At 72.0% G+C, this 47,955-nt stretch carries 44 protein-coding genes, 1 pseudogene and 1 riboswitch; of the genes and pseudogenes, 18 read left to right on the plus strand and 27 right to left on the minus strand.

Annotation, left to right across the window (positions count from 1 at the left end):
• Positions 1 to 395 (minus strand): DUF5931 domain-containing protein (locus ABD844_RS14630; protein WP_344877078.1); only part of this gene is annotated, 395 nt, incomplete at its 3' end.
• Positions 396 to 507: 112 nt separating this feature from the next.
• Between ABD844_RS14630 and ABD844_RS14635 the strand changes: the two genes are divergently transcribed.
• Positions 508 to 1,431, plus strand: coding sequence for an MHYT domain-containing protein (locus tag ABD844_RS14635; RefSeq protein ID WP_344877081.1), 924 nt, complete (start codon positions 508 to 510; stop codon positions 1,429 to 1,431).
• 180 nt (positions 1,432 to 1,611) lie between these two features.
• On the opposite strand, the gene ABD844_RS14640 is transcribed toward ABD844_RS14635, so the two are convergent.
• From ABD844_RS14640 to ABD844_RS14650, 3 genes are all read right to left on the minus strand, one after another.
• On the minus strand, positions 1,612 to 2,637 hold the full coding sequence (locus ABD844_RS14640; protein ID WP_344877083.1) for a 6-phosphofructokinase: 1,026 nt from the start codon (positions 2,635 to 2,637) through the stop codon (positions 1,612 to 1,614).
• A 177-nt stretch (positions 2,638 to 2,814) separates the two neighbouring features.
• Complete coding sequence (locus ABD844_RS14645) at positions 2,815 to 4,212, minus strand: N,N-dimethylformamidase beta subunit family domain-containing protein (protein WP_344877084.1); 1,398 nt, start codon at positions 4,210 to 4,212, stop codon at positions 2,815 to 2,817.
• A 52-nt stretch (positions 4,213 to 4,264) separates the two neighbouring features.
• Entirely contained in the window at positions 4,265 to 5,182 is a 918-nt protein-coding gene (locus ABD844_RS14650; RefSeq protein ID WP_344877085.1) for a lactonase family protein, read from the minus strand.
• Between the two features lie 94 nt (positions 5,183 to 5,276).
• On the opposite strand from ABD844_RS14650, the gene ABD844_RS14655 reads away from it, so the two are divergent.
• On the plus strand, positions 5,277 to 6,125 hold the full coding sequence (locus tag ABD844_RS14655) for a bifunctional helix-turn-helix transcriptional regulator/GNAT family N-acetyltransferase (RefSeq protein ID WP_344877087.1): 849 nt from the start codon (positions 5,277 to 5,279) through the stop codon (positions 6,123 to 6,125).
• Here ABD844_RS14655 and ABD844_RS14660 read toward each other — a convergent pair.
• Positions 6,094 to 8,325, minus strand: coding sequence for an MMPL family transporter (locus ABD844_RS14660; RefSeq protein ID WP_344877089.1), 2,232 nt, complete (start codon positions 8,323 to 8,325; stop codon positions 6,094 to 6,096). The two genes, ABD844_RS14655 and ABD844_RS14660, sit on opposite strands and share 32 nt — an antisense overlap.
• 129 nt (positions 8,326 to 8,454) lie before the next feature.
• Here ABD844_RS14660 and ABD844_RS14665 point away from each other — a divergent pair, with 129 nt between their 5' ends.
• Positions 8,455 to 9,048 (plus strand): TetR/AcrR family transcriptional regulator, encoded by a 594-nt coding sequence (locus ABD844_RS14665; RefSeq protein ID WP_344877091.1) that lies wholly within the window; start codon positions 8,455 to 8,457, stop codon positions 9,046 to 9,048.
• 13 nt (positions 9,049 to 9,061) lie between these two features.
• Here ABD844_RS14665 and ABD844_RS14670 read toward each other — a convergent pair whose 3' ends face one another.
• Positions 9,062 to 10,084, minus strand: a complete 1,023-nt coding sequence (locus tag ABD844_RS14670; protein WP_344877093.1) for an alkaline phosphatase PhoX — start codon at positions 10,082 to 10,084, stop codon at positions 9,062 to 9,064.
• A gap of 215 nt (positions 10,085 to 10,299) precedes the next feature.
• Positions 10,300 to 10,767 carry a Dps family protein gene (locus tag ABD844_RS14675; RefSeq protein WP_344877095.1) on the minus strand — a complete coding sequence of 156 codons (468 nt, stop codon included), beginning with the start codon at positions 10,765 to 10,767 and terminating at the stop codon, positions 10,300 to 10,302.
• 142 nt (positions 10,768 to 10,909) lie between these two features.
• On the opposite strand from ABD844_RS14675, the gene ABD844_RS14680 reads away from it, so the two are divergent.
• The 4 genes from ABD844_RS14680 to mmuM all read left to right on the plus strand — a co-directional run bounded on the left by ABD844_RS14680 (position 10,910) and on the right by mmuM (position 15,896).
• The gene (locus ABD844_RS14680) at positions 10,910 to 11,569 is read left to right on the plus strand and encodes a helix-turn-helix domain-containing protein (protein WP_344877097.1); all 660 of its coding nucleotides are present in this window, start codon (positions 10,910 to 10,912) and stop codon (positions 11,567 to 11,569) included.
• A complete protein-coding gene (locus ABD844_RS14685) occupies positions 11,566 to 14,004 on the plus strand; it encodes a VIT domain-containing protein (RefSeq protein WP_344877099.1) in 2,439 nt (812 codons plus the stop codon). Before ABD844_RS14680 ends, ABD844_RS14685 begins: the two co-directional genes overlap by 4 nt.
• Before the next feature lie 197 nt (positions 14,005 to 14,201).
• Positions 14,202 to 15,029, plus strand: coding sequence for a trehalose-phosphatase (otsB, locus tag ABD844_RS14690; protein WP_344877101.1), 828 nt, complete (start codon positions 14,202 to 14,204; stop codon positions 15,027 to 15,029).
• Complete coding sequence (mmuM, locus tag ABD844_RS14695; RefSeq protein WP_344877103.1) at positions 15,030 to 15,896, plus strand: homocysteine S-methyltransferase; 867 nt, start codon at positions 15,030 to 15,032, stop codon at positions 15,894 to 15,896.
• Between the two features lie 13 nt (positions 15,897 to 15,909).
• Here the strand turns inward: mmuM and ABD844_RS14700 are convergent, their stop codons facing one another.
• Positions 15,910 to 16,335 carry a DoxX family protein gene (locus tag ABD844_RS14700; RefSeq protein WP_344877105.1) on the minus strand — a complete coding sequence of 142 codons (426 nt, stop codon included), beginning with the start codon at positions 16,333 to 16,335 and terminating at the stop codon, positions 15,910 to 15,912.
• Between the two features lie 82 nt (positions 16,336 to 16,417).
• Here ABD844_RS14700 and ABD844_RS14705 point away from each other — a divergent pair, with 82 nt between their 5' ends.
• On the plus strand, positions 16,418 to 16,879 hold the full coding sequence (locus ABD844_RS14705; RefSeq protein WP_344877107.1) for a MarR family winged helix-turn-helix transcriptional regulator: 462 nt from the start codon (positions 16,418 to 16,420) through the stop codon (positions 16,877 to 16,879).
• Between the two features lie 70 nt (positions 16,880 to 16,949).
• On the opposite strand, the gene ABD844_RS14710 is transcribed toward ABD844_RS14705, so the two are convergent.
• The gene (locus ABD844_RS14710; RefSeq protein WP_344877109.1) at positions 16,950 to 17,654 is read right to left on the minus strand and encodes a lysophospholipid acyltransferase family protein; all 705 of its coding nucleotides are present in this window, start codon (positions 17,652 to 17,654) and stop codon (positions 16,950 to 16,952) included.
• 396 nt (positions 17,655 to 18,050) lie between these two features.
• Here ABD844_RS14710 and ABD844_RS14715 point away from each other — a divergent pair, with 396 nt between their 5' ends.
• Entirely contained in the window at positions 18,051 to 18,809 is a 759-nt protein-coding gene (locus ABD844_RS14715) for an alpha/beta hydrolase (protein ID WP_344877111.1), read from the plus strand.
• 46 nt (positions 18,810 to 18,855) lie between these two features.
• Positions 18,856 to 19,332, plus strand: coding sequence for a hypothetical protein (locus ABD844_RS14720; protein ID WP_344877113.1), 477 nt, complete (start codon positions 18,856 to 18,858; stop codon positions 19,330 to 19,332).
• An 87-nt stretch (positions 19,333 to 19,419) separates the two neighbouring features.
• Here ABD844_RS14720 and ABD844_RS14725 read toward each other — a convergent pair whose 3' ends face one another.
• The 7 genes from ABD844_RS14725 to ABD844_RS14755 all read right to left on the minus strand — a co-directional run bounded on the left by ABD844_RS14725 (position 19,420) and on the right by ABD844_RS14755 (position 25,187).
• The gene (locus ABD844_RS14725; protein WP_344877115.1) at positions 19,420 to 20,529 is read right to left on the minus strand and encodes a hypothetical protein; all 1,110 of its coding nucleotides are present in this window, start codon (positions 20,527 to 20,529) and stop codon (positions 19,420 to 19,422) included.
• 37 nt (positions 20,530 to 20,566) lie between these two features.
• On the minus strand, positions 20,567 to 21,262 hold the full coding sequence (locus ABD844_RS14730) for an endonuclease/exonuclease/phosphatase family protein (protein WP_344877117.1): 696 nt from the start codon (positions 21,260 to 21,262) through the stop codon (positions 20,567 to 20,569).
• Positions 21,263 to 21,291: 29 nt separating this feature from the next.
• Positions 21,292 to 22,224, minus strand: coding sequence for an ROK family glucokinase (locus ABD844_RS14735; RefSeq protein ID WP_344877119.1), 933 nt, complete (start codon positions 22,222 to 22,224; stop codon positions 21,292 to 21,294).
• 13 nt (positions 22,225 to 22,237) lie between these two features.
• Positions 22,238 to 22,717, minus strand: a complete 480-nt coding sequence (locus ABD844_RS14740) for a DUF5304 family protein (protein ID WP_344877121.1) — start codon at positions 22,715 to 22,717, stop codon at positions 22,238 to 22,240.
• Positions 22,714 to 23,892, minus strand: a complete 1,179-nt coding sequence (locus ABD844_RS14745; protein WP_344877123.1) for an ArsA family ATPase — start codon at positions 23,890 to 23,892, stop codon at positions 22,714 to 22,716. The genes ABD844_RS14740 and ABD844_RS14745 overlap by 4 nt, the downstream gene beginning before the upstream one ends.
• 1 nt (position 23,893) lies before the next feature.
• Positions 23,894 to 24,331, minus strand: a complete 438-nt coding sequence (locus ABD844_RS14750) for an SRPBCC family protein (protein ID WP_344877125.1) — start codon at positions 24,329 to 24,331, stop codon at positions 23,894 to 23,896.
• 88 nt (positions 24,332 to 24,419) lie between these two features.
• Positions 24,420 to 25,187 (minus strand): metallophosphoesterase family protein, encoded by a 768-nt coding sequence (locus tag ABD844_RS14755; protein WP_344877127.1) that lies wholly within the window; start codon positions 25,185 to 25,187, stop codon positions 24,420 to 24,422.
• Between the two features lie 199 nt (positions 25,188 to 25,386).
• Here ABD844_RS14755 and ABD844_RS14760 point away from each other — a divergent pair, with 199 nt between their 5' ends.
• The 4 genes from ABD844_RS14760 (at position 25,387) to ABD844_RS14775 (ending at position 30,450) form a co-directional block, all read left to right on the plus strand.
• Entirely contained in the window at positions 25,387 to 27,135 is a 1,749-nt protein-coding gene (locus tag ABD844_RS14760) for an AMP-dependent synthetase/ligase (RefSeq protein WP_344877129.1), read from the plus strand.
• A 242-nt stretch (positions 27,136 to 27,377) separates the two neighbouring features.
• Positions 27,378 to 28,667, plus strand: coding sequence for an ABC transporter substrate-binding protein (locus tag ABD844_RS14765; RefSeq protein WP_344877131.1), 1,290 nt, complete (start codon positions 27,378 to 27,380; stop codon positions 28,665 to 28,667).
• Positions 28,667 to 29,539, plus strand: a complete 873-nt coding sequence (locus ABD844_RS14770; protein ID WP_344877133.1) for a carbohydrate ABC transporter permease — start codon at positions 28,667 to 28,669, stop codon at positions 29,537 to 29,539. Before ABD844_RS14765 ends, ABD844_RS14770 begins: the two co-directional genes overlap by 1 nt.
• Positions 29,536 to 30,450, plus strand: a complete 915-nt coding sequence (locus ABD844_RS14775) for a carbohydrate ABC transporter permease (protein ID WP_344877135.1) — start codon at positions 29,536 to 29,538, stop codon at positions 30,448 to 30,450. Before ABD844_RS14770 ends, ABD844_RS14775 begins: the two co-directional genes overlap by 4 nt.
• Positions 30,451 to 30,481: 31 nt before the next feature.
• Here ABD844_RS14775 and ABD844_RS14780 read toward each other — a convergent pair whose 3' ends face one another.
• From ABD844_RS14780 to ABD844_RS14805, 6 genes are all read right to left on the minus strand, one after another.
• Complete coding sequence (locus ABD844_RS14780) at positions 30,482 to 31,582, minus strand: glycosyltransferase family 4 protein (RefSeq protein WP_344877163.1); 1,101 nt, start codon at positions 31,580 to 31,582, stop codon at positions 30,482 to 30,484.
• A 20-nt stretch (positions 31,583 to 31,602) separates the two neighbouring features.
• On the minus strand, positions 31,603 to 33,231 hold the full coding sequence (locus ABD844_RS14785; protein ID WP_344877137.1) for a M48 family metallopeptidase: 1,629 nt from the start codon (positions 33,229 to 33,231) through the stop codon (positions 31,603 to 31,605).
• 11 nt (positions 33,232 to 33,242) lie between these two features.
• A complete protein-coding gene (locus tag ABD844_RS14790) occupies positions 33,243 to 34,079 on the minus strand; it encodes a gluzincin family metallopeptidase (RefSeq protein ID WP_344877139.1) in 837 nt (278 codons plus the stop codon).
• A gap of 260 nt (positions 34,080 to 34,339) precedes the next feature.
• Complete coding sequence (locus ABD844_RS14795) at positions 34,340 to 34,873, minus strand: C40 family peptidase (protein ID WP_344877141.1); 534 nt, start codon at positions 34,871 to 34,873, stop codon at positions 34,340 to 34,342.
• Between the two features lie 61 nt (positions 34,874 to 34,934).
• A riboswitch (cyclic di-AMP (ydaO/yuaA leader) is annotated at positions 34,935 to 35,100 on the minus strand.
• Between the two features lie 591 nt (positions 35,101 to 35,691).
• On the minus strand, positions 35,692 to 36,645 hold the full coding sequence (locus tag ABD844_RS14800) for a C40 family peptidase (RefSeq protein ID WP_344877143.1): 954 nt from the start codon (positions 36,643 to 36,645) through the stop codon (positions 35,692 to 35,694).
• A 106-nt stretch (positions 36,646 to 36,751) separates the two neighbouring features.
• Positions 36,752 to 38,074 (minus strand): NYN domain-containing protein, encoded by a 1,323-nt coding sequence (locus ABD844_RS14805; protein WP_344877145.1) that lies wholly within the window; start codon positions 38,072 to 38,074, stop codon positions 36,752 to 36,754.
• Between the two features lie 144 nt (positions 38,075 to 38,218).
• On the opposite strand from ABD844_RS14805, the gene ABD844_RS14810 reads away from it, so the two are divergent.
• Positions 38,219 to 39,295: a phosphotransferase family protein gene (locus tag ABD844_RS14810; RefSeq protein ID WP_344877147.1), complete on the plus strand. Its 1,077-nt coding sequence runs from the start codon at positions 38,219 to 38,221 to the stop codon at positions 39,293 to 39,295.
• Here ABD844_RS14810 and ABD844_RS14815 read toward each other — a convergent pair.
• Together ABD844_RS14815 and ABD844_RS14820 are read right to left on the minus strand one after the other, a co-directional pair.
• The gene (locus tag ABD844_RS14815; RefSeq protein WP_344877149.1) at positions 39,277 to 39,945 is read right to left on the minus strand and encodes a response regulator; all 669 of its coding nucleotides are present in this window, start codon (positions 39,943 to 39,945) and stop codon (positions 39,277 to 39,279) included. The genes ABD844_RS14810 and ABD844_RS14815 overlap by 19 nt on opposite strands.
• Positions 39,946 to 39,980: 35 nt before the next feature.
• Positions 39,981 to 41,216: a sensor histidine kinase gene (locus ABD844_RS14820; protein ID WP_344877151.1), complete on the minus strand. Its 1,236-nt coding sequence runs from the start codon at positions 41,214 to 41,216 to the stop codon at positions 39,981 to 39,983.
• Positions 41,217 to 41,325: 109 nt separating this feature from the next.
• Between ABD844_RS14820 and ABD844_RS14825 the strand changes: the two genes are divergently transcribed.
• From ABD844_RS14825 to ABD844_RS14835, 3 genes are all read left to right on the plus strand, one after another.
• Positions 41,326 to 41,553 carry a hypothetical protein gene (locus ABD844_RS14825; protein ID WP_344877153.1) on the plus strand — a complete coding sequence of 76 codons (228 nt, stop codon included), beginning with the start codon at positions 41,326 to 41,328 and terminating at the stop codon, positions 41,551 to 41,553.
• On the plus strand, positions 41,550 to 42,041 hold the full coding sequence (locus ABD844_RS14830; protein ID WP_344877155.1) for a PH domain-containing protein: 492 nt from the start codon (positions 41,550 to 41,552) through the stop codon (positions 42,039 to 42,041). The genes ABD844_RS14825 and ABD844_RS14830 overlap by 4 nt, the downstream gene beginning before the upstream one ends.
• 137 nt (positions 42,042 to 42,178) lie before the next feature.
• Positions 42,179 to 43,603 carry a PH domain-containing protein gene (locus tag ABD844_RS14835; protein ID WP_344877157.1) on the plus strand — a complete coding sequence of 475 codons (1,425 nt, stop codon included), beginning with the start codon at positions 42,179 to 42,181 and terminating at the stop codon, positions 43,601 to 43,603.
• 201 nt (positions 43,604 to 43,804) lie between these two features.
• Here the strand turns inward: ABD844_RS14835 and ABD844_RS14840 are convergent, their stop codons facing one another.
• From ABD844_RS14840 to ABD844_RS14850, 3 genes and pseudogenes are all read right to left on the minus strand, one after another.
• A complete protein-coding gene (locus ABD844_RS14840; RefSeq protein WP_344877159.1) occupies positions 43,805 to 45,250 on the minus strand; it encodes a hypothetical protein in 1,446 nt (481 codons plus the stop codon).
• A 481-nt stretch (positions 45,251 to 45,731) separates the two neighbouring features.
• Entirely contained in the window at positions 45,732 to 47,201 is a 1,470-nt protein-coding gene (locus tag ABD844_RS14845) for a serine/threonine-protein kinase (RefSeq protein WP_344877161.1), read from the minus strand.
• Positions 47,191 to 47,955, minus strand: a pseudogene (locus ABD844_RS14850) (hypothetical protein); the annotation flags it as partial. The gene ABD844_RS14845 and the pseudogene ABD844_RS14850, both read right to left, overlap by 11 nt.

The raw sequence follows: 47,955 nt of genomic DNA on the forward strand, positions 1-47,955 counted from the left end.
ACGGCCGCCGCCAGCGCGCCCGCCCGCCGTCCGCCGTGGACGGCCCAGGCCAGCACGGGCGCGGCCACCCAGGTGGCGGGCACGGGCATGGTGCCGGCCGCCTCCAGCCGCTCGCCCTCCACGTACGGGCTGGCCAGCAGGCACGCCATCGTCACCCCCAGGTCGGCGCCCAGCAGCGGCCACCGCCGCCGCGCCCAGGCCGGGCACCGTCTGGAGACGGGACCGGAATAGAGGTACGTCGCCCCCGCCGTCCACGCCGCCATCACCCCGATGACCAGCCAGCCGAGCACGGGCTGCGCGTAGCCGCGGTGCTGGGCCAGCAGCAGCGCCGCGTAGACCAGCGACGCCACCCGGTAGACCGCGATCGCCCGCCAGAACGGCCCCTCGATAGCCATGAGCCCTTCTCATATTCCCGACTAGGGGCGTTGACAGATAGTGGAAGTATCTATGCGATAGGGACATTCGGGATGTCAGAATCCGACGACCCCTAATGCAAGGAACCGATAGATGCCTTCCGCTGTGAATCATTTCACCTACGGACTGATCACGCCGTTACTCGCATATGTCATGTCCTGCATCGGTTCGATGCTCGGACTGCGGCTCACCGCGCAGGCACACGCCTCGCGCGGCGGCTCTCGCGTGCGGTGGCTGCTCGGCGCGGCCGTCTCCATCGGCGGCACGGGCATCTGGGTCATGCACTTCATCGCCATGATGGGCTTCGAGGTGGAGGGCACCCAGATCAAGTACGACGTCTGGCTCACCGCGGGCTCGGCCCTGGTGGCCATCGTGGTCGTCGGCACCGGACTCTTCCTGGTCTCCTACGGCGGCGGCCGCGTGCTGTCGCTGCTCGGCGGCGGCCTGCTCACGGGCCTCGGCGTGGCCTCCATGCACTACCTCGGCATGTACGCCATGAACATGTCGGCCCGCGTCTCCTACGACCGCATCACCGTCGCCGCCTCCGTCGGCATCGCCGTGGTGGCTGCGACCGTGGCCCTGTGGTTCACCCTGCGGGTCAAGAAGCCCATCTGGATCACCGGCGCGGCCCTCGTCATGGGCGTGGCCGTCTCCGGCATGCACTTCACCGGCATGTTCGCCATGCACGTCACCGTGGACGCCGAGCCCGGCGTGGTCTCCGGGGCCGACGCGCTCGACTTCCTCGTCCCGCTCATGACCGTCATCAGCCTGATCACCCTGACCATGCTCCTCATGGTGATCCTGTCGCCCTCGGAGGAGGAGCTGCACGAGGACGCGGAACTCGTCGCCAAGCTCGAACTCCGCCGTCGTACCGCCCAGCAGCAACAGCTCACCTACCCCGCGCCTACCCCGCGCCACCAGCAGCAGCAGCAACAGCACCCACAGCACCAGCAGATGCAGCAGCAACAGCACCAGCAGCCGATGCAGCAGCAGCCGTTGCCTACGCGGCGAAGGTAGTCGCGCGGGGCACGGCACGGGCCGCGCTTCCGCCCGCCCTTGAGCGACCTGTGAAGGGTACGGCTTGCGACGCGAAGTGGGCCGCCGACTCGTTGCGGCGCAAGCCGTACCCGGAGGGGGTTGTAGCGGTAACCCCGCTGTCTCCGAAGGTACGGCCGCCCGCTTGCAAGCCGCTTTCACTCAGCCGAAGAACACCTCGGCCTCGGCGTACCGCGACGCCGGCACGGTCTTCAGCTCGGCCGTGGCCTCGTCGAGCCCCACCCTGACGATGTCCGTGCCGCGCAGCGCGACCATCTTGCCGTAGTCGCCCTCGTGGGCCGCGTCGATGGCCTGCAGGCCGAACCTGGTGGCCAGCACCCGGTCATAGGCCGTGGGGGTGCCGCCGCGCTGGATGTGGCCGAGCACCGTGGTGCGGGCCTCCTTGCCGGTGCGCTTCTCGATCTCCTTGGCCAGCACCTCGCCGATGCCGCCCAGGCGTACGTGGCCGAAGGCGTCGAGCGTGCCCGTCTGCAGCTCCATCTGGCCCTCGATCGGGTGCGCGCCCTCGGCCACCACGATGATCGGCGAGTAGTTGGTGCGGAAGCGGGACTCGACGTATTCGCAGACCTGGTCGATGTCGAACGGCTTCTCCGGGATGAGGATGACGTTCGCGCCGCCCGCCATGCCCGCGTGCAGGGCGATCCAGCCCGCGTGGCGGCCCATGACCTCGCAGATGAGCGCCCGGTGGTGGGACTCGGCGGTGGTGTGCAGCCGGTCGATGGCCTCCACCGCGATGTTGACCGCAGTGTCGAAGCCGAACGTGTAGTCGGTGCCCGACAGGTCGTTGTCGATGGTCTTGGGCACGCCCACGACGTGCACGCCGCGGTCGTAGAGCTGCTTGGCGACGCCCAGGGTGTCCTCACCGCCGATGGCGATCAGCGCGTCCACCTCGGCCGCGGCCAGGTTGTCCTTGATCCGGTCGACCCCGCCGTCGATCTTTATCGGGTTGGTGCGGGACGAGCCGAGTATCGTCCCGCCACGCGGCAGGATGCCGCGTACGGCCTGGATGTCGAGCGGCATCGTGTCGCCTTCCAGGGGACCGCGCCAGCCGTCACGGAAGCCGACGAACTCGTGACCATAGACGCTCACCCCCTTACGCACCACAGCCCTGATCACCGCATTGAGGCCGGGGCAGTCGCCGCCTCCGGTGAGCACTCCAATACGCATGGCGGGTTCCTCCCGATTGGGGTCACGAACCAAACCTTTGAGGTCAGAATCGCATTGTGCCCAACCTCACAGGCAATGGTCTAGACCAAACGCCAGGCTTCGCGACTAAACCTGCTCTTGCCGATGAAGTGACGGAAATTTCACCATCACGGCGGCGTTGCCCCGCGTCTCCGCCCTTCACTGCACCCCGCTCCGAGTCCCCGCCTGAGGAGCCCTGCCCGCCGGGCCCGCCGCGAAACGGGTGAGCAGGTTGAGCGTGGCCCGCCGGGTGAAGGCGGCGGCCGGCTCGGTGACCCCGTGGCCGCAGCGCCGGCCGCGCAGCCCGCACACCCACCGCATCGTCCCCGAGGCGAACACCCCAGCCCCGCTCGGCGCCGTGTAGTACGTGCTGTGCGCCACGCTCGGCCGGCCGCCGCACGAGAACGGCGACTCCGCCAGGACCTTCACCCCCTCCGGCGAGCCCCGCGACACCCGGTCGGTCTCCACGCCGACGAGCCCGGGGAAGCTCCGCCCCTTCGTCCCCGCGAAGATCCAGTGGCCGGGCCTGCTCACCCGGTAGACGCCGTCGGCGGGGAAGCAGTCGTACATCTGGCCCACCAGCGAGCTCTCCGGCCGCGACTCGCGCCACAACCGGCACAGGCGTTCCTTGTCGCAGGCGACCTTCCTGCCCTGTATGGCGATGCGCCAGTAGACGGCGTTGGCGCCGAGGAAGGCGAGGTTCGTGCCGTGGTCGCGGGCCCGGGTGACGACCTCGCGCATGCCGGGCGACCAGTACTCGTCGTGGCCGAGCGACACGACCGCGCGGGCGCCGTCCAGCGCGCCCGGCACGAGGTCGAGGTTCGTCAGGTACGCCAGCGGCACCCCGCTCCGCTCGGCCACCGCCAGGGCCTCCTTCTCGAAGTCGAGGAAGAGCCGGGCCCCGCCGCCGTCGTAGGGCCGGTCGAAGGTGACCGCCCGCGAACGGTCGCCGAACCCGCCGGGCCCCTCGTAGAGGCTGCGCCCGCCCCACAGGTTGTACGCCTGCCAGGTGGTGACCGCGTTCACGATCACCACGCGTCCCGCGGTGGAGGCCGAGCGCACGGTCACGGGGACATGACGCTGGCCGCCGGACGAGGCGTCGAGCCTGATGAGGTACGCGCCCTCGGGCCAGCCCTTGGTGTCCACGGTCAGCGACGGCGACCAATGGGCGGCGCTCACCGTCCCGTCCACCAGCCTGGCCGGGGCCTGGCGCGCGCCCCTGACCGGCGCCGACTCCCACACCCGCGCCGGGTTGGCGCCCATGCGGAAGGCGCGGGCGGTGAAGCGCGGCGCGGTCGTGGAGACGTGCAGCCGGAAGCGCTCGCCCGGCAGCACGCTCACCCGGTCGGCGTAGCCCTCGATCTCGTGCTCGGCGCCGCGCCGGCCGATCCGCCACGACTCCTGCACGTCCGTGCCCGCCTCCGGCCGCGTTCCGGCTACCGGGGCCTTGGGAGCCGGGGCAGGCGCCGCCCGCTCGGGCGGCGGTGTGACGGTGGGCGGCTCGCCGCAGCCGCCGACCGGCAGGAGCAGGACGAGTACGAGCATGATCTTGCGCACGAGCCCATGGTCGGCGCGGCGGGCCGGGCGGGTTCGCGACTTGGCGAACTCCTTACATGATCAGCACGCAGCCCGGGCTTTCCACCTCGTACGACTCCCCCACCGGCGCGGGCACCCCGTCGCGCAGCGCGAAGACGGTCACGGTGCCGGAGTGCTGGTTGGCCACGTACAGGCGGTCGCCTTCGATGGCGAAGTGCCGGGGCCAGTCGCCGCCCGAGGGCACCTCGGCGACATGCGACAGGTCGGCGGCGCGCAGCACGGAGATCGTGTCGGGGCCGCGGTTGGCGACGTAGACGTGGTCGCCGTCGAGTTGCAGGTGGGAGATGGCGTTGTCGCCGCCCTGCCGGGAGGCGGGGACGACCGTGCGGCGCTCGCCCTCGATGAGGGTGACGGTGCCGTCGAGTTCGCCCGCCACGTACAGGCGCGAGCCGGAGCAGGCGAAGTGGCGCGGACCGGCGCCGGGGTGCATCCGGACGGGCTCCAGCGGGGTGCCGTCGTAGCGGTAGCGGCGGATCTCGTCGGTGCCGAGGTCGGCGACGTGCAGGACGCCGTCGTGGAAGACGCACTGGTGGGCGTGCGGGCCCTCCTGGCGGGCGGGGTCGGGGCCCGAGCCCTTGTGGCGCAGCACGATCGGCTCCCCCGCGAACGCGCCCCGCTCGTCGAGGCGGTAGAGGGTGGCGGTGCCGTCGCCGTAGTTGGCGGTCGCGAGCAGGGCGCCGCCGGGCTCCACGGCGACGTGGCACGGGGTGTGCCCCTCGCTGGGCCGCTCGTCCAGGGGGCTCAGCTCCTCCTCGACCACCTGGAAGGCGGTCAGCCAGCCGCGTTCGAGCTCGCCGGCCGCGTACAGCATCGGCAGGGTGGGGTGGGCGGCCAGGAACGACGGCGACGCCACCCGGGTGAGGCGGGCCAGGCCGCCGTCGCCGATCGTGACGATTCCCGGGCCGTATCCGCCTATGCGCAGGTGCTTCACAGCGGGGTTCCTCCTGTGGTTGGCTGGGGCGATGAGTTCGTTGACTGAGGCAAGGGTCTCTGAGGTCAGAGCCTTCAACCGGTTCTATACGAAGGTGATCGGGGCACTCCAAGCGGGGATGCTCGATTCGCCGTACTCGCTCACCGAGGTGCGGGTGCTGTTCGAGCTGGCGCAGGCCGAGCGCACCGAGACCGGCGGGCTGCGCGGCCTGCTGGGCCTGGACGCGGGTTACCTCAGCAGGATCCTGGCCCGCTTCGAGCGGGACGGGCTGGTCGTGCGCGAGCGTTCGGCCGCCGACGCGCGCAGGCAGCTCGTCCGGCTCACCCCGGCGGGCGCCGAGGTCTTCGCCCGGCTCGACCGGCTCTCCGCCGACGAGATCGGGCGCCTGCTCGACGGCCTGGCCGAGGAGGAGCAGCAGCGGCTGGTGTCCAGCATGGCGGCGATTCGCGGGCTGCTGGACGGGACGCGGGAGCGCGAGCCGTACGTGATCAGGCCCCCGAGCGCCGGCGACCTGGGCTGGGTCGTCTCCCGGCACGGCGTGCTCTACAACGCCGAGTACGGCTGGGGCACCGCGTTCGAGCAGCTCGTCGCCGGGATCGTGGGCGGCCTCGACCTCACCCGCGACGCCGGCTGGATCGCCGAGGTGAACGGCGAGCGGGCCGGGTGCGTGTTCTGCGTGCGCGAGGACGACACGACGGCCAGGCTGCGCATGCTGCTGGTCGAGCCGTCCGCCCGCGGGCTGGGCCTCGGGCGGCGGCTCGTGGAGGAGTGCCTGCGGCACGCGCGGGCCGAGGGCTGCAAGCGGATCACCCTGTGGACGCGCGACTGCCTGGTGAGCGCGCGGCGCATCTACCAGGCAGCCGGGTTCGAGCTGGAGTCGGAGGAGAAGGGCACGGAGAACGGGATCGAGGTCACCGAGCAGGTGTGGTCACGCGATCTGTAGTCCCCGCGACCCCGCTCGGACGGCCGCTCGGCCACCAGTTGAGCGGCCCAGCCAGCCGCATCAGGCTCGGCACCAGCACCGCCCTGATCACGGTGGCGTCCACCAGCACGGCCACCGCCATGCCCACCCCCAGCATCTGCACGAACATCACCTGCGCCGTGGCATAGGCGGCGAACGTGAGCGCCAGGATGCCACCGGCCGCCGTGATCAGCGGTGCGCCCCTTTGCAGGCCCGTGGCCACGGCCTCCTCCGTGTCGCCGGTCCTGTCGTACTCCTCCTTGATGCGGGAGAGCAGGAAGACCTCGTAGTCCATGGACAGGCCGTAGGCGACGCAGAGCATCAGGATCGGGATGCTCGGGTCGAGCGTGCCCGTGGGGGTGAAGCCGAGCAGGCCCGACAGGTTGCCGTCCTGGTAGATCCAGACGAGGGCGCCGAACATGACGCCGAGGCTGAGCACGTTCAGCAGGGTCGCCTTGAGCGGGATGACGATGCTCCTGGTCATGAGGAACAACACCAGGAACGTGATGCCCAGCATGAGCGCCAGCACCAGCGGGAGGCGGTCCACGACGGAGGCCCGGTAGTCCGACAGCTCGGCAGGGTAGCCGCCGACCAGCACCTCGAAGGGAGGCTCGACCGTGCGTACGGCCTCGACGAGGCGTACGGGGTCGTCGGCCAGCGCCTCGGCCGACGGCACCACCGACAGCCAGGCGCCCTCCCCCTGGAACCTGGCGGTCTCGCCGTCGCCCACGCGAGTGCCGCCCGCGTACGAGCCCGCCGCCGAGTCCACCTGGGCCACGCCGGGCAGCCTGGACAGGGCCGTGGCGTACGCGGAGACGTCACCGGCCGCCGCGTCCCTGGAGACGAGCTGGATCGCGTCGGTCTCCTCGGCGGGGAACGACTGGCGGATGATCTCCTGCGTCTGCCGCGACGGCGCCTCCGGCGGCAGGATGCGGTCGTCGGCCACGCCGAAGCGCAGGCCGAGGAACGGCGAGGCGAGCACCAGCAGCAGCGCCGTGGCCAGCCGCCCGGCGGCCAGCAGCAGCGGCATCACCCGCGTGGCCAGCCCGTGCCAGAACCCGCCCCGCCGCTCCGGCCCGCCCCGCTCGCGCGCGGCCCGCCTGGGCAGCATCGTGCCGCCGATCGAGGCGAGCACGGCGGGCAGCACGACGACCGCCGCGACGAGGCCGCCGACGACGACCGCGATGCCGGCATAGGCGAAGGAGCGCAGGAAGTCGAACGGCAACGCGAACAGCACCGCCAGCGACGATGCCACGGTCAGGCCGCTGAACAGCACCGTCCTGCCCGCGTGCTCGACGGCCCCGGCCACCGCCGCCGCCCGGTCCTTACCGTCGTGCGTCTCCTCGCGGAAGCGCTGGACGACGAACAGGCAGTAGTCGATGCCCAGGCCCAGCCCCATCGCCAGGACCAGGTTGAGCGCGAACGTGGAGATCTCGGTGAACGCCAGGACCCCGCTCAGCAGCGCCAGGGCGATCACCATCGCGTACACCCCGGCCAGGATGGGCACCAGGGCCGCCATGGCACGCCGCTGGTAGAGCCAGAGCAGCACGAACGCCAGCGGGAAGATGACCAGCTCGGCCCGGACGAAGTCCTGCCTGGCCAGCGGCACGGTCTCGCGGAACACCTCCTCCCCGCCCCCGGCCCGCACCTGCAGCGGCCCGGCGCCCTCCGCTCCCCCGGTGATCTCGGGGACCAGCCTGGGCAGCACCTCGGCGCGCACGTGGTCGGCGTCGCCCGGGATGCGTACGACGATGAGGGCGTGCCTGCCGTCCTCGCTGCGGAGGGTGGCGGGCTTGCCGCGGGTCCAGTACGAGGCGGACTCGGCCACGCCCTCCGCCCTGCCCACGCGCTCGGTCAGCGCCCGGCCCGCCGCCTCGACCGCCGGGTCGTCCACGGTGCCGCTCCTGGCCGTCACCAGGAAGATCATGTCGGGGCTGCCCGTGCCGAACCGTTCGACCAGCTCGGCCTGCGCCCGGTCCGACTCGGAGCCCGGGGCCTCGAACCTGGCCAGCGACAACCCCGGCACCGCCCCCGCCGCCAGCACGCCCGCGCCGATCAGCAGGGCCAACGCCAGAGACAGGACGAGTCTGCGGCGGCGTACGAGCAGGAACCCCAGCCTGCGCAGGGGCGGGCCACCCGGGCCGGCCTGGTGGGCGGGACGGGCCCGCGTGTTCACCGCCATGCCGGCACCACCCGGGCGCTCTCGGGCACGCTTGTCATGGGCTCTCCCCCAAAACTCGGTAAACTACTCGTGTTTTACGTCGCCACCAGAAATACAAGCAAATGCTCGTATTTGTCAACGAGGGGACTCATGGCTGAACGCACGGTCCGCAGGCAGGCGCGCGGCCTCAGGCGCATGGCCGAGATCCTCGACGCCGCCGAACTGGTGATCGCCGAGACCGGCTACCCGGAGCTGACCACGAACCAGGTCGCCGCCCGAGCCGGGGTGTCGCCGGGGACGCTGTACCAGTTCTTCAGGAACAAGGAGGAGCTCCTCGACGGGCTCGTGGCCCGCTACACCGTCGACCGGGAGGAGTTCTGGGCCGCGCGGCTGGCCGCCGTCACGCCCGAGGTCCCGCTGGAGGCGCTGGTGTCCCGGCTCGTGGACGAGAGCGTGCAGTTCAAGAGCGCCTCACCGGCCTACTGGTCGCTGCTCTACGGGACGGCGACCGGCGACCGGCTCGCGACGGCCTCACAGCGGCTGCACGAGGACATCGCCGGGCACCTCGCGGCCATGCTGCGGCGCCGGGCCCCCGGCCTGCCGGAGGATCGCGCGCGGCTCATGGGGACGATGGCGCTGGCCATGGTGAAGGCGGTGATGCCGATGATCACGTCGTCCGCGCCCGACCGGTCGGCGGAGCTGGTGGCCGAGCTGAAACTCATGCTCGTGCGCTACCTGAGCTGAGCCCGGCGGGTGGCTAGGGGCGGAAGGGGCCGGCCACCTCGAAGGTGTAGCCCTCAGTGCGGCCGCGCCGGGCCGAGAAGTAGAGGCGGTCCCCGCGCGGGGAGAAGGCCAGGCCGGTCAGCTCGGCGCCGTCGTGCCCCTCCAGCCTGAGGAACGGGGTGACCGCGCGGTCGGGGGCGATCACGTCGATCTCGGGGCGCTCCCTGGCGACGTAGAGGTCGCCGGAGGGTGCGGCGGTGATGGCGCGCACGCCGGCGCCCAGCCGGTCGAGCGTCGAGGTGTGCGCGTCGTACGCCCACAGGCCGCTGTCGCCCTTGGTGGTGAAGTAGCAGACCCCGCCCGCGTAGTGGCAGCCGTCGCCGCCGTCGAAGTGGCGGGCGTCGTCGACCTGGTGGCGGGCCTCCTTGAGCAGCGCGGCCGGCGACGGCACCACCTGCCAGTGGCCGGAGGAGCACAGCACCTCGAGCGTGCCCTCGGTCAGGTCGCCCCAGTCGCTCGGCCGGAACCGGTAGAAGCAGCCGTCGGGCTCGTCCTCGGTCATGTAGATCACGCGCCGCTCGGGGTCGCAGGCGGCGGCCTCGTGCTTGAACCGGCCCATGGACAGCCGGGGACGCGCGGCGCGCGCGCCGTACGGGTCGCATTCGAAGACGCGGCCCCGGTGGCCCAGCTCGCACGACAGCCAGGTGTGCCACGGCGTGGCCCCGCCCGCGCAGTTGAGGTCGGTGCCCGACAGGATGCGGTAGGCGTCGGCGACACTGCCGTCGGCGCGCAGGCGCAGCGCCGAGGCGCCGCCGAGCAGCGGCAGCTCGGAGTTGGACACGTAGATCCAGCCGTCGCCGTCGGGGAAACAGGCGCCGCCGTCGGGGGCGGCGTGCCAGGTCAGACCGGCGACCTTGTGACCCGAGCGGGCCACGACCCTGCCGGTGAACCCGGCGGGCAGCGCGAGACCGTCTGAGCCCGGCAGGCCGAGCGGTCCGTACGGGCTGATGCCGCCCGGCAAGAGCGGGCCCGTGCGGAGGAGAGTCTTGTGCGACATCGTGGGGCCTCCCTCTAGGTGCCACGCTAGTCGACCGCACCGACATGAATGGCAGGGACTCGCGACATCAAACTCTGCGCAAACCCCTGCGGGGCCCGCCGGGCGGGCTGCGGCCGGTGGCGTTCCGCGTACCTTTCCGAGGCGTCCTGACGTGCGCCTCGGAGGCGTCCGGACGTGCGAGAGCCCGGGCCGTGGCCCGGGCTCTTCGCGGTGGCTCAGCGCTGGGCCTGGAACATCCAGTGCTGCTTGTCGATGTCCTGCGCCACGGCGATCAGCAGGTCCTGGCTGACGGGGTCGGGCTCGTCGGTGGCCCGGATGCGCTCGTACATGCGCCTGCTGATGCCGTCGAGGGTGTCGGTGACGGTCGCCACCACCTTGCCGTCGTCCAGCCAGCCGCCTTCCGGCTGTGGCAGCTTGGTGGAACGGGCGACCGTGGCGGCGCGGCCGTCGGGATTGCCGCCGAGGGCGACGACGCGTTCCGCGATGGTGTCCATGTGGGTTCTGGCCAGCTCGGTCACCTCGTCGAGCTGGAGGTGGATCGGGCGGAAGTGGGAGCCGATGAGGTTCCAGTGGGCCTGCTTGGCGACCAGCGACAGGTCGATGAGATCGACCAGCGCGCCCTGGAGGGCCTCGACGACGGTGTTCCTGGCATCGCCCGAGAGTGGGCCGGTGATGGCTGCCATGTGTGGTTCCTCCCCGTCGGTCGGACTTTACACAGGGAAAAACCACGCTGGACGTGCGGTTCTTCCGACCTTGCGGTGTCTTGTAGCTCACTGTCCCTAAGTATTATTGACAGTGTAATAGTGACAGTGTCATCGTGAAGGTATGAGCGACACCTGGACGATCGGCGAGTTGGCCGAGCACGCGGCGCGCGCCCTGCGCGCGGGCGCGCCGCCTCCTGCCAACGGCCGGGTCCGCGACGTGCCGGGAGCCCGGCTGATCCGGTGGTACACGACCATCGGGCTGGTCGACCCGCCGCTGACCAGGCGCGGCAGGACCGCGCGCTACGGGCGGCGCCACCTGCTGCAACTCGTCGCCGTGAAGCGGCTCCAGGCGTCCGGGCGGTCGATCGCCGAGATCCAGGCGGTGCTGGCGGGCGCGACCGACCGCATGCTGGAGACGGCCGCCGGGCTGGGCGACCCCGCCCCGGCGGCACCGTCCGACACAGCGGGCGTGGGTGGCACCGAGGCCGGGTCGGGTGAGGGTGACGGTGAGGTGCGGCGGGGGCGGTTCTGGGCCGAGCGGCCGGGTGGCGGCAGCGCCCCCGCCCCCGCCCACGACGCCCCCGCCCACGACGCGGCGCGCGTGGGAACTGACCCGGCCGCCGACGGGCCGGGGGGCGGGGTCGTGAGCGGGATCAGGTTGGCGGGCGGGGTGCGGCTGGTGCTGGACGCGGGCCGCGTTCCGTCCGAGGAGGACGTCCAGGCGGTGCTGGCGGCGGCGGGGCCGCTGCTCGCGGTGCTCGAAGAGAGGGAGCTGACATGAGGATCACTTCGCTGGAGCCCGCGCGGTGCCTGCCGGTGCCGGACGCCGGGTTCGGCGCGCTGCTGACCGAGCGCGGCAACCTGCCGCTGGAGAGCGTCGAGGTGGCCGCGTCCATCTCGGGCCTCATCGCCGGGGTGGAGGTCACCCAGGGGTTCAGGAACCCGTTCGACGTCACCCTAGAGGCGACGTACGTCTTCCCGCTCCCCGACCGGGCGGCCGTCACCGCGTTCCGCATGGAGGCCGACGACCGCGTGATCGAGGGCGTGCTGAAGGAACGCGGCCAGGCCAGGGCCGACTACGACCGCGCGCTGCGCGAGGGCAGGCGGGCGGCCATCGCCGAGGAGGACCGGCCCGACGTGTTCACGATCAGGGTGGGCAACATCCTGCCCGGCGAGCGCGTCTCGGTGAAGCTCACCATGAGCCAGCCCCTCCCGTACGAGGACGGCGCGGCCACGTTCAGGTTCCCGCTGGTCGTGGCCCCGCGCTACATCCCGGGGAGCCCGATCGACGGCCCACCGGCCGGTGACGGCGTCGCGCCCGACACCGACGCCGTGCCCGACGCCTCCCGGATCAGCCCGCCCGTGCTGCTGCCCGGCTTCCCCGATCCGGTACGCCTGTCGCTGACCGCCACCGTCGACGCCGCCGGGCTCGACCTGCGCGAGCTGGCCTCCAGCCTGCACGTCGTGGAGGAGACCCGCGACGACGAGCGCCACACCGTACGGCTGCGCCCCGGCGAGCGGCTCGACCGTGACTTCGTCCTGCGGCTGTCGTTCGACGCCTCCACGGCGTTGCAGCTCGACGGCCGGGGCACGTTCGCGCTGACCGTGCTGCCTCCCGCGCTGGAGGGCACCCGCACCCCGCGCGACCTGGTGTTGCTGCTCGACCGCTCCGGCAGCATGGGCGGCTGGAAGATGGTCTGCGCCCGCCGGGCCGCCGCGCGGATCGTCGACACGCTGACGCCGCAGGACAGGTTCGCGGTGCTGACGTTCGACTCGGTGGTGGAGGAGGCGTTCGAGGGGCTGGTGGAGGCGTCCGACCGCAACCGCTACCGCGCGGTCGAGCACCTGTCGCGGGTCGACGCCCGGGGCGGCACCGAGCTGCTGGAGCCGCTGCGCCGGGCCATCGCGCTGCTGGACGGCCGGACCGCCGGCCGCGAGCGCGTGGTGGTGCTGGTCACCGACGGACAGGTCGGCAACGAGGACCAGATCCTGGAGCAGGCGGGCGGCGCGCTGTCGGCCATGCGCGTGCACACGGTCGGCATCGACCGGGCCGTGAACGCCGGGTTCCTCGGCCGGTTGGCCGGGCTCGGCGCGGGCCGGTGCGAGCTGGTCGAGTCGGAGGACCGGCTCGACGCCGCCATGGAGCACATCCACCGCCGGATCGGCGCTCCTCTGGTCACCGACCTGTCGCTCAAGGGCCTGGACGTCGAGCCCGGCACCGTCACCCATCTCGGGTCGATCTTCCCTGGCGTGCCGCTGCGCGCGTACGGGCGGCTTCGCGAGGGCGCCTCGGTCACCGTGCGCGGGCTCGCGGCCGACGGGCCGTGGGAGAGGCAGGTCGCCGGGGTGACGGTGGACAATCCGGCCATACGTGCCGTCTGGGCCCGCGCGCACCTGCGGGAGCTGGAGGACCGGTACGCCATGGGCGAGCACGACCTGGAGCCCCGGATCGTGCGTACGTCGCTCGATCACGGCGTGCTCTGCCGGTTCACCGCGTACGTGGCGGTGGACACCCGGCAGGTCGCCGGCGAGGGGCCGCAGCACCGCGTCATCCAGCCGGTCGAGCCGCCGAGCGGCTGGGAGCCGCCGCGCGCCGGAGCGGCGATGGGCGGGTTCACCGCCAACGTCATGCTGGCCGCCGCTCCGGCCCCCGCGTCCCGGATGCGGATGCCCGAGCCCGGTCTCGGGCCGGACGCGGCTGATCAGGGGGCTGATCAGGGGGCGGATCAGGGGTTCATGGCCGGTGGCCCGCAGGACGGCGGCCCGGCGTTCGAGGGGCCGATCTCCGGTGGTCGCGGGCCGGTGTTCGGCAGGCCCGGCGCCGGGACGCCCAGGCCGCCACTGGCCGGTGGCCCGGGGGCGCCCGGCGGACCGGCGCTGCGCAGGCGCGGGGCCGGGGGACGGCCGGAGTCGGTACGGCCCCAGCTCGTGGCCGAGCTGGACCGGCTCGTGGCGCTGCCCGCGCCCGACGTGCTGTACCTGGCGGATCTGGGCACGCGGCTGGCGGCGCTGGCGGCCTACCTCGGAGGGAACGCGGAGCTGGAAGGGCTGGCCCGCGAGCTGGAGGCGGCCGAACGGCCGGGCGCGGACGCGCGGGCGCTGCACGACCGCGCGATCGAGGTGCTGAAGGGGCTCGTCGGCGACCACGGCACGCCGCCGCCCGGATCCGGGCCCTCCGGCGGCACCCGGCGCGGCCCCTTCTGGAAACGCTCCTGACCGGCCACCGGGTGCGCGCCCCTCGCAGGACGCGCACCCGGCCGCCCGCCCGACCAGCCGGAGGCCGACGCTCGACGACCCGGGCGCGGCCCCCTTGAGGCCGCGTACCGGCCGGTGCGCCGTTGCGGATCAAGGGCGGTGGAGTTTACTTCCCGGCGTCTACCCGAGCCTGCCGGGCTGTTCTATCGTCACTGAGCATGGCGACCTCTCGCGCCCCGCTCCGCTTCGCCGACGCGGTGTCCGCCACCGTCTCGGAGAGCGCGAAGTCCGGTTTCTTCTTCGACTTCGACGGCACGATCGCCCCCATCCTGCGAGATCCCGCCGCCGTGTTCCCGGTGCCCGGGGCGGTGGAGCGGCTGCGGGTGCTGGCCGGGCTGGTGAGCCGGGTCGCCATCGTCTCCGCCCGCCCGGCCGCGTTCCTGTCCGACCGGTTCGCCGCCGTGCCGCAGGTGCGCCTGTACGGCCTGTACGGCATGCAGACCGTCGTCGACGGCCAGGTGCGCACCGACGCCGAGGCCCGGCCCTGGGCCCCTCTCATGCGCGACCTGGCGGCCGACGCCCTGCGCGACCTGCCCGGCGAAGTGCTGGTGGAGGACAAGGCGCTGCTCGTGGCGCTGCACTACCGGACGGCCCCGGCGCTGCGCGGCGCGGTGGAGCGCTGGGCCTCGACCAAGGCGGCCGAGCTGGGCCTGCGCGAGCAGTACGGCCGCATGGTGGTCGAGCTGCGTCCCCCCGTCGAGCACGACAAGGGCACGGTCGTCGAACGCGAGGCCGAGACCCTCACCCGCGCCTGGTACTTCGGCGACGACCTGTCCGACGGCCGGGCGTTCGACGTGCTGCGTGACAGGGAGCTGCGTGACCCGGCGTTCCTGGGGGTGCGGGTCGCGGTGGCCAACGGGGAGACGGGCGACGAGCTGGCCAGGCGGGCGGACTTCACGGTCAGCGCGCCCGAGGACACCCCCGACCTGCTCGACCACGTGATCGGCGCGTTCCCGGGCAGATCGGCGCGCTCGTACCCTGGATAGGTGACGACACTCGTCCTCGACGGAGGGCTGGCCACCCAGCTCGAACGACTCGGCGCGGATCTGCGCGACGAGCTGTGGTCGGCGCGGCTGCTGCCGGCCGAGCCCGAGCTGATCCGGCGCGCGCACGCCTGCTTCTTCGCGGCGGGCGCCGACGTGGCGACCACCGCGAGCTACCAGGCCACGCTCCAGGGCTTCGCGCGGCACGGGATCGGCGCGGCGCAGGGCGAGCGGCTGCTGCGGCTGTCGGTCGAGCTGGCCGGGCAGGCCCGCGACGAGGCGGGGCGAGGGCTGGTGGCGGCCTCGGTGGGCCCGTACGGCGCCTTCCTGGCCAACGGCGCCGAATACACCGGCGACTACGACCTCGACGAGGACGGCCTGTACGCCTGGCACCTGCCCCGCTGGGAGATCCTGGCCGACTCCGGGGCCGATCTGCTGGCCTGCGAGACCATACCGTCCTACCCCGAGGCGCGGGCCCTGGCCAGGCTGCTGAGCGACACGCCGGGGGTGAAGGCGTGGGTGAGCTTCTCGTGCCGCGACGGCGAGCGGCTCAGCGACGGCACGCCGATCCGCCAGGCCGCCGCCCTGTTCGGCGGCAACCCGCAGGTGGTGGCCGTCGGCGCGAACTGCACCGCGCCGCGCCACATCCCCGGGCTGATCTCGTGCCTGTCGGGCGGGCTGCCCGTGGTGGTCTACCCGAACTCGGGCGAGACGTGGGACGCCGACCGCCGCCGCTGGCTGGGCCTGGCCGACCCGGTGGAGTACGGCCAGGCCGCCAAGGAGTGGCAACGGGCGGGGGCGTCGCTGATCGGCGGCTGCTGCCGGACGACGCCGGAGCACATCAGACAGGTCCGCGCCCACCTGTCCTGAACGACCGGCAGGCTCAGGCGGTGACCGGGGCCGTGCTGCGGCGGCGCAGGATGGCCCGGTCGAGGGCCAGGGCGCCGCCGCCCGTGAAGCCGACGGCGAGGCTGGCCGCCGCGAGCGCCAGCACCAGCTCGTAACCGCTCTCGCCGGTGAGCCCGTTGGCCCCGTGGACGAAGGCGATCGCGCCGAGCATGTCGAGGGCCAGCAGCACGCCCACGATCGGCAGGGCGGCCCCGAGGATGAGCGCCACCCCGCCCACGACCTCCAGAGCGGCCACGGCCGGGGCCGCGACCCCGGCCAGCGGGATGCCGACGGATTCGAAGAACTTCGTCGTGCCCGCGATGCCCATGGTCGCGAACTTCTGGTAGCCGTGCACCAGGAAGATCGCCCCGATGGCGATCCTGGCCAGCAGCAGTACGACGGGACGCGCCTGGTCCACCATGCCGTCTCCTCGAGTGTTGTTCAGATTCGAACGACCACTCTAGCAGTGAATGTTCAAATTCGAACGACAGTACACTGTATCGGTGACGGACCCCCGATGGCTGGACACGACGGAGATGGCCGCGTGGCGTGCCTTCCTGTTCACTTCCCACCTGCTCGAACGCCGAATCGAAGAGCAGCTCAAGGCCGTGGCCGGCCTCACGCACCCGCAGTACGAGATCCTCGTCGTGCTCTCCGAGGCGCCCGGGCAGCAGATGCGCATGACCGAGCTGGCCAGGGACGTCGTGGTGTCGAAGAGCGGGCTGACGTACCAGGTCAACCGGCTGGAGAAGGCGGGCCTGGTGGAGCGGGCGACCTGCCCGTCCGACGAGCGGGGCGTGCTGGCGGTGCTCACCGAGCGGGGCCGGCGCTGCCTGGAACGGGTGGCGCCGGGTCACGTGGAGGTCGTACGCGCGTACCTGATCGACCGGCTCAGCCGCGACGAGCTGCACGCGATGACGAGCGCCATGAGGAAGACGGAGGAGGGCTTACGTTCCTCCGTGTGACCGCCTCCGGCGGGCGCACGGAACCCAGCACGGGCCCAGCACGGGCCCAGCACGGGGCCTTGGCGGGCGGTCAGCCCTTGGCCGCGGCGCGCGCGGCGCGCTCCATCTCGACCCGGGCGCTGGCGGCGTACTTGTCGACGTATTCCTGGCCCGACAGCTCCATCAGCGCGTACATGATCTCGTCGGTCACCGCGCGCAGCACCAGGCGGTCGTCCTCCATCCCGTAATAGCGGGAGAAGTCGAGCGGCTTGCCGAACTTCACACCCGGCCGGATGCCCAGCTTGGGCAGCGGCCTCCCGGGCGGCATCATCTCGTACGTGTTGATCACCGCCCACGGGATCACCGGCGCCCGCGACTCCAGGGCGAGCCGGGCCACGCCGGTCTTGCCCTTGTAGAGGCGGCCGTCGGGCGAACGGGTGCCCTCGGGGTAGATGCCCAGGATGTGCCCCTCACGCAGGATGCGCAGGCCGGTACGCAGCGCCGCCTCGCTGGCCTTGCCACCGGAGCGGTCGATCGGCACGGTGCCGACCCCGCTGAAGAACAGCCGGGTGAAGAAACCCTTGACGCCCCGGCCGGTGAAGTAGTCGGCCTTGCCCAGCGAGATGACCTTGCGGCGGATCTGCAGCGGGCCGAAGAAGTGGTCGGCGAAGGAGAGGTGGTTGCCGGCCAGGATCGCGGGCCCCTGCTTGGGCACGTTGTCGCCGCCCTCGGTCCACGGCCTGAACACGAGGCGGAGGAACGGCCCCAAGATGGCCTTGACCACCCAGTAGAACACCCTGGCACCTCTTCCTGCGCACTTCCTCGGCGGCGTCGCCTGCGAGCAGCGGCCTATGAGCATTGTCGAGCACGATCCGAGCGCTGTCGCCGAAACCGCTGCGAACGCTCCTGCGAACGCCGTCTCTCACGAACCTCTCGCCAACACTGTCTACTGTCAGCGTATGCGGGCACTGTGAGTGTGCACGGACGACGAAGACGTTCAGCAAACCGTCAGCGGACATTCTCAGCTCTGCGGACATTCTCAGCTCGGCGGGCGCTGTCTGCGGACAGAGCCCATCTTTCCATCTCAACAGCCATGCTCCTACATCAGCTCTCGCACAAATACCCCGGAACGTGCGACGATCAGGCCGTTCCGGAGGAAATTCCCGGAATGAAACGGCACGGAGGAGCTGTTATGCCGCTCATGCCAGGCGCGGAGCCCTATCACCACGAAGCAGGCCAGATCGGCGTGCTGCTGTGTCACGGGTTCACCGGCACGCCGCAGTCGCTGCGGCCGTGGGGTGAGTATCTGGCCGGGCACGGGATCAGCGTTTCGCTGCCCCGTCAGCCCGGACACGGCACCAGGTGGCAGGAGATGAACCGGACGCGCTGGGAGGACTGGTACGCCGAGGTGGAGAAGGCGTTCGCCGACCTCCAGGGCCGGTGCGCGGAGGTGTTCGTGGCGGGGCTGTCGCTGGGCGGCTGCCTGGCGCTGCGGCTGGCCGAGGTGCACGGGAGCGCGATCAGGGGCGTGATGGTGGTCAACCCGTCGATCGCGAACGACGTGCCGCTGCTGAGGCTGGCCCCGCTGCTCAAGTGGTTCGTGCCCTCGGTGCCGGGGGTCGCGGGCGACGTCAAGAAGCCCGGCGTGATCGAGCTCGCCTACACCCGCACCCCGGTGAAGGCCGCGGCCTCGCTGCCGGGGTTGTGGTCGCTGGTGCAGGCCGACCTGGCGAAGGTGACACAACCGCTGCTGGTCTTCCACAGCACGCAGGACCATGTGGTGAAACCGACGAGTGTCGCCATCCTCCGTGCGAAGGTCCCGCAGGCCACGATCGAGGAGCTTACCGATAGCTACCATGTTGCGACGCTGGACAACGATGCCGACAGGATCTTTGCCGGGAGCCTCGACTTCATCCGGACACATGCCTCGGTACCCTTGCAGAGGGACTGATCGCACCCAGGGGGAAGTCGCGATCGCTGCGGAGAGGCCCATCTAGGTGACGCCCCAGAGTGACGAGGACGAGGTCTGGCGGCAGATCGTCGCGTCCTTCAACGACACAGCCGAGCGCGACTCGGCCGACCAGCCATGGCCTGACAGCGAAAATCTCCCAGTCGAGCCGACCCGCCGGGTGGTCAAGCCCCCGGAGGAGGATCTCGCCGCCGCCGCCGACGACGACGACTCCGACGCTGACGACGATCCGGGAGACGAGGGCGACGACGAGGACGAGGGCCACTTCGTGCCCCCTGCCCCGCCGCCGCTGCCCAAGCTCGACCTGCCGACCAAGCTGGCGTGGGTGGCGCTCTTCGGCGGCCCCGCCTACCTGCTGGTGGCGGCGATGGCGAGCTGGCAGATGGAGGGGTGGGCGCTGTTCACGGCGGTGGCGGCGTTCATCGGGGGGTTCGTGGCGCTGGTGGTGCGCATGGGCGACGGGCCGCCCAACGACTCGGGCTGGGACGACGGCGCCGTCCTCTGACACCCGGCATCCGTCCGCGGGCCGGGGCTCTCTTCCCCGGGCCCGTCGGGCTCCCGCGAGCCGGGCGGCAGCCGTCGGCGCCGACGGCTACGACTTCTCCGTGGTGGTCTTGGGCGCGAACGACTCCACCACGTCGGTGTAGCGGTCGGCGGCGTCGACCGCGTGCCCGACCGCCCACACCGTGCCCTTGCCGGCCAGATACGTCACGGCCTGCAGCCGTACGCTGCTCCTGCCCGGCTTGGCGCCGCCCCTGATGATCTCGCACCGGTTCTTCTCGCAGCGCGCCATGAACGGCTCGGCGGCCCGCGCGGGGTCGTAGCCGGTCATCCAGTAGCGCCCCTTGCCGTCGCCGGTCACCCCGTAGACCCTGGCCTCGGACGAGCCGGGCAGCGGCAGCTCACGCCAGCGCTTGCCGTTCCAGACCAGCGCCAGCGGCGAGGTCTCGCCGGGCCCGCGGTAGACGCCGCCCACGGCCACCGCCCGCTTGGAGCTGTCGACCTGCACGTCGCGCAGGTAGCCGCCGGGGATGGACGGCAGCGGCATCGACTTCCACGACCCGCCGGAGTAGTGCACGATCAGCGGTTCGGTGCCGGTGTCGCCGACGGCGAACCCGCCGGACACCGCGTAGAGCGCGCCCTCCTCCTTGGTCTCCTGCACGGTCCAGGTGTTGCCCTGGCCGGTGAGGATGAGCCCGTTCTTCTCGCGGCTGCCGACGGCCACGACCCGGCCCGGCTTGGCGTCGATGCCGCCCAGCCAGTCTCCGGCCCGCATGCCCTGCGGCCTGACCCGGTCGAACCCGGCCGTGTCGCCGTGCACGAGGTAGGGCAGCCCGTCGTGCCCGTCGCCGACCGCCCAGACGTCGGAGGGCGAGGCGGCGGCCAGCCCGCGCAGGTTGCCCGCGGCCGTGCCTTCGCGCACGCCGACCTCGGCCCACTTGCTGCCGTTCCAGTGGCGGATGGTGCCGCGGTTCTTCCAGACGTCCCAGATCTCCTGCTGACCCACCGCCCACACGTCGTTCGGCGTGATCGCGAGCACGTCGGACAGCGAGCCGTCGGCCTGGAGGCGCACGCTGGTCGACTGCTGCCACGCCTCGGCGGCGGGGCGGGGCTCGGCATGCGCGGTGGGCGTGGCCTGCGTCAAGGCCACGAACGTCGCCAAGATCAGAGAGAGCGCACGCCGCTGAGAGCGACGGGTCATGAGGAAATGCTACGGGCTCGTGCGCCGATCTTGCCCGCTAGTGCCCAACTCGCAACTCGGCGACGACCGGCAGATGGTCGCTGGCTCCGGCGAGATCGGGCATGGCGGCGTCCACGACCCCGCACGACACGACACGCGTCCCGCGCGCGGCGAAGACCCCGTCGATGCGTACGGACGGGCCCGCTGCGGGGAAGGTCAGGCCGTCGCCCTTCGGCGCCACGGCGTAGCAGTCGGCCAGCCGTCCGGACAGGTAGCGCCAGGCCGGTTGGTGCGCCTGCTCGTTGACGTCGCCGGCGAGCACGATCTGCGCCCCGTGGCGACCCGCCGCGGCCTCCATCAGCGCCACCGCCTCGGCGGCGTGGTGCAGCCTGGCCGGGTCGTGCAGGTCGAGGTGGAGCGAGCCGACCGCCAGCAGCGCCCCCTTGACCTGGACGACGGCCACGGCCAGCCCGCGCCGCTCCAGCCCGAGGAAGGTCCGCAGGGCGTGGCTCTCGGCGTGCAGCACGCGTACGCGCCGCCCGACGAGCACGGCCACACCCCCCACCCGGCCGGGGGTCGCCACCGCGAGCCCGGCCGGGGCGGCCAGGGCCGCGCGCCGGGCCCGCCAGCGGACGAACCTGGGCGCCTCCTGCACGCACAGCACGTCGGCGTCCAGCGCGGCGACGACCCTGGCGAGTGCGGCACGGTCGTCGCGCAGCCCGTGCAGGTTGTAGGTGGCGACCCTGATCGTCACGTGTGCCCCGGCCGTACGTGCGCGCGGCGCTAGCGCAGCCTGGCCAGGTCGGCGGCGCCCACGACCCCGGCCGAGGCGCCCAGCTCCGCGAGCCTGATCTCGGCCAGCGGGCGGTGCCCGTGGCCGGTGATCCGCTCGGCGAAGACCTGCCTGGCCCGGTCGATGAACAGGTCGGCGGCGCGGGAGACGCCGCCGCCGACGATGAAGCAGCCGGGGTCGAGGAGGGCGGCCAGGTCGGCCATGCCCTGCCCGAGCCAGTCGGCCAGGCTGCGGAATGCGGCCAGTGAGGCGTCGTCGCCCAGCCGGGCGGCCTCGGTGACCTCCTCGCCCTCGATCTTGCCGCCGGCCAGCCCGAGCAGGGTACGGGCCCGCTCCGGCTCGGCCTCGGCGATCTCCCTGGCGTCCTTGACCAGGGCCTGACCGCTGGCGTACTGCTCCCAGCAGCCGACGTTGCCGCACCCGCACAGCCGTCCGCCGGGCAGGACCTGCATGTGGCCCAGCTCGGCGCCCATACCCCAGCGGCCCCGGTAGAGCGCGCCGTCGATGACCAGCCCGCCGCCGATGCCGGTGCCGAGCGTCACGCAGACGACGTGGGACTGGCCCCTGCCCGCGCCGAACCGGGTCTCGCCCCAGGCCATGGCGTTGGCGTCGTTCTCGATCACGACCGGCAGGCCGACCAGGTCGCTGATCTTCTTCTGCAACGGCTCGTCGCGCCAGGCGAGGTTGGGGGCGAAGCGCACCACGGACCGGGTCTCGTCCACGAACCCGGCCGCGCCCACGCCCACGGCCTCGATCTCCCGGCCCTCGGACAGCTCGCGAACGACGTCGACCACCGTCTCCGCCACCACGTCGGGGCGGTCGGCGGCGGTGGGCCTGAGCGTGTGTTCGACGATCTCTCCCTGGTCGTCGACCACACCGGCGGCCACCTTCGTCCCGCCGATGTCGACACCGATCGTGAGCATGCCCCGCGTCTCCCTATCCGAGATCTATGTGTTCCACGTCGTGACGCCGGTCGTCACTCCGGTCGTCACGGCGGTCGTTGTCGCGGCCGCCGCCCTCACCTGGCCTGCGGGGGGCGGGCTTGCTCAGCGCGTCGAGCGCGCCGCGGAAGGCGGCGAACAGCTCTCCGCCCGCCGCCATCAGGTGACCGGTGACGTCGCCGCCCGACTCGCGCTGCGCCGCGATCGCCCGGCAGACCGGGCAGGCGCGGCAGATGTACTCGTCGTGGGGCTCGGACACGGCCTCCTCCCACACGTCCCGCTCCTTGCGGGCGCCGCCGCCGGTGAAGGAGTTGAACACGGTCTTGCCGACCTGGCGGGTGGCCCGCCCCTGGATCGACTCGAACAACTTGCGCGCCTCGTCGGCCACCGTGCCGATGGGATCTCTCCCGGGATCTCTGCCGGCGTCTCTGTCGTGCTCGCTCATTTCTGGCCCTTCCTGCTCGTGGTCGCTCATCCATTCAACTCATCTGGTCGCGGATTCGCTCCCTCGGCGGACCATGTGACGCGGAGCACGCCGTCGCGGAGCGCGGCTCCGCTGATCTTCCTTCTCGCCAGCGCCGCGGGCAGCGCCAAAATCCTGCGGTAGGGCCCGGCGGTGACGATCAGCTCGTCGCCCTTGCGGGCCAGGTCGACGTCGTCGCGGTCGGCGCCGGGCAGGCTGAGCGTCAGCTCGTCGGCGCTCATCCGCAGCGGCGGCTCGACGGAGTGGGGGGCGAACGGGTCGGATTCGGCGTACATCGCGGCGCCCACCTCGGACAGCACGCGCTCGCCGACCGGCTCGGCGGGCAGGTAGGGGACGACGTGCACGGGCAGCGGCGCGAACGACTGCTCCGCCTCGGCCAGCAGCCGCCCCTGCGCCGCCACCCACTGGGCCCGCCACTCGTCGGCGCCGCCCTCGGGGAAGACCCGGTTGGCGATGACGGCGTCGACGCGGTAGCCGTACAGGTGGAGCGAGGTCAGGGTGCGTCTGGCCTCGGCGAGCACCACCGACTCGGGGGTGAGCACGAGCCGTACGGAGGCGTGGTCGCCGGTGAGCAGCTCGCGCACCTCCATGAGGCCGCGGTGGAGGCGTTCCGCCGCGTTCATGACGGCTTCGCCGGGGGCGCTGACGTGGGCGACGCCCCGTACGAACGGCGCGACCAGCCGTATGACCTTGCGGCCGACCGGCATGAGCCGGTTGACGTGCCAGTCGAGCGCCTCGGGCAGCGCCAGCAGCCGCAGCGTCTCGGCGGTGGGCGCGCAGTCGACGACGATCACGTCCCAGCGGCCCTCGCGGGCGTGCTCGCGCAGCTCCAGCAGGGCGATGACCTCTTCGGCGCCCGGCAGGACCGTGATCTCCTCGGAGGTGATCTGGTCGAGGCCCAGCTCGGCCAGCACGCCCTTGGCGTAGTCTTGCAGCTCGCCCCAGTGGCGCTCGAGCGACTTCTGCGTGTCGACCTGGTGCAGGTGCAGGCCGGGGGCGATCTCGCCGGGCCCGGCCGCGAGCGCGTCGGCCAGCGAGTGGGCGGTGTCGGCGGAGACGATGAGCGTCTTGAGGCCACGGCGGGCGGCCAGGGTGGCGGTCGCGGCGGCGGCCGTGGTCTTGCCGACGCCGCCCTTTCCGGTGAAGAGCAGGACCCGCGGGCTCAACTCAGCGGCCTTCGACGCGCTTCTTGAGGCCCTTGAGCGCGGTGTCCACGATCACCTTCTCGGCCTTGCGCCTGATCAGGCCGATCATGGGCACGCTGAGATCGACCGCCAGCTCGTACGTCACGTCGGTGCCACTGCCCGCGTCGGCCAGCCGGTAACTCCCCCGGAGGTCGGAGATCATCTTCCCGGGCTCGACCGCCTGCCAGCTCACGCCTTCGTCGCCCTGCCACGTGTAGCCGAGGGTGTAGGTGTCGCTGATCGGGCCGGCGTCCAGCACGAAGCGAACGTTCTGCGGCCTGCCGTCGGGGCCGGTGGTGAGGACCTCGGCGTGCTTGACCTGCCCGGCCCATTCCGGGTAGGAGGGGAAGTCCGCGATGACCGCCATCACGTCGGTGCGACCGGCGCCGACGGTGGTGCTCGAAGTGGTGCGATCAGCCATGCGACCACGTTAGTGCACAAACCGCCGATCGCGGCGGACGTGCACACGGGCCGATCATGGGCCGATCATGCCCGCGGGCTGGGCCGACTCACCACTCCAGCACGTACGGCACGCCCCTGCCGCGGAAGTGGCCCACGTTCACGCACTCGGTACGGCCCACGCGCACCCGCGGGTGCAGCGGGTTGTGCACGTGGCCGAACAGGGCGTAGCGCGGCTGGGTGCGCCTGATGGCCGCCAGCGTGGCCTCGCTGCCGCGCTCGAACCGCCTGGCCACCACGTCGTAGAGCAGCTCGGGCAGGGCGGGCGGGATGTGGCAGCACAACACGTCGACCTCGCCGACGGCCTCGACCTTGGCGGCGTACTCCTCGTCGCCGAGCTCGTGGGGCGTGCGGTAGGGGGTCTTGAGCCCGCCGCCCACGAACCCGAACCGCAGGCCACCGATCTCCGCCACCTCGCCGTCGAGCACGTGGTGGCCGGGCCGGACGTAGTCGCCCCACAGGCGCGGCAGGTCCACGTTGCCGTAGGTGAGGTAGGCAGGGGTGGGCATGGCGGCGAAGAGGGTCGCGTACTGGGCGCGTACGTTGCGCTCGATGTGCTCGCGCGGGTCGCCGTCGAGCGTGGCCCACAGCCGTGCGGACATGGCCCTGGCCTCGTCGAAGCGCTTGGCCGTGCGCAGGGCGATGAACTCGTCGGCCCGCTCCGCGCCGAACAGGTCGGCGAAGATGCCCTGCGAGTGGTCGTCGTAGTCGACGAACAGGATCAGGTCGCCCAGGCAGATCAGCGCGTCGGCCCCGTCACCGGCCCTGGCCAGCGCGTCGGCCCGGCCGTGGACGTCGCTGACGACATGGACCCTCATGGTCAGATCCTAGGCGCACCGTTCCCTGAGCGCACTTGTGCGCGGCTCGTGGTGCGCGGCAGGGCGGGCACTCGGCTGCTAGCGTGTTGAATGCCCTTCATAACGCCTCAATGACGGGGCTACCGGCCGGTAACCCAAGACGGTAGCGTCCAGGCGGTCCCCGCAGGGGAGTTGAGGTCTCCGCAGAGGAGTTGAGTTCGTGCGCGAGTACAGCGTCCCCGTCCTGGTCGACGTCCCCGCCTCGGCCGGTCTGGCCGACACCGTCTTCCGGCGGGCCGAGCAGCAGCCCGGGGCGATCGTGATGCGCCGCAAGGTCGGCTCCGGCTGGCCGATCGTGACCGCGGCAGAGTTCCGCGACCAGGTGGCCGCGGTGGCCAAGGGGCTGATCGCGGCGGGCGTCGGGCACGGCGACCGGGTCGCCCTCATGTCGCGCACCCGCTACGAGTGGACGCTGGTCGACTACGCCATCTGGGCCGTCGGCGGGGTGACCGTGCCGATCTACGAGACCTCCTCGGTCGAGCAGATCAGGTGGATCCTGCGCGACAGCGAGGCCAAGGCGGCCTTCGTCGAGCTGGACGGGCACGAGGAGGCCCTCAGGGAGGCGGCGCCCGAGCTGGCGCCGGTCTGGCGGGTGGACGCCACGCCGGAGAGCGGCGACGTCACCGACTCCGACCTCGACGAGCGCAGGAAGCGCGTCGGCTCCGCCGACCTGGCCACGATCGTCTACACCTCCGGCACCACGGGCCGCCCGAAGGGCTGCCGCCTCACCCACGACAACCTGCTGTTCACCGCGCTCAACGTGCTGCGCGGCCCGCTGGAGCCGCTGTTCGCGGGCAAGGAGCCGGCCGCGCTGCTGTTCCTGCCGCTGGCGCACAGCTTCGCGCGGATGATCCAGGTGGTGCTGTTCGAGGCGGGCGCGGTCATCGCGCACACCCCGAACATGAAGAACGTCGCCCCCGACCTGCAGGACTTCAAGCCGACGTTCCTGCTGGGCGTGCCACGCGTGTTCGAGAAGGTCTACAACGCCGCCGAGCAGAAGGCCATCGCGGGCGGCAAGGGCAAGATCTTCGCCCGCGCGGTCGACGTGGCGGTGGCCTGGAGCAAGGCCGAGAGCTCGGGCGGCGCGCCGCTCGGGCTGCGGCTGCGGCGCGCGGTGTTCGACAGGCTGGTCTACGCCAAGCTGCGCGCGGCCACCGGCGGCCGGCTCTCGGCGGCGGTGTCCGGCGGCTCGGCGCTGGGCGACCGGCTCGGCCACTTCTTCCGCGGCGTGGGCATCGAGGTCTTCGAGGGCTACGGTCTGACCGAGACCTCGGCCCCGCTCTCGGTCAACATGCCGGGCGCCAACAAGATCGGCACCGTGGGCAAGCCGCTGCCGGGGGTCACGCTGCGCATCGGCGACGACGGGGAGATCCTGGCCAAGGGCCGCAACATCTTCCCCGGCTACTGGAACAACGACGAGGCCACCGACGAGGTGATCGACCCCGACGGCTGGTTCCACACGGGCGACGTCGGCAAGCTCGACGCCGACGGCTACCTGTCGATCACGGGACGCAAGAAGGAGATCCTGGTCACGGCGGCGGGCAAGAACGTCGCGCCCGGTCCGCTCGAAGACGCGCTGCGCGCCCACCCGCTGATCTCGCAGGCGATGGTCGTGGGCGACGGGAAGCCGTTCGTCGCGGCGCTGATCACGCTCGACCCGGAGGCGGTGCCCGCCGGGTCGACGATCGACGGGCTGCGCGACGACCCCGCGGTACGGGCGCAGATCCAGGCGGCGGTGGACCGGGCGAACCTGACGGTGTCGCATCCCGAGCAGATCAAGAAGTTCACGATACTCGGCGGGGACATCACGGAGGAGAGCGGGCACCTCACGCCCACGCTCAAGGTCAAGCGGAGCCTCATCATGCGCGACTTCGCCAAGGAGATCGACGAGCTGTACGAAGGCCACTAGCAGCGCCCGCGCTCTACTAGTCTCGATAGTAGAGCGCGACCGGCCGCGCACACGCCTCGCAACACACCACATCCCAACAGGTTTGGACACGTCCCGTTCCGCGCCGTGAACGGAGGCGACGCTGCGGCTTTTCCGCCGTCGTCAGGAAACCGGGCGTTGACAGTCCGAAATGTTGGCTTTTCGATGAAGGAAGATGAGCGAACTCGGGGGAATGTGCAGGATCCGGCAAGGAGGAACCCACCATGGACCGACAGCCGCCGATCTCCCGCCGAAATCTCCTGCTCGGAGCCGCCGCGTTCGGCGTCCCCGCCGCCCTCGTCGGGTGCGGCTCCGGCGGCACCCCCGCCCCGGGGCCGTCCGGCACGGGCCCCGGCGCCCTGGGCACGGTCACGATCGGCTCGAACGCCTCCGACGAGATCCCGAAGAAGTCCCTCGACACCGTGGTCAAGAGCTTCACGCAGGCCGCGACCCGGATCAACACGGTCGACCACAACACGTTCCAGGAGAACATCAACCGCTATCTCAGGGGCACGCCTGACGACGTGTTCACCTGGTTCGCCGGTTACCGGATGCAGTTCTTCGCCGAGCAGGGGCTCGCCGTCGACATCTCGGACGTGTGGCGGGAGATCGGCGGCGACTACACGCAGGCGTTCAAGGACCAGTCGACCGGCGTCGACGGCAAGCAGTACTTCGTGCCGTTCACCTACTACCCGTGGGCGGTCTTCTACCGCAAGAGCCTGTGGCGGGACAAGGGGTACGAGCCCCCAGCCACGCTGGACGAGTTCACCGCGCTGGCCAGGAGGATGAAGGCCGACGGGCTGATCCCGATCGCGTTCGCCGACAAGGACGGCTGGCCGGCGATGGGCACGTTCGACATCCTCAACCTGCGCACGAACGGCTACGACTTCCACGTCTCCCTCATGGGCGGCAAGGAGTCGTGGACGGACCCCCGGGTCAGGCAGGTGTTCGACACCTGGCGTGGGCTGATGGAGTTCCACCAGCCGGCCGCGCTGGGGCGTACGTGGCAGGAGGCCGCCCAGTCGCTCGCGCAGAAGAAGACCGGGATGTACCTGCTCGGGATGTTCGTCGCCCAGCAGATCCCCGAGGCCGACCGCGACGACCTCGACTTCTTCACCTTCCCCGAGATCAACCCCGCGTACGGGACCGACTCGATCGACGCCCCCATCGACGGCTACATGATCTCCGCCAAGGCCAGGAACGTGGCCGGCGCCAAGGCCCTGCTCAAGCACTTCGCCCAGGCGTCCGCCCAGAACGTCGCCACCGGCCTCGACCCCGGCACGCTGGCCGCCAGCTCCAAGGCCGACACCTCCGGCTACAGCTCCCTGCAGAAGCGCGGCGCGGAGCTGGTGTCGAAGGCCACGCACATCGCGCAGTTCCTCGACCGAGACACGCGGCCCGACTTCGCCTCGACCGTGATGATCCCGTCGCTGCAGACGTTCGTCGGCAAACCCGACGAGATAGACCCGCTGCTGGCGAGCATCGAGCAGCAGAAGGCGAACATCTTCCGCTGATGGCCGTCAAGACCCGTCGCTACTCCGCCCGGGATCTGACCGTGCTGGTCATCGGGCTGGGGGTGGCCGTCATCGTCAACGTGGGCCTGATCTGGGGGCCCACGCTGGCCTCCATCGGGCTGTCGGGCACCGACTGGAACGGCATCGGGCCCATCGAGTGGGTGGGCGGCCAGAACTACCACGACCTGGCGGCCGAGTATCCGCCCTTCTGGTCGGCGGTCCGCAACAACGTGTTGTGGCTGGCCTTCCTGGGGCTGGTCGCCACGCCGTTCGGGCTGTTCTGCGCGGTGCTGCTGGACCGGCGGCTGCGGCTGTCGCGGGTCTACCAGAGCGCCCTGTACATGCCGGTCGTGCTGTCGCTGGCCGTGGTGGGCTTCATCGCGCAGCTCGTCTACTCCTCCGACTACGGCGTGCTGAACGCGGTGACCGGGCTGAACGTGGACTGGCTCGGAGACCGTTCGATCAACATCTGGGTGATCATGGTCGCGGCGGCCTGGCGGCACGTGGGCTACGTCATGATCATTTACCTGGCCGGGCTGAAGGCGGTCGACCCGGCGCTGAAGGAGGCCGCGGCCATCGACGGGGCTAGCGAGCGGCAGGCGTTCTTCCGGGTGGTGTTCCCGACGCTGCGGCCGGTCAACGTGATCGTGCTGGTCATCACGGTGATCGAGGCGCTGCGGGCGTTCGACGTCGTCTACGCCGTCAACAAGGGCAGGAACGGGCTGGAGCTGCTGTCGGTGCTGGTCACCGAGAACATCGTGGGCGAGGCCAGCCGGATCGGGTTCGGCTCGGCGATCGCGGTGATCCTGCTGGCGATCTCGCTGGGGTTCATCGTCACGTACCTGTCGCAGTTGTTCAAGGAGGAGCGATGACGCTGACCGCCCCCGCTCCCCCGGCCCAGGAGGCGGCACGCGCGCCCGCGCGCCGGCCGGTCCGTCCGCTGCGGGTCCTGCTGCACGTCTTCCTCGTGCTGGTGGGGCTGGGGTGGTTGCTGCCGCTCGTCCTCGCCGTGTACGCCTCGCTGCGGCCGTACGGGGAGACCGCCCGCCTGGGCTACTTCTCGCTGCCCGAGCACCTCACGCTCGACTACTACGGCCAGGCGTGGACCCAGGCCGAGTTGCCCCGCTACTACCTCAACACGTTGATCGTGGTGATCCCCGGGGTGGCGGTGACGCTCTTCCTGGCCTCGTTCACGGCCTTCGCGATCGCCCGGCTGCGCATCCCCGGCCGCAAGGCGCTGCTGATCGTGTTCACGGCGGGCAACCTGCTGCCGCCGCAGGTCCTCATCACCCCGCTCTACACCCTCTACACGCTCGTCCCGCTGCCCGCCTGGCTGTCGGACTCGCAGTCGCTCTACGACTCCTACCTGGGGCTGATCCTCATCCACGTGGCGTTCCAGTTCGGCTTCTGCGTCTTCGTGATGGCGAACTTCATGCGCACGATCCCCGAGGAGATCACCGAGGCGGCGCTGGTGGACGGGGCGGGGGTGTGGAAGCGGTACTGGCGCCTGACGCTGCCGCTGTGCCGTCCGGTGCTGGCGGCGCTGTCGACGCTGCAGTTCACCTGGATGTACAACGACTTCCTGTGGGCGCTGGTGCTGATGTCGTCGGGCGACAAGCTGCCCGTCACCTCGGCGCTGAACAACCTGCGCGGCCAGTTCTTCACCGACCACAACCTGCTGGCGGCCGGGTCGGTGCTGGTGGCGCTGCCGACGCTGATCGTCTTCCAGCTCCTGCACAAGCAGTTCGTGGCCGGGCTCACGCTCGGCTCGACCAAGGGGTGACCCGGCGGCCTTCTCCATCCGCCGGTCCCGGCTAGTGGTCCGGCGGATGGAGAAGGCCGCCGAAGCGGGCGGCCACCTGGTCCCACGCCCATTCGCCGGTCACCCAGTCGCGGCCCCGCGCGCCCATCTTGCGCGCCTTGTCGGGGTCGGTGAGCAGCTCGACGACGGCCTGCGCCACCTCCCCCGCGTCCGTCCCGTCCACGACGAGGCCGGTCTCGCCGGGCCGCACCGCGTCGGGAGCGCCGCCGGACGCGCCCGCCACCACCGGCAGCCCGCTGGCGGACGCCTCCAGGAACACGATCCCGAGCCCCTCCACGTCCACCCCCTTCAACCGGGTACGGCACGGCATGGCGAACACGTCCGCCGCCGCGTAGTAGCCGGGCAGCCCGGACGCCGGCACCGTCCCGGTGAACCTGACCGACTCGTGCCCGGCCGCCAGCCGCTCCAGCGCCTTCCGGTACGGCCCTCCGCCCACCAGCAGCAGCACCGCGTCCGGCACCGAGCGCAGCACCTGGGGCCAGGCCCTGATGAGCTGGTCCTGGCCCTTGCGCGGCACCAGGCGCGACACGCACACGACCACCGGCCGCCCCGGCAGGCCCAGCTCGGCCTTGGCCGCGCCGGGGTGGAACTGCTCGACGTCCACGCCGGGCGCGAGCCGTACGAGCTTGGCCGCCGGGATGACGGCGGCCAGCCGCTGGCGCGTGTACTCCCCCAGGTACGTCACCACGTCCGCGTGCGCGCCGATCCTGCGCAGCACCGAGCGGAAGCCCGGCGCGCTCGCCCACGACGCCTCGTGGCCGTGGGTGAGCATCACCACCCGCCGCGCCCCCGCCCGGCGCAGGCGGGGGGCCAGCAGCCCGAGCGGCGCGGCGGCGCCGAACACGACCGTGTGCACGCCGTGCCCGGCCACCAGCCCGGCCGCCGTACGCGCGACGGCCGGTGTGGGCAGCATGAGCCTGCGGGGATGCCGCACGATCCGGTACGGCTGCCGCCGGTCGAACTCCGCGCTGCCCGGCCAGGCGGGGGCGTAGACCGTGACGCCCGGCGTGCGCAGCGCGAGCCCGTGCACGAACGACTGGATCCCGCCCGGCCTGGGCGGGAAGTCGTTGGTCACGAAGAGCACGCCGCCCACGGGGGCGGTCACGGGATCGGTCACGGTACGGGGACGCCGTTCAGCTTGGCCCATGCGCGGGCCATGGCGATGCGCTCGGGACCTGGAGGATGGGAGGCATAGAGCACATATTCCACCGCATCCGGGGACAGATCCGAAATATTTGTGACCGCCAGGCGTTTCTGCATGGCGATGAACGTCGCCGGGTCCCCCGTGAGATCGAGCGCGTGCAGGTCGGCCCTGGCCTCGATGTGGCGGCTGATCACGTTCTGGGGCGGTCCCATGATCAGCGAGCCGATGGTCATGAGGCCCATGACCACGCCCACCGCGCGCGGATCGCCGATCGACACGACGCCGACGCGCCGCCGCAGCGGATCGAACACCAGGTACAGGACGATCGCCCCCAGACCGGCGCCCAGACCGCCGATGAGCGTGCCGTAGAGCACGTCGTTGTACTTGGCGTGGGCCAGTTCGTGCGCCACGACCAGCTCCACCTCCGGCTGCGGGGCCTGGAGCAGCGTGTCGTAGACGACGATGCGGCGGGTGGCGCCGAAGCCCGACACGTACGCGTTGAGCGCCGTCGTCCTGCGTGAGGCGTCGGCGACCAGGACGTCCTCGACCGGCACGCGGTCGCGCTCGGCCATCTGGAGCAGGTTCGTCCGCAGCGGGCCCTGCGCCATCGGGGTGAAGTCGTTGAACAGCGGCTCGAACACCACCGGATACACGAACGACGCCAGCACCGCCAGCGCGAACGCGCCCACCCCCGCGGGGATCCACCACCGCCTGAACCTGCGGGCCAGTGCCACCAGGGCCAGCAGCATCACGCACAGCAGGAACGTCTCCACGCCCAGGCTCTTCAGCCGGTCGCCGGTCCAGCTCCCCCAGTCCTGGGTGGACAGGCCGTAGTCGCGCAGGATCGTCTCGAACCAGATGCCGAGCGGCCACCTGAACAGCTCCACGATCGCCGTGAGCACCACGACGCCGAGGATCGTCCGCACCCACCAGGGGCCTTTGAGCCGGCCCAGCACCTTGGCGCCGAACGGGGTGGCCACCAGGACCGCCGCGAAGATGAGCGTGAGCGCCAGCGAGAGGTAGCTCGGCAGGCTCGTGGCCGCGTCGAACGCCTGCGACCTGGCGATCTGGGCGGCGCTGAAGTCGCGCGCCGGATCGGGCGGGCCGCCGGTCAGCACGTGCCAGGGGGTGCTGAACGCGGCCACGGCCACGATCACGAGGGCGAGCAGCGCCAGCGCGATCCCGGCCTGCCGTCTCAGCGCGCCGTTCCCGGACGCCGCCACGGCCGCCTCCCCCGTCCCGCCGGCGCCGCCGGAGGCCGCCGCGTCGCCGCCGGGCTCCGGCCCCGAGCGGGACTCGCCCCACGTATGCCGCTCGCCTCCCGGGTCCGCGTCCGACCCCGAATGCGCCCCCGCTCCCGCATGTGGGTCCGCGTCTGAGTGCGGACCCGCTCCTGAAGATGCGTCCGCGCCTGAGTGCGCGTCGCCGTCGGAGTGTGCGGCGCTCACCCCTACGGCGGCCATCTCTCCGTCCGGCACGTCGCGTTCGCGCGTCCCGGCCGCGGGCGTCTCCGCCTCTCGTGCGCCCGTCACCGGCGTCGCCGCTTCCGGCCCACCGGCGTCGTGCGGCGCGTCTTCCTCGTCTCGCCGTTCGCTCATCTGCCTCCCCTTCACACGAGCTGATCCCGCACGTACTCGCGCCACCGCGCCGTCAGCGTGGCGACGGAGAGGCCCAGTGAGGCGAGCGCCCGATCGACGCCCGCCCGCTGGGCCGCACGGTAGAGCCTCACCAGGGTCCCCTCACCGAACCGGTCAGCGAGGAAGCGACACGCCAGCCAAGCCTCCTGGTACGCACGCGCGAGCCGGACCGGGTCGGACCCGTCCGCCGCGAAAGCCGCAGGTCCGGGCAAAGCGCTCGGCAGGCGCCCGGCCCGCGCCTCGACCGCCAGTTCGGCCGCCGCCGTGGCGACGGGCAACCCGGCGTCGCGATAAGCCACGTAGTCCGCGAACCCCTCGTAGAGCCAGACCGGCAGACCCTCGGTCCCGGCCACGACGTGGGTCAGCTCGTGGGTCAGGACGACGTCCTTGCCGGTGGGGTTGAGGGTGGCGAAGAGTTCGGGGACGACGATCACGCGCCCGCGGTCGGCCACGGCGGCCAGGCCGTCGAGCCGGTCCACTCCGGCCAGCGCGGCGGCCTCGCGGGCGGACTCCGGCACTACGACGAGCGGTCGTACCCGCCCGCCCAGGACGGCGGAGACGCGGAGCCCGGCCGTGTCCGCCCTGCGGGCCAGATCGGCGAGCCCGGCCGAGTCGTGCCCAGCGGGCTCGTGCCCGGCGGGCTTGTGCAGGGCCACGACGGAGTGCCTGCCCCGGCTGACGACCGTGCGGCCGGGCCACAGATCGCGTATCTCCGGGGGCAGGACGGGGAGATCGGGGAGCGGCGCCGCGCCCGGGACCAGGAGCAGGAGGACGGCCACCACGGCTCGTCGGCTCACCTGCTCGGACACGGGGCCGATCGTAGCCGCCCGGCACTCGTGCCCGCGCTTGCGCGGATCCACGGCCACCGCTTGGCAGCCGCTGCGTGCGCCTGGGCGGATTCGCGACTGCCGCTTGGCAGCCGCCCGCCGCACCCGCGTGCTGCTTGGGCGGACTCGCGGCCGCCGCTTGGCAGCCGCCGCACCCGCGTGCCGCTTGGGCGGATTCGCGGCCGCCCGCGGGGACAGGCGAGAGCCCCGCCCGGATCGGGGGGAATCCGGGCGGGGCTTCTTCACATGCCGGGACGGACCGCGCCGACGAAAGACGACTTACGCCATCCGTCCAGCTTGTCGATGCGTACCCGTTCACCTGTCCGTGGTGAATGGATCATCTTGCCCTTGCCGACGTACATGCCCACGTGGCCGAGCCCGCTGAAGAACAGCAGGTCACCTGGCTTGAGGTTGCGCCAGGAGATCTTGTTCCTGATGCGGGCGAACTGGCTGCTCGCCACGCGCGGGAGCTTGACACCGGCCTTCTTCCAGGCGAACAGGACGAGGCCGGAGCAGTCAAACGAACCAGGCCCTGTGCCCCCGTACCGATACGGGTCACCGATCTGGTCCTTGGCCGCGGCGACGGCCTTGCGGGCCTTCGCCTGCTGCCGGGCGACCTTGGCGGCCCGTTGCCGGGCAGCCGTGGCCGTCTTCGAGGCGCCGGCGGTGGTCGCCGCCGGCGCCGCCGTTCCGGCCGAGTCGCTCGTCGTCGTCGCCTGAGCCGTGGGGGCATGGAGGACCAGACCTCCGGCCGTCACGGTCATCGTGAGTGCCACGCCGCTCAGGGCGAAGCGGGACAGGCGGGGGTTCTGCAGGGAGCTAGACAGGATTTCTCCTCGCGTCTTCCACGAACGCCTACCGGGTTAGCTGACGGATTCGGGCCTGGAAGTAGCCCTACGGCGCGATTCGCGCGCCGACTCACCCCTGATCCCTCGGGAAGAACGGGATCGCTGGGTCCCCGGCTCCGTGCCTCATGACTGCACGGATTCGGCAGGTCGCCGCCCGATGAGGGTGCTGCTCCTCGGGGATATCGGGGGCGACCGGCGGATCTTTGTCTGTCTCACATCGGGAGGAACCGATGCCGGTTCGCGGGGGACATGGCTTGTGCACCGCGACGACGCCAGAAGCTACGCCGAAGGTTCAAGGATCGGCAAAGCGCACGCCGGGCTGTAAAGATCAGACAGAGGGGGATGTCAGAGCTGAAACCCCTGCTGGGACCCCAGGCTTTGTTACCGGAATGTGACCCTGCTCACACTTGGGCGCGTCCAAGATTGTCAGGTCCCAAACATCCCTTTCGTCACATCCGTCACACCGACTCCGGTTCCGCGAGCACCCGCGAACGGTTCACCCATGGGGCCACCATCGCGATACATGTCGCGAAATATCGCCACAACCTACGATCCATAGCCATATTCGAAAGGCCGGGCCACAGCCCCATTCTGTCCAGTTGATCAACATAGCTACTATGATCCATAGTAATGAGAACGCTGTCGGCTCATGGTCGGTGACCGCAGACCGAGCGGGAAACCGGAAATCAGCGCCGCACGATCAAGCGCCGTACGGTCAGGGCTGTGCGATCAGGGTTGCGCCCGGGTCAGGGGCGGATGGCGCCGACCAGGTTGCGGCCGTACGCGGAAAGCTTGACGACCTTGACGACGTCGCCCGTCTGCGGCGCATGGACGATGTCCCCGTTGCCGGCGTAGATGCTGACGTGCCCCAGCCCCTCGCTGAAGATGAGATCCCCTGGCTGCAGGTCGTCGAGGTCCACCTTGCGGTTCGCCCCCCACGCCCACTGCTGCCACGTCGTACGCGGCAACGTCACGCCTGCCGCCGCCCAGGACGCCTGCGTCAGCCCGGAGCAGTCGTACCCCCTGGGCCCTGTGCCGCCGTAGATGTACGGCTTGCCCACCTGCGCGTACGCGAACCGCAGCACCGCGGCCCCGTTCCCCGAGGCGGGCCCCGTGTACTTGATGCCGACGCTGTCCGGGTTGCCGGGGTTGTACGCCCCCAGCTTCTTCAGCAGCTTCTTCTGCTGGGTGATCAGCTTCTGCACCTCGGAGCGTTCCTTCTGGACCGAGTCCCGCTCCTTGTCGGCGTCCTTCAGTGCCGCCTCGGCCTTGTCCCGCTCGCCCTTGAGCCCGCGGTTCTCCCGGTCGAACACGGCCAGCTTCTGGGCCCGTTCCTGCGCGAGCTGCCCGGCCACCGCCAGCCCCGCCAGCGTCCCCGCGGGGTTTTCCGAGCCGACGATGCCGGGCCAGGAGGTGACGTCCTCGCCGAGCTGGTAGCTGTCGACGGCCATGCCGACCACCTGCGCACGCAGGTCCTCGACGGTCGCCAGCTTGCGCTTGTAGCCGTCGTTCAGCTTGGTGTAGGTGGTCTTGGCCTTCTTGTAGCGCTCGTTCGCGGTGTTGTACCGGTCGACGACCTTGTCGGCCTGGTCGTTGAGCTTGTCGAGCTTGGCCTTGGCCTGGGCGAGCGTGGGCTCGGGATCAGCGACGGCCGCTCCGAGAGGGGTCAGCACCAGTCCGAACGCGAGACCCGCGGCCACCGGTACCCCGCCAAACCTCACAGTGTCGCCTCCCAGGGATTCCACCTGGGGCGAAATAGTACAGAAGCGACGAGTGAGGTATCGCCCAAACCCGGCAATTCATAACTTATGCGCGGCTCAGCCGACGCAGCAGCAAGCCAGACGGAACGGGTCTGGCACCCATCCGCCTGACCGACTCGGCCACCTCCCGGTCGGACGACACCACGGCGATGGCCCGGCCTGGCGGCTCGGCGCGTACGAGCTGGCGGATGACGTCGTCGGCGATCTCCCCCGGCGCGCTGAACAGCACCCGCACCCCGCGCGGCGCCACCACCTGCACGGGGGCGTTCAGCTCTGCGCCGTCGAACACCACGGTCACCTCGACCCGGGTCTGCGCCACCAGCCCGCCGAGCGCGTTCATGAGCCGGGTGCGCTGGTCGGCGAGGGTGAGCGTGCCGTAGCCGGTCTTGGTGACGTTGTAACCGTCTATGATCAGATGCACCTGCGGCAGCGCGAGGAGCTGGTCGAGGAGCTGGGGGTCGTCGTCGGCCAGGGCCCGCGCGGGCACCCCGCGCACGCCGGGGCGCTCGCCGGTGACCGCCGCGACCGAGTCGGCGGGCCGGCTGATCGTGGTGGGCAGGGCCAGCTCGCGGCGCAGCCCGGCCGAGGCGTCCTGCAGCGCGTCGAGCAGCACGCGGATGCGCGCGTCCTCGATGCTCCGGCCCTCGCGGGCGGCCCGGCGCGAGGCTTCGAGCTGCTTCTCCACGTCGGCCAGCCGCTCGCGCAACCGCCGCAGCTCGGACTCCGCGCCGCTGCCCGCGGCGGTGGCGGCCGACCTGGCCTCCTCCGCCGCGTGCTCCATCTCCTCGGCCCGCCGCACCGCCGACTTGGCCCGCTCGCGGGCGTCGTGCAACTTGCGGCGCAGATCGGAGTTTTCCGCGCGGGCCGCCCTGATCTGCTCGCGCAGCCGGTCGGTCTCCTCCTTGGCCGCGCTCTTCTGCGCGGTGAGCTGCTCGCGCAGCCGCGCCACGGCCTCCTCGCGCTCGGAGCTCTCGGCCGCCACGGCCGTCTGCTCCAGATCGGTACGGGCCGCCTCGATCATCTCCGCCCAGCCCGGCGGCCTGGTGAGGTAGGCCGCCGCGGCCACGAGCACCGGGTCGGCGGCCGGAGGGACGTTGCCCTCGGCCAGCGAGGCGACCAGCTCGGGCCAGCCGGCCGCCACGGACTCGGCGACCAGCTCGCGGAACTTCTTGTCGTTCTCCAGTTGCGCCGCGATGGGGGCCCCGCCCAGTTTGGCCCGTTTGCGGGGGTCGAACTTGGCGATGCCCCGCAGCGGCGGCGGTACGGACGCAGCGGGCACCGCGCCGAGAACCTGAGACGCCAGGTCGACGACGTTGAGCCGCACCTGCTCGGGAAGCGGGCGAGCCAGGCCCTCACCCGCTGAACTCATCCCACTTGTCCCTTCGCGACATGCCCTTTCAGACAAGGGTACGGCTGTTGCGTACCTGACCGTAACGGCCACCCGTATATGGACAAGCGCTTGCTAGGCGGTATACGACTGTCAAAGGGCTCATGTCCACCCGGGAGGCCGGTCATGACCGAGCAACTGCGCACCTCCACCCGTGACCTCGCGGAACTGCGGGAACGCGCCACCGCCTGGCTACGCTCCCAGGTAGGCCCGAGCGCCGCGGTGTCGGAGATGTCCAGGCCGTCGAAGAACGGACTCTCGAGCGAGACCCTGTTCTTCACCGCCACCTGGGACGGACACGGTACGCGCTGCGTAGCCAGGCTCGCACCTGCGCCCGGGGCGGTTCCGGTCTTCCCGACGTACGACCTGGGGGCCCAGTTCGAGGTGATGCGCCTGGCCAGGGAAAAAGCTGGGATCCCAGCGCCCCGCGCCCTCTGGTACGAGCCCGACCCCGAGCCGCTCGGCACGCCGTTCCTCGTCATGGAGCGCGCCGAGGGGGACGTCCCCGCGGACGTGATGCCGTACACGTTCGGGGGCTGGCTGCACGACGCGTCCCCCGCCGACCGGCGCAGGCTGCAGGACGCGAGCGTACGGGTCCTGGCCGCGCTGCACCAGACCGCGTTCACGCCCAGGGAACTGGCCCCCTTCGGCCCCGCCGGGCTGCGCGCCCACGTCGACGCCCAGCGGGCCTACTACGAGTGGGCGCACGGCGGGCACCGCATCCCGCTGCTGGAGCGGGCGTTCGCCCGCCTGGAGGCGACCTGGCCGGACGACCCCGGCCCCGACGTGCTCACCTGGGGCGACGCCCGGATCGGCAACATGATGTTCAGGGACTTCGCCCCGGTCGCGGTGCTCGACTGGGAGATGGCCGCCGTCGGGCCGCGCGAGCTGGACCTCTCCTGGATGATCTTCCTGCACCGCTTCTTCCAGGACCTCACGAAGGACGCGGGCCTGCCCGGCCTGCCCGGTTTCATGCTCCGCGACGACGTCTGCCGCACCTATCGGGAGCTGACCGGCCACGAGCCCCGCGACCTGGACTTCTACGAGCTGTACGCCGCGCTCCGCCACGGCGTCATCATGGCCAGGGTCTGGCGGCGGCGCATCCACTTCGGCGAGCAGCCCATGCCCGACGACCCCGACGACCTGGTGCTGCACCGGGCCACCATCGAACGCCTGCTGACCGGCTACGAGCCCGCGTCGTAGACCAGCAGCGCCACCTGGACCCGGTTGTTCAGGTCGAGCTTGGTGAGGATCCGCGAGACGTGCGCCTTGACCGTGGGCACGCTCATGAACAGCTCGCGCCCGATCTCGGCGTTCGACCTGCCCTTGCCCACGGCCGTGGCCACCTCCCGCTCGCGTTCGCTGAGGCGGCCGAGCAGCTTTCTGGCTCGCTCGCCGCGCTCGTCGGCCCCGCCGTCGGACACGTGCGCGATGAGCTGCCGGGTCACCGGCGGCGACAGGATCGGCTCGCCCGAGGCCACCCTCCTGATCGCCGCCACCAGGTCGCCGGGCGCGATGTCCTTCAGCAGGAACCCGGCCGCCCCCGCCCGCAGCGCCCGCAGCACCTGCGCGTCGGCGTGGAACGTGGTCAGCACCACCACCTCGGGCGGCTCCGAGGCGCGGCGCAGCGTCTCGGTGGCGGTGAGCCCGTCGATGCCGGGCATGCGGATGTCCATCAGCACCACGTCAGGACGGTACGCGGTCACCAGGGGCGGCACCTCGGCCCCGTCGCCCGCCTCCGCGACGATCTCGATGTCGCCCGCGCCGCCGAGGATCATCGCCAGCCCGGCCCGCACCATCGCGTCGTCGTCCACGATCAGCACCCTGATCGGCCCGCCGTCCTGTGTGGTCATCCGCCCGCCTCCCACGTCGTGTCCCCCGGCCGCGCTCACGCGTCCACCTCCTGAGTCGCCTCCACCGGCCAGGGCAGCCAGGCGCTCACCACGAACTCCCCCTCCGGCGTCGCGCCGTGCTCCAGGTGGCCGCCCGCGAGCTCGGCCCGCTCGGTCAGCCCGATGAGCCCGGCCCCGGCGCCGGGGATGCGGGCGCCGGGGCGGGCCCACAACGGGTTGCGCACCTCCACCGACAGCCCCTTGCCCCGCTCGCCCTCGACGCTGACGGTAACCGGCACCCCGCCCGCGTGCTTGCGCGCGTTGGTGAGCGCCTCCTGGACGATGCGGTAGAGGTTGCGGCCCAGCCCTTCGGGCGCGTCGCCGACGGCCGGTTCGAAGCGTACGTCCATGCCCGCCTGGCGGCACTCCTCCACCAGCGCGGGCAGGTCGGCGAGCGTGGGCTGCGGCCGGTCGGGCACCACGTCGTCGCCGTCGGGGGCCGAGTGGCGCAGCACGCCGATCACCTCCCGCAGGTCCTGCAGCGCCAGGTGGGCGTTGGTCCTGATGGCCCCGGCCGCCCTGGCGATCTCTCCCGGCGGCGCGTCGGGCCGGAACTCCAGCGCGCCCGCGTGCAGGCTCAGCATCGAGATGCGATGGGCCAGCACGTCGTGCATCTCCCTGGCGATGCGCTCGCGTTCGAGCCGCTTGGCCTCCTCGGCGGCGCTGTCGGCCCGCTCCCTGAGCGACCAGACGAGCTGCCGCCTGGCCCTGATCACGATGCCCCACGCGAACACGGTCAGCACGATCGCCCCGCCGAGCGCCCCCGTCTCCATCCGGTCGAGGTCGGTCTGGGGTCGCAGCAGGATGTACGGGGCCAAGGTGAGGAGGTTGAACAGCGTGACGGGGCCGGAGATCTTGAACGGCCGGTGCACCGCCACCGTGAACAGCGCCACCACCGACGCGCCGCCCACCAACTCCAGGTAGGACGCGAGCAGCGCGGTCACGATCGCGAGCGCGACCGGCCACCTGCGCCGCGCCCACACCGCGACACAGGCCAGCGCGCCCATCACCTGCTCGATGGCGACCAGCGGCTCCGGCTGGTGCTGGCTCTCCAGCTCGGCCAGCGACAGGAACGTGAAGCCGCAGGCCACCAGGAACAGGAGTGTGTCGACGATCCAGTCGCGCGTCGAGCGCCGCACGCGCCGACCCTCACGGGGGTCGCCGAGCAGCACGGACGGCAGCGCCCACCGGTATTCGTGGGCGTGCGCGCCGTCTCCCCGCAGTTCCGTCACGTTCATCGAGGTTACGGCCTGTCGCGGGCAGATGACAGCGACCAAAGTCGGTACCGGACGAGACCGACGGACGACGCGGGAGGCCGGGCGGCCGGGCGAGGCTGTTGCCATGCAAGCGGTGTTGACGGTGTTCGGCTGGCTGTTGCTCGTCCAAGGGGTGGGCGGCCTGGTGAACGCCCTGCTGGGATGGTGGCGGTGGGCCCACGACCTGCTCGTGGTCAACCTCCTGCCGATGCTGAAGGGATATGAGGTGTTCGCGTCCATCGTGATCGGGGTGCTCGGCTTCGCGCTGCTGGCCGTGGCCGGGTCGGTACGGCGGGGGGAGGGCGGGGAATGAGCGCGACCGGGCTCCGGCCGCCCCGCAACCGGGCCGATCCGCGGGCGGTCCCGTGGTGGACGGTGCAGTGGCTGATCCTCATGGTGCCGGTGGCGGGGGCTGCCGTGGCGGCGTACTGGATGTTCACGGAACGGGCGCTCTGGCTGGGCGTCGTCGCGGGGGTGTTCGCGGCGGGGTGCCTGGTGCTGGCCGTGGTGGGGCCGCGCGCCTCGTACCGGGTGGAGCGGTGGGAGGTCACCGACCAGGCGGTCTACACCCGCAAGGGCTGGCTGACGCACACGTGGCGGGTGGCGCCGATGTCGCGGATCCAACGGGTCGACACCGCGCGGGGGCCGGTGCAGCGGCTGTTCGGACTGGCCGACGTCACGGTGACCACGGCCTCGTCGGCGGGGGCGGTCAAGATCGAGGCGCTGGATCACGAGGTGGCCGCCGAGCTGGCCGAACGCCTGACCGCGATCACCCAGGCCACGCCGGGAGACGCGACGTGAGCGCGGCAGCGCGTCCCCTCCCCGGCCCCGCGACCGGGCCAATCAGTGGGCCAATCAGTGGGCCGGTCGGTGAGCCGCCCGGCGGGCCGGACGACGGGTGGCGAGGGCTGGCCGGGCGGAGTCCGTGGGCGTCAGGGGTGAAGTCGCTGGCGATCGTGGTGGCCGCCGCGATCCCGCTGGCGCGGTTCCTGGTGGGCCGTGACTGGCCGGCGGGCGGCATCGTGGCCGCGTGCGCCGGGGCGGCGGTCTTGATCGTCGCCGTCGTCGTCGCGTACGACCTGCTCAGGCTGCGCACCACCCGCTGGCGACTGACCCACGAGCGCCTGGAGCTGCGCTCGGGCCTCACCACCCGCCAGCACCGCTCGGTCCCCCGCGACCGTGTGCGCAGCGTCGACCTCCGCGCCGACCCGGTACGCAGGGCGTTCGGCCTGAGCGTGGTCAAGGTCGGCACGGGCGAGCACGCGGCCGACGGATCCGAACTCGTCCTCGACCCGCTGAGCAGGCGCGACGCGGAGGCCCTGCGCCGCACGCTGCTGCACCAGGACGCGGCGGAAGAGCCCGCCGACGGCCCGCTGGCGGAGCTGAGCTGGTCGTGGATCCGCTACGCGCCCCTGTCGGTGTGGACGTTCACCGGCGCGGCGGTCGTGCTCGGCGCCCTGTACAAGGTGCTCGACTCGTTCGGCGCCAAGCGGCTCACCACCCGGGTGGCGACCGGCGCGTGGGAGTGGATCACGGCGCATCCGCTGGTGGCGGTCCCGCTGCTGCTCGGGGTCAACCTGGCGGTCGGGGTGCTCGGCGCGGTCCTGCTGTTCGCCGAGTCGTGGGGCCACTACCGGCTGGAGCGCGAGCCCGGCCGCCTCCGGCTGCGCCGCGGCCTGCTGACCACCCGCTCGCTGACGCTGGAGGAGCGCAGGCTGCGCGGCGTGGAGATCACCGAGCCGCTGCTGCTGCGGCTGGGCGGCGGCGCCCGGGTACGGACGATCGCCACCGGCCTGGGCAAGGCGGCCGACGACGAGACCGAGGACGCCGCCGCGCTCACCCCGCCGGTCCCCCGCGCCCTGGCCGTACGGGTGGCGGCCCGGGTCTCCGGCACCGGCCTGCCCTCGCTCGCGCCCCACCCGGCCGCCGCCCGGCGCAGGCGGGTGGTCAGGGCCCTGGTGACGACGGCCGTCATGGCGGCGGGCGCGGCGCTCGTGCCCTGGGACTGGGCGCGCGGCTGGGTGTGGCTGGTGCCCGCGGTGACGCTGGCGTACGGGATGTGGCTGGCCGTGGCGGGCGCCGCGAGCCTCGGCCACGCCCTGGGGCCGCGCCACCTGGTCGCCAGGAGGGGCGCCGTGGTGCGGCGTACGGTGGCGCTCGACCGCCGCGGCATCGCAGGCTGGACGATCACCGAGTCGCTCTTCCAGCGCCGTTCCGGCCTGCTGACCGTGTCGGCCACGACGGCGGCGGGCAGGGGGCACTACGACGTGGTGGACGTGGGCCGCGCCGACGGCCTCGACCTGGCCGCGCACGCGGTCCCCGGGCTGCTGGACCCGTTCCTGATCCGTGAAGGCGCCTCGTAGCGGAAGCCCGTCGCACAAAAGAAGTGAGCCGCGTGATCTCCTACGGTTTGCCCATGCCCCTGTACTGGACAAACGTGATCGCGCGGCTCAAGTGCTTGCAGATATAACGGTATTTGTCTCACTTGCAAGCGGGTTGCAGCCTCATTAACTGCCGCCGCGAACTCCGGGTCAGGAGGGCTCTCCGGCACGAAGGAAGAGGGGTCAGTTTCCCTCGGGACGGCCCGCGAGACCGTCCAGGTACGCCTTGGCCACGATGCGAACGCCCTCCATGGCCTCCTTCTCCGACATGAACTCGACCTTGGGCGAGTTGGTGGCCGCGCCCTCCGGGCGCTGGTGGCCGGAGAAGTCGACCTCGATCACGCTGGCGCCCTCGCGGACGACCATCGACCCGCTGGAGGCGGAGACCTCGCCGCTGCGGCTCTGCACGTACTGCCGGTGCGCCTGGTCGCCCAGGTCCTCGACCTCGGTCAGCTTGCCCCAGGTGATCGGCCCGATGGCGGATCCGGCGGTGCCCTTCGCGCGCCCGTACTCGCTCGCGTAGAACGACTTGGCCGCGGGTTCGTCCACCGCGCCCGCCCGGTTGGTGAACCGGTGCACGGTGATCAGCACGCTGCGGATCTTCTTGACGCCCTCGCCCCCGGACAGGTCGAGGTTGAGCCAGCGGCACTCGGTCTGGCTGTCGGCGCCGACCACGGTGCCGCGCGCCCGGGTGGTCGGCTCGGGCACGAGGCGGGTGGCGGCCGGAGTCACCGCGCCGCACTCGGCCGGGAAGTCGGCCAGCACGGTGGGCGAGGGCGTGGGGCGGACGCTCGGCGACCGGGTCGCCCCGGCCGACGGCTCCGGCTTGGCCAGCACGCCGGGGTGCTGCGCCTGCCAGGCGGCCGCGCCCTTGACGAAGTGGGCGATCAGGCCGCTCACCTCGCGGATGGCGTTCTCCTCCGTGACGGCCTGCGTACCCTCGTTGGTCAGGATCTGGGCGTCCTTGCGCTGCTGGCTGGCCTGGTACTCGACCTCGATCGTCATGTCGCCGACGCGGGCGTGGGCGGTGCCGAAGGCGTACCAGAGGTGGGTGCCGTCGCGTCGCCAGGTGTACTGCGCGAACGCGCCGTCGCCGACGCCCTGGATCTCCTTGATCGGGGAGATGTACTCCTTCTCTTCGGGGTCGAGCGACGGCTTGGCGGTCTCGCTGAACTTGCCGCTCCGGTAGTCCATCTCGTAGGAGTTCTGGGCCATGGACCGGCCGGTCTTGGCCCCCTCGCCCTTGTGCTGGTCGATCTTGACGTCGATCTCGCGGCTGCGCCAGAACTCCCCGAACGAGATGCGCTGGTTCACCCAGTCGCAGGAGAACGTGACCGTGTAGTCGCCGTCTCTGGAGGACTTGCCCACGGTGGCGTCGGGCACCAGCCGGTCGGCCTCGTCCGCCGGCAGCATGGCGCACACGTCCACGCCGGTCGCGGCAGCGGCGGGCTTGTCCGCGGACCGGCCGGCGGGCGATGACTCCGTGGACGCGGGGGGCAGGGCGATGCCGGAGACCTTGCCGTACAGGAGGAAGGCGCCGACCCCGGCCGCGGCCACCAGGACGACGAGCGCGGCCGCCAGCGTGGGCACCAACCAGGCGGGCCGTCCCTGCCGGGGCGGGCGGGGCATGGGGGGCATCGTCTCGGGCATCCCCGACGACGCCACGGGAGGCCACCCTTGAGGCTGGCCGGGCGGGTGCCCCTGTGACTGACCGTGCGGCTGTCCCTGAGGCTGACCATGCGACGGCCCCTGTGGCTGACCGTACGGCTGACCGTGCGACGGCCCATGAGGCTGACCGTACGGCTGACCGTGCGACGGCCCATGAGGCTGACCGTGTGGCTGACCCTGTGGCTGGCCGGGTGGCCCGGCGGGCCACTGGCCCGGCGGCCCGGCGGGCGGATGGGCGAACGGCCCGGCGGGCGGTTGCGTGGGCGGCCTGCCCGGTGGCTCGGACTGCCCGCCCGGCACCTGGTAAGGGGTGGGGGGCGGGTCGTACTCGCTACCGGGATTCACGCAGACTCCTGGGGTTGCCCTGACTTGCGAGGTGACCTGCCGGCCAGGCGCCTCGCGAGGTGGTCGCAGCGCTGTCGGCCCTCATGTCGTTCGCGCCTCATTCCGCCTTCGCCAGCGCCGCGGCGACCAGGCGGGCGGCGGCGACCGCTGTGTCCTCGTCGGCCACGTCGGCGTCGGCCTTCACGTCCTCGCGTCGCCATATCACCTCGCCCAGCAGATTACTGGTCCGGAACAGCAGTGTGCTGTCGGATGTGCCGCTTTCCGTGCTGTTCATGGCGAAACGGAAGCGGTTCTGGACGATCGCCGTCTCCCCCAATCCGGCGACGTCCCTGACTCCGCCGGCGTTGTCGGACCCCGAGGCGCCCTCGGCCGCGGCGCGGGTGCTCCTCTCGCTGCCGAAGCGGCGCTCGGCCACCTGGGGCCCGCCGAGGTCGGCGGTGGGAAGCTCGGCCCAGGCGCGTACGACGAGGCGGTGGGCCGCCCCCGTCTCGCGGCGGACGAGCCACTGGCACTCGCCCGGCCTGGTGAGGGTGCGCTCGGGGGTGCCCTTCGTGAGCTGCGCGGCCTGGGCGGAGGTGAGGAGCGCGCACGGGTCGGGCGCCTTGGCGAACCTGCCCGTCTCCTGGCCAAGCCCGCCGAGCGCGGTGGCCGCGTACCAGCCGCCACCGCCCAGCGCCGCCACGGCGGCGAGCACGAGCGGCAGCATCCACCTGCGGGGACGGGCGGCGCGCCGGTCGCCGTGGGAGGCCGCGGCACCGCGGCTCAGCCCGCTCAGCGCCTGTCGCACCTGCGCCGCCGAGGGCCGGACCGCGGGATCCTTGGCCAGCATGGCCATGAGCAGGCGGCCCAGGTCGCGCCCGGCCCTGGCGGGGAACGGCGGCTCGTGCAGCAGGACCGCCGCGGCCACCGCGGCGGGCAGCTCGCGCTCGAACGGCCCGCGGCCCTCGACGGCGGTGTAGAGGCTGGCCCCCAGCGACCACAGGTCGGAGGCGGGGCCCGAGGGCTCCTCGTTGAGGCGTTCCGGGGCCATGTAACCTGGCGAGCCCGCGCCGCCGAACCTGCTGCCCTGCCCGCTCATCGGCGCGGCGATGCCGAAGTCGGTGAGCATGGCGGAGCCGTCGGCGTCGAGCAGGATGTTTGCCGGTTTGACGTCCTGGTGCAGGATGCCGTGGGCGTGGGCGACCTCCAGCGCCGACAGCACGCGCAGCCCGACCGCGGCCACGAACCCCGGGGGCAGCGGCCCCTGCGCCTTGATCACCTTGTCGAGCGAGCGGCCGGTGACGAGGTCCATGATGATCCATGGCTGGCCGCCCTCCAGGACGACGTCGTGCACGAGCACGATGGCCGGATCGCGCAGCCGTCCGGCGGACCTGGCCTCGTGGATGGCCTGGTCGGCGAACTCGGCGTGCTCGCGCGAGGTCAGCCCCTCGGGCACGCGTACCTGCTTGACGGCGACCTGCCGGTCGAGCGTCTCGTCGATGGCCCGCCACACCGTGCCGGCGCCGCCCTGCCCGAGCCGCTCGATCAGCCGGTAACGGCCCGCCAGTAAGTAGAGGTCACCCGGCATCGCGCAACGTCCGCTCGCTCGCCTGCGCGGCTCTCAGCGCCGACTGCTTGATGTCGTCGTCGGTCGGCCGGTCGCCCAGCGCCGAGTATTGGACGCTCACCACCAGATTGGCCAGCCGGTAGTGGATCACGGACGAGTGGACCCGGCCGGTGGGGCCCTTCAGCTCGAAGCCGAACGCCTCCTGCCCCAGCCCGGCGATCTGGCGCACCGGGGTGCGGGCGGTCCGCTGAGCGTTCTTCACCCCGATCTCGGGCCAGCTCCAGTCGATGGAGTCGTATTTGGACCAGAAGCGCTGCTGGTTCTGGAACAGCCTGCGGGCCGACGGCTCGGTCATCGTCCAGGGGTCGACGGTGTCGGAGTCTTTCTGCACCTGGAGGCTCACGCCGGTGCCGGTCATCGACCAGCCGCACTCGGGGCCCTCCTCGTCGGAGCCCGGCTGGGCCTCTGGCGGGCTCTGCGTACGCAACAGCGCGCCCACCTCCTGTGGCCCGATCAGCGTGCACACGTCCATCGGCACGGTGAACGCCGTGGGCGTGCCGCCCCCGTCGCCGTCGAGCAGGACGAACCCGGCCGCGCCCGCCCCGGCCACCACCACCGCCGCGGCGACGGCCCAGAGCACGGTACGCCCGCGCCGCCCGATCCTGGCCGGAGCGGTCACGTCGGCGTTGACCGGCAGGCGCGGGACCGGGCCGCCCGCGGCGACCTGCCCGAGCGCCTGCGCGACCACGCGCGGGTCGGGCCGGGCCGCGGGCTG

Source organism: Nonomuraea antimicrobica, assembly GCF_039536965.1.
Taxonomy (GTDB): Bacteria; Actinomycetota; Actinomycetes; order Streptosporangiales; family Streptosporangiaceae; genus Nonomuraea; species Nonomuraea antimicrobica.

Coding starts and splice junctions, on each gene's coding strand:
- ABD844_RS14635 (WP_344877081.1), top strand. CDS start 508: ATGCCTTCCGCTGTGAATCATTTCACCTACGGACTGATCACGCCGTTA.
- ABD844_RS14640 (WP_344877083.1), bottom strand. CDS start 2,637: ATGCGTATTGGAGTGCTCACCGGAGGCGGCGACTGCCCCGGCCTCAAT.
- ABD844_RS14660 (WP_344877089.1), bottom strand. CDS start 8,325: ATGGCGGTGAACACGCGGGCCCGTCCCGCCCACCAGGCCGGCCCGGGT.
- ABD844_RS14665 (WP_344877091.1), top strand. CDS start 8,455: ATGGCTGAACGCACGGTCCGCAGGCAGGCGCGCGGCCTCAGGCGCATG.
- ABD844_RS14670 (WP_344877093.1), bottom strand. CDS start 10,084: ATGTCGCACAAGACTCTCCTCCGCACGGGCCCGCTCTTGCCGGGCGGC.
- ABD844_RS14675 (WP_344877095.1), bottom strand. CDS start 10,767: ATGGCAGCCATCACCGGCCCACTCTCGGGCGATGCCAGGAACACCGTC.
- ABD844_RS14680 (WP_344877097.1), top strand. CDS start 10,910: ATGAGCGACACCTGGACGATCGGCGAGTTGGCCGAGCACGCGGCGCGC.
- ABD844_RS14685 (WP_344877099.1), top strand. CDS start 11,566: ATGAGGATCACTTCGCTGGAGCCCGCGCGGTGCCTGCCGGTGCCGGAC.
- otsB (WP_344877101.1), top strand. CDS start 14,202: ATGGCGACCTCTCGCGCCCCGCTCCGCTTCGCCGACGCGGTGTCCGCC.
- ABD844_RS14700 (WP_344877105.1), bottom strand. CDS start 16,335: ATGGTGGACCAGGCGCGTCCCGTCGTACTGCTGCTGGCCAGGATCGCC.
- ABD844_RS14715 (WP_344877111.1), top strand. CDS start 18,051: ATGCCGCTCATGCCAGGCGCGGAGCCCTATCACCACGAAGCAGGCCAG.
- ABD844_RS14725 (WP_344877115.1), bottom strand. CDS start 20,529: ATGACCCGTCGCTCTCAGCGGCGTGCGCTCTCTCTGATCTTGGCGACG.
- ABD844_RS14735 (WP_344877119.1), bottom strand. CDS start 22,224: ATGCTCACGATCGGTGTCGACATCGGCGGGACGAAGGTGGCCGCCGGT.
- ABD844_RS14740 (WP_344877121.1), bottom strand. CDS start 22,717: ATGAGCGACCACGAGCAGGAAGGGCCAGAAATGAGCGAGCACGACAGA.
- ABD844_RS14750 (WP_344877125.1), bottom strand. CDS start 24,331: ATGGCTGATCGCACCACTTCGAGCACCACCGTCGGCGCCGGTCGCACC.
- ABD844_RS14755 (WP_344877127.1), bottom strand. CDS start 25,187: ATGAGGGTCCATGTCGTCAGCGACGTCCACGGCCGGGCCGACGCGCTG.
- ABD844_RS14765 (WP_344877131.1), top strand. CDS start 27,378: ATGGACCGACAGCCGCCGATCTCCCGCCGAAATCTCCTGCTCGGAGCC.
- ABD844_RS14770 (WP_344877133.1), top strand. CDS start 28,667: ATGGCCGTCAAGACCCGTCGCTACTCCGCCCGGGATCTGACCGTGCTG.
- ABD844_RS14775 (WP_344877135.1), top strand. CDS start 29,536: ATGACGCTGACCGCCCCCGCTCCCCCGGCCCAGGAGGCGGCACGCGCG.
- ABD844_RS14785 (WP_344877137.1), bottom strand. CDS start 33,231: ATGAGCGAACGGCGAGACGAGGAAGACGCGCCGCACGACGCCGGTGGG.
- ABD844_RS14805 (WP_344877145.1), bottom strand. CDS start 38,074: ATGAGTTCAGCGGGTGAGGGCCTGGCTCGCCCGCTTCCCGAGCAGGTG.
- ABD844_RS14810 (WP_344877147.1), top strand. CDS start 38,219: ATGACCGAGCAACTGCGCACCTCCACCCGTGACCTCGCGGAACTGCGG.
- ABD844_RS14815 (WP_344877149.1), bottom strand. CDS start 39,945: ATGACCACACAGGACGGCGGGCCGATCAGGGTGCTGATCGTGGACGAC.
- ABD844_RS14825 (WP_344877153.1), top strand. CDS start 41,326: ATGCAAGCGGTGTTGACGGTGTTCGGCTGGCTGTTGCTCGTCCAAGGG.
- ABD844_RS14830 (WP_344877155.1), top strand. CDS start 41,550: ATGAGCGCGACCGGGCTCCGGCCGCCCCGCAACCGGGCCGATCCGCGG.
- ABD844_RS14840 (WP_344877159.1), bottom strand. CDS start 45,250: ATGCCCCGCCCGCCCCGGCAGGGACGGCCCGCCTGGTTGGTGCCCACG.
- ABD844_RS14845 (WP_344877161.1), bottom strand. CDS start 47,201: ATGCCGGGTGACCTCTACTTACTGGCGGGCCGTTACCGGCTGATCGAG.